This window comes from Mesorhizobium sp. M1066 (assembly GCF_040318635.1).
GTDB lineage: Bacteria > Pseudomonadota > Alphaproteobacteria > Rhizobiales > Rhizobiaceae > Mesorhizobium.
On the sequence record NZ_JAMYMR010000016.1, the window covers coordinates 1 to 55,475 of the forward strand.

The 55,475-nt window shown below is 62.5% G+C and carries 54 protein-coding genes, 1 tRNA gene and 2 pseudogenes (1 of these 57 running past the window's edge); 28 read left to right on the forward strand and 29 right to left on the reverse strand.

Annotated elements, in window-relative coordinates; genetic code table 11:
• A pseudogene (locus NKH52_RS19955) lies at positions 1-1,242 on the reverse strand (PAS domain-containing sensor histidine kinase); the annotation flags it as partial.
• Between the two features lie 247 nt (positions 1,243-1,489).
• On the opposite strand from NKH52_RS19955, the gene NKH52_RS19960 reads away from it, so the two are divergent.
• Together NKH52_RS19960 and NKH52_RS19965 are read left to right on the forward strand one after the other, a co-directional pair.
• On the forward strand, positions 1,490-1,948 hold the full coding sequence (locus tag NKH52_RS19960; protein WP_224699397.1) for a phasin: 459 nt from the start codon (positions 1,490-1,492) through the stop codon (positions 1,946-1,948).
• A 359-nt stretch (positions 1,949-2,307) separates the two neighbouring features.
• Positions 2,308-2,384: transfer RNA gene (locus NKH52_RS19965), tRNA-His, on the forward strand.
• Positions 2,385-2,796: 412 nt separating this feature from the next.
• Here NKH52_RS19965 and NKH52_RS19970 read toward each other — a convergent pair.
• A pseudogene (locus NKH52_RS19970) lies at positions 2,797-2,994 on the reverse strand (L-2-hydroxyglutarate oxidase); the annotation flags it as partial.
• Between NKH52_RS19970 and NKH52_RS19975 the strand changes: the two are divergent.
• A complete protein-coding gene (locus tag NKH52_RS19975; RefSeq protein ID WP_352734095.1) occupies positions 2,917-3,087 on the forward strand; it encodes a hypothetical protein in 171 nt (56 codons plus the stop codon). The pseudogene NKH52_RS19970 and the gene NKH52_RS19975 sit on opposite strands and share 78 nt — an antisense overlap.
• Before the next feature lie 214 nt (positions 3,088-3,301).
• Complete coding sequence (locus NKH52_RS19980) at positions 3,302-4,648, forward strand: NAD(P)/FAD-dependent oxidoreductase (RefSeq protein WP_352734097.1); 1,347 nt, start codon at positions 3,302-3,304, stop codon at positions 4,646-4,648.
• A 57-nt stretch (positions 4,649-4,705) separates the two neighbouring features.
• On the opposite strand, the gene NKH52_RS19985 is transcribed toward NKH52_RS19980, so the two are convergent.
• The 6 genes from NKH52_RS19985 to NKH52_RS20010 form a co-directional block, all read right to left on the reverse strand.
• Complete coding sequence (locus NKH52_RS19985; protein ID WP_352734099.1) at positions 4,706-5,974, reverse strand: D-tagatose-bisphosphate aldolase, class II, non-catalytic subunit; 1,269 nt, start codon at positions 5,972-5,974, stop codon at positions 4,706-4,708.
• Positions 5,974-6,960 (reverse strand): tagatose kinase, encoded by a 987-nt coding sequence (locus NKH52_RS19990; protein ID WP_352967672.1) that lies wholly within the window; start codon positions 6,958-6,960, stop codon positions 5,974-5,976. The genes NKH52_RS19985 and NKH52_RS19990 overlap by 1 nt, the downstream gene beginning before the upstream one ends.
• 155 nt (positions 6,961-7,115) lie before the next feature.
• Positions 7,116-7,748, reverse strand: coding sequence for an HAD family hydrolase (locus tag NKH52_RS19995; RefSeq protein ID WP_352734101.1), 633 nt, complete (start codon positions 7,746-7,748; stop codon positions 7,116-7,118).
• Positions 7,748-9,268 (reverse strand): FGGY-family carbohydrate kinase, encoded by a 1,521-nt coding sequence (locus NKH52_RS20000; protein WP_352734103.1) that lies wholly within the window; start codon positions 9,266-9,268, stop codon positions 7,748-7,750. The genes NKH52_RS19995 and NKH52_RS20000 overlap by 1 nt, the downstream gene beginning before the upstream one ends.
• Before the next feature lie 161 nt (positions 9,269-9,429).
• Positions 9,430-10,230, reverse strand: a complete 801-nt coding sequence (locus NKH52_RS20005) for a BtpA/SgcQ family protein (protein ID WP_352734105.1) — start codon at positions 10,228-10,230, stop codon at positions 9,430-9,432.
• 39 nt (positions 10,231-10,269) lie between these two features.
• Complete coding sequence (locus NKH52_RS20010) at positions 10,270-11,130, reverse strand: DeoR/GlpR family DNA-binding transcription regulator (RefSeq protein ID WP_127271648.1); 861 nt, start codon at positions 11,128-11,130, stop codon at positions 10,270-10,272.
• A gap of 165 nt (positions 11,131-11,295) precedes the next feature.
• On the opposite strand from NKH52_RS20010, the gene NKH52_RS20015 reads away from it, so the two are divergent.
• From NKH52_RS20015 to NKH52_RS20040, 6 genes are all read left to right on the forward strand, one after another.
• The gene (locus tag NKH52_RS20015; RefSeq protein ID WP_127292989.1) at positions 11,296-12,096 is read left to right on the forward strand and encodes an SDR family NAD(P)-dependent oxidoreductase; all 801 of its coding nucleotides are present in this window, start codon (positions 11,296-11,298) and stop codon (positions 12,094-12,096) included.
• A gap of 174 nt (positions 12,097-12,270) precedes the next feature.
• Positions 12,271-13,446 (forward strand): ABC transporter ATP-binding protein, encoded by a 1,176-nt coding sequence (locus NKH52_RS20020; protein WP_352734107.1) that lies wholly within the window; start codon positions 12,271-12,273, stop codon positions 13,444-13,446.
• Positions 13,443-14,273: a carbohydrate ABC transporter permease gene (locus NKH52_RS20025; protein WP_352734109.1), complete on the forward strand. Its 831-nt coding sequence runs from the start codon at positions 13,443-13,445 to the stop codon at positions 14,271-14,273. The genes NKH52_RS20020 and NKH52_RS20025 overlap by 4 nt, the downstream gene beginning before the upstream one ends.
• 95 nt (positions 14,274-14,368) lie before the next feature.
• The gene (locus tag NKH52_RS20030) at positions 14,369-15,664 is read left to right on the forward strand and encodes an ABC transporter substrate-binding protein (RefSeq protein WP_352734111.1); all 1,296 of its coding nucleotides are present in this window, start codon (positions 14,369-14,371) and stop codon (positions 15,662-15,664) included.
• Positions 15,665-15,769: 105 nt separating this feature from the next.
• Entirely contained in the window at positions 15,770-16,684 is a 915-nt protein-coding gene (locus NKH52_RS20035) for a carbohydrate ABC transporter permease (protein ID WP_352734113.1), read from the forward strand.
• A gap of 59 nt (positions 16,685-16,743) precedes the next feature.
• On the forward strand, positions 16,744-17,277 hold the full coding sequence (locus tag NKH52_RS20040; protein WP_127292981.1) for a hypothetical protein: 534 nt from the start codon (positions 16,744-16,746) through the stop codon (positions 17,275-17,277).
• A 15-nt stretch (positions 17,278-17,292) separates the two neighbouring features.
• Here NKH52_RS20040 and NKH52_RS20045 read toward each other — a convergent pair whose 3' ends face one another.
• The 10 genes from NKH52_RS20045 to NKH52_RS20090 form a co-directional block, all read right to left on the reverse strand.
• A complete protein-coding gene (locus NKH52_RS20045) occupies positions 17,293-17,886 on the reverse strand; it encodes a hypothetical protein (protein ID WP_352734115.1) in 594 nt (197 codons plus the stop codon).
• Positions 17,883-18,473, reverse strand: a complete 591-nt coding sequence (locus NKH52_RS20050) for a L,D-transpeptidase (protein ID WP_352734117.1) — start codon at positions 18,471-18,473, stop codon at positions 17,883-17,885. The genes NKH52_RS20045 and NKH52_RS20050 overlap by 4 nt, the downstream gene beginning before the upstream one ends.
• Complete coding sequence (locus tag NKH52_RS20055; RefSeq protein ID WP_352734119.1) at positions 18,457-19,620, reverse strand: CpaE/TadZ family protein; 1,164 nt, start codon at positions 19,618-19,620, stop codon at positions 18,457-18,459. The genes NKH52_RS20050 and NKH52_RS20055 overlap by 17 nt, the downstream gene beginning before the upstream one ends.
• Positions 19,617-20,258 carry a TadE/TadG family type IV pilus assembly protein gene (locus tag NKH52_RS20060; RefSeq protein WP_352734121.1) on the reverse strand — a complete coding sequence of 214 codons (642 nt, stop codon included), beginning with the start codon at positions 20,256-20,258 and terminating at the stop codon, positions 19,617-19,619. The genes NKH52_RS20055 and NKH52_RS20060 overlap by 4 nt, the downstream gene beginning before the upstream one ends.
• Positions 20,252-20,746, reverse strand: coding sequence for a TadE/TadG family type IV pilus assembly protein (locus NKH52_RS20065; RefSeq protein WP_352734123.1), 495 nt, complete (start codon positions 20,744-20,746; stop codon positions 20,252-20,254). Before NKH52_RS20065 ends, NKH52_RS20060 begins: the two co-directional genes overlap by 7 nt.
• Before the next feature lie 4 nt (positions 20,747-20,750).
• Positions 20,751-22,265, reverse strand: a complete 1,515-nt coding sequence (locus NKH52_RS20070) for a TadE/TadG family type IV pilus assembly protein (RefSeq protein WP_352734125.1) — start codon at positions 22,263-22,265, stop codon at positions 20,751-20,753.
• Positions 22,266-22,335: 70 nt separating this feature from the next.
• Positions 22,336-22,626: a hypothetical protein gene (locus NKH52_RS20075; RefSeq protein WP_352734127.1), complete on the reverse strand. Its 291-nt coding sequence runs from the start codon at positions 22,624-22,626 to the stop codon at positions 22,336-22,338.
• On the reverse strand, positions 22,613-24,058 hold the full coding sequence (locus tag NKH52_RS20080; protein ID WP_352734129.1) for a type II and III secretion system protein family protein: 1,446 nt from the start codon (positions 24,056-24,058) through the stop codon (positions 22,613-22,615). Before NKH52_RS20080 ends, NKH52_RS20075 begins: the two co-directional genes overlap by 14 nt.
• Positions 24,059-24,109: 51 nt before the next feature.
• On the reverse strand, positions 24,110-25,144 hold the full coding sequence (gene cpaB, locus NKH52_RS20085) for a Flp pilus assembly protein CpaB (protein ID WP_352734131.1): 1,035 nt from the start codon (positions 25,142-25,144) through the stop codon (positions 24,110-24,112).
• A 119-nt stretch (positions 25,145-25,263) separates the two neighbouring features.
• The gene (locus NKH52_RS20090) at positions 25,264-25,458 is read right to left on the reverse strand and encodes a Flp family type IVb pilin (protein ID WP_352555000.1); all 195 of its coding nucleotides are present in this window, start codon (positions 25,456-25,458) and stop codon (positions 25,264-25,266) included.
• 532 nt (positions 25,459-25,990) lie between these two features.
• Between NKH52_RS20090 and NKH52_RS20095 the strand changes: the two genes are divergently transcribed.
• From NKH52_RS20095 to NKH52_RS20125, 7 genes are all read left to right on the forward strand, one after another.
• Complete coding sequence (locus NKH52_RS20095) at positions 25,991-27,379, forward strand: TadA family conjugal transfer-associated ATPase (protein ID WP_352734133.1); 1,389 nt, start codon at positions 25,991-25,993, stop codon at positions 27,377-27,379.
• Positions 27,379-28,350, forward strand: coding sequence for a type II secretion system F family protein (locus tag NKH52_RS20100; RefSeq protein ID WP_352734135.1), 972 nt, complete (start codon positions 27,379-27,381; stop codon positions 28,348-28,350). Before NKH52_RS20095 ends, NKH52_RS20100 begins: the two co-directional genes overlap by 1 nt.
• A gap of 15 nt (positions 28,351-28,365) precedes the next feature.
• Positions 28,366-29,316 (forward strand): type II secretion system F family protein, encoded by a 951-nt coding sequence (locus NKH52_RS20105; protein ID WP_352734137.1) that lies wholly within the window; start codon positions 28,366-28,368, stop codon positions 29,314-29,316.
• A gap of 52 nt (positions 29,317-29,368) precedes the next feature.
• Positions 29,369-29,911 carry a tetratricopeptide repeat protein gene (locus tag NKH52_RS20110; RefSeq protein WP_013530288.1) on the forward strand — a complete coding sequence of 181 codons (543 nt, stop codon included), beginning with the start codon at positions 29,369-29,371 and terminating at the stop codon, positions 29,909-29,911.
• A gap of 1 nt (position 29,912) precedes the next feature.
• A complete protein-coding gene (locus NKH52_RS20115) occupies positions 29,913-30,419 on the forward strand; it encodes a prepilin peptidase (protein WP_352734139.1) in 507 nt (168 codons plus the stop codon).
• A gap of 142 nt (positions 30,420-30,561) precedes the next feature.
• Positions 30,562-31,218 carry a methyltransferase family protein gene (locus NKH52_RS20120; RefSeq protein WP_352734141.1) on the forward strand — a complete coding sequence of 219 codons (657 nt, stop codon included), beginning with the start codon at positions 30,562-30,564 and terminating at the stop codon, positions 31,216-31,218.
• A gap of 99 nt (positions 31,219-31,317) precedes the next feature.
• Entirely contained in the window at positions 31,318-32,460 is a 1,143-nt protein-coding gene (locus NKH52_RS20125) for a hypothetical protein (RefSeq protein ID WP_352734143.1), read from the forward strand.
• A 27-nt stretch (positions 32,461-32,487) separates the two neighbouring features.
• Here the strand turns inward: NKH52_RS20125 and NKH52_RS20130 are convergent, their stop codons facing one another.
• From NKH52_RS20130 to NKH52_RS20155, 6 genes are all read right to left on the reverse strand, one after another.
• The gene (locus tag NKH52_RS20130) at positions 32,488-33,423 is read right to left on the reverse strand and encodes a nucleoside hydrolase (RefSeq protein WP_352967682.1); all 936 of its coding nucleotides are present in this window, start codon (positions 33,421-33,423) and stop codon (positions 32,488-32,490) included.
• Positions 33,424-33,431: 8 nt separating this feature from the next.
• Positions 33,432-34,445: a nucleoside hydrolase gene (locus tag NKH52_RS20135; protein ID WP_352734147.1), complete on the reverse strand. Its 1,014-nt coding sequence runs from the start codon at positions 34,443-34,445 to the stop codon at positions 33,432-33,434.
• An 11-nt stretch (positions 34,446-34,456) separates the two neighbouring features.
• Positions 34,457-35,443 carry an ABC transporter permease gene (locus NKH52_RS20140; RefSeq protein ID WP_352734149.1) on the reverse strand — a complete coding sequence of 329 codons (987 nt, stop codon included), beginning with the start codon at positions 35,441-35,443 and terminating at the stop codon, positions 34,457-34,459.
• The gene (locus NKH52_RS20145) at positions 35,431-36,471 is read right to left on the reverse strand and encodes an ABC transporter permease (protein ID WP_352734151.1); all 1,041 of its coding nucleotides are present in this window, start codon (positions 36,469-36,471) and stop codon (positions 35,431-35,433) included. The genes NKH52_RS20140 and NKH52_RS20145 overlap by 13 nt, the downstream gene beginning before the upstream one ends.
• Positions 36,468-37,997, reverse strand: a complete 1,530-nt coding sequence (locus NKH52_RS20150) for an ABC transporter ATP-binding protein (protein WP_352734153.1) — start codon at positions 37,995-37,997, stop codon at positions 36,468-36,470. Before NKH52_RS20150 ends, NKH52_RS20145 begins: the two co-directional genes overlap by 4 nt.
• Before the next feature lie 136 nt (positions 37,998-38,133).
• Complete coding sequence (locus tag NKH52_RS20155; RefSeq protein ID WP_352734155.1) at positions 38,134-39,138, reverse strand: BMP family lipoprotein; 1,005 nt, start codon at positions 39,136-39,138, stop codon at positions 38,134-38,136.
• 253 nt (positions 39,139-39,391) lie between these two features.
• Here NKH52_RS20155 and NKH52_RS20160 point away from each other — a divergent pair, with 253 nt between their 5' ends.
• Together NKH52_RS20160 and NKH52_RS20165 are read left to right on the forward strand one after the other, a co-directional pair.
• Complete coding sequence (locus NKH52_RS20160; RefSeq protein WP_023809103.1) at positions 39,392-39,976, forward strand: amino acid synthesis family protein; 585 nt, start codon at positions 39,392-39,394, stop codon at positions 39,974-39,976.
• The gene (locus NKH52_RS20165; RefSeq protein ID WP_352734157.1) at positions 39,973-40,557 is read left to right on the forward strand and encodes an amino acid synthesis family protein; all 585 of its coding nucleotides are present in this window, start codon (positions 39,973-39,975) and stop codon (positions 40,555-40,557) included. Before NKH52_RS20160 ends, NKH52_RS20165 begins: the two co-directional genes overlap by 4 nt.
• A 3-nt stretch (positions 40,558-40,560) precedes the next feature.
• On the opposite strand, the gene NKH52_RS20170 is transcribed toward NKH52_RS20165, so the two are convergent.
• From NKH52_RS20170 to NKH52_RS20180, 3 genes are read right to left on the reverse strand one after another with little or no spacing between them, the layout of a single operon-like run.
• Positions 40,561-41,754 (reverse strand): amidohydrolase family protein, encoded by a 1,194-nt coding sequence (locus NKH52_RS20170; protein WP_352734159.1) that lies wholly within the window; start codon positions 41,752-41,754, stop codon positions 40,561-40,563.
• A 44-nt stretch (positions 41,755-41,798) separates the two neighbouring features.
• Positions 41,799-42,338 carry a MarR family winged helix-turn-helix transcriptional regulator gene (locus tag NKH52_RS20175; protein ID WP_127292926.1) on the reverse strand — a complete coding sequence of 180 codons (540 nt, stop codon included), beginning with the start codon at positions 42,336-42,338 and terminating at the stop codon, positions 41,799-41,801.
• A gap of 49 nt (positions 42,339-42,387) precedes the next feature.
• Positions 42,388-43,032, reverse strand: a complete 645-nt coding sequence (locus NKH52_RS20180; protein WP_352734161.1) for a cysteine hydrolase family protein — start codon at positions 43,030-43,032, stop codon at positions 42,388-42,390.
• 232 nt (positions 43,033-43,264) lie between these two features.
• Between NKH52_RS20180 and NKH52_RS20185 the strand changes: the two genes are divergently transcribed.
• Positions 43,265-44,119, forward strand: a complete 855-nt coding sequence (locus NKH52_RS20185; protein ID WP_352734163.1) for an NAD-dependent epimerase/dehydratase family protein — start codon at positions 43,265-43,267, stop codon at positions 44,117-44,119.
• Complete coding sequence (locus NKH52_RS20190) at positions 44,116-44,922, forward strand: SDR family NAD(P)-dependent oxidoreductase (RefSeq protein WP_352734165.1); 807 nt, start codon at positions 44,116-44,118, stop codon at positions 44,920-44,922. Before NKH52_RS20185 ends, NKH52_RS20190 begins: the two co-directional genes overlap by 4 nt.
• 35 nt (positions 44,923-44,957) lie before the next feature.
• On the opposite strand, the gene NKH52_RS20195 is transcribed toward NKH52_RS20190, so the two are convergent.
• Together NKH52_RS20195 and NKH52_RS20200 are read right to left on the reverse strand one after the other, a co-directional pair.
• Positions 44,958-45,344: a hypothetical protein gene (locus NKH52_RS20195; RefSeq protein WP_352734167.1), complete on the reverse strand. Its 387-nt coding sequence runs from the start codon at positions 45,342-45,344 to the stop codon at positions 44,958-44,960.
• Positions 45,345-45,424: 80 nt separating this feature from the next.
• Entirely contained in the window at positions 45,425-46,210 is a 786-nt protein-coding gene (locus NKH52_RS20200) for an SDR family NAD(P)-dependent oxidoreductase (RefSeq protein WP_352734169.1), read from the reverse strand.
• A gap of 98 nt (positions 46,211-46,308) precedes the next feature.
• Between NKH52_RS20200 and uxuA the strand changes: the two genes are divergently transcribed.
• The 7 genes from uxuA to NKH52_RS20235 form a co-directional block, all read left to right on the forward strand.
• Positions 46,309-47,493 (forward strand): mannonate dehydratase, encoded by a 1,185-nt coding sequence (gene uxuA / locus NKH52_RS20205; RefSeq protein ID WP_352734171.1) that lies wholly within the window; start codon positions 46,309-46,311, stop codon positions 47,491-47,493.
• Positions 47,494-47,833: 340 nt separating this feature from the next.
• Positions 47,834-49,243 (forward strand): LLM class flavin-dependent oxidoreductase, encoded by a 1,410-nt coding sequence (locus tag NKH52_RS20210; RefSeq protein ID WP_352734173.1) that lies wholly within the window; start codon positions 47,834-47,836, stop codon positions 49,241-49,243.
• Positions 49,240-50,478 carry an acyl-CoA dehydrogenase family protein gene (locus NKH52_RS20215; RefSeq protein ID WP_352734175.1) on the forward strand — a complete coding sequence of 413 codons (1,239 nt, stop codon included), beginning with the start codon at positions 49,240-49,242 and terminating at the stop codon, positions 50,476-50,478. The genes NKH52_RS20210 and NKH52_RS20215 overlap by 4 nt, the downstream gene beginning before the upstream one ends.
• Positions 50,479-50,486: 8 nt before the next feature.
• Positions 50,487-51,911 carry an LLM class flavin-dependent oxidoreductase gene (locus tag NKH52_RS20220; protein WP_352734177.1) on the forward strand — a complete coding sequence of 475 codons (1,425 nt, stop codon included), beginning with the start codon at positions 50,487-50,489 and terminating at the stop codon, positions 51,909-51,911.
• Entirely contained in the window at positions 51,908-53,059 is a 1,152-nt protein-coding gene (locus NKH52_RS20225; RefSeq protein ID WP_352734179.1) for an LLM class flavin-dependent oxidoreductase, read from the forward strand. Before NKH52_RS20220 ends, NKH52_RS20225 begins: the two co-directional genes overlap by 4 nt.
• A gap of 50 nt (positions 53,060-53,109) precedes the next feature.
• Positions 53,110-54,372 (forward strand): acyl-CoA dehydrogenase family protein, encoded by a 1,263-nt coding sequence (locus tag NKH52_RS20230; RefSeq protein ID WP_352734181.1) that lies wholly within the window; start codon positions 53,110-53,112, stop codon positions 54,370-54,372.
• On the forward strand, positions 54,369-55,475 hold the 5' portion of the coding sequence (locus tag NKH52_RS20235; protein ID WP_352734182.1) for a GNAT family N-acetyltransferase. The gene runs 111 nt beyond the window's last position; 1,107 of the gene's 1,218 nt are visible here — the first part of the coding sequence; the start codon lies at positions 54,369-54,371; its stop codon lies beyond the right edge, outside the window. Before NKH52_RS20230 ends, NKH52_RS20235 begins: the two co-directional genes overlap by 4 nt.

Sequence of the window (55,475 nt, forward strand, 5' to 3'; positions counted from 1 at the left end):
GTCAGGTTGTGTATACCACACGGCGTTTATGGCGCGTGTGGAATATCGGGCGAGTGGGGCGGCTCCATCCGTCCTGGGGGGCCCGACACGGGGGGCCGCCGGCTTGCCGACGATGTCGGCGAATTCCGGCGACAGCGCGCTGAACTTGCCTTCGGCATCGGTGCGCCAGACGAAGCGCACCGGCGCCGTTGCGCGGTCCATCGCCGAGACGGTCGTCGGCGTGGCCGCGGAAGTGGACTGGATTTCCAGGGCCGCCGGTTCGGCCGGAGCTTCAGGTCCGGGCGCGGCAGGTCGCGGCGCCTGTTGCCCTCCGTCCTCGCCGGCGTTGAAGTACCAATGGTCGTGCTGCGCCGGCGTGCGCTCCAATGCCGGCTGATCGCTGTTGGCCGCCGTCGGCGTCTGTACGGTCGCGTCGGCGATCGCATGCGGCCGCGATCCGGCGACGTCCTCGGTCGGCAACGCGGCGCCTGGTTCGTCGGTCGGTGTCTCTGCGCCCTGTTCCGGCCGGGAGGCCGCGTCGCCAGCCGGTGCTGCCTCGGCAATGGTTTGCGTAGGATGTTCGCCCGCAGGGGCGGTGTCGTCGAGCTGGTCCTCGTCGATCACCACCAGCAGATGCCGCTCCTCGGTCAATCTTGCCAGCCCCGCCGGATAGGAGGCCGTGCCGCCGGGGACAAGGCGCTTGACGATGCGGTCGCTCTCGGCTGCGACGTCGGCAACCAGTGCCGCCAGCGTCTCCGGCAGGATGCCCAGCGCCGAAAATCCCTCCGAGGCCGCCTCGACGTTGCCCCCGGCATCGACAAAGGCGATGAAATGACCATCCTCGGTGAAGCCGCTAATGGCGCGCGCGGCGATTTCGCTGGCACTGCGTGACCCGGTCTGAGCCGCCGGGACCGCCAGCATGATCGCCTTTTCGGCGTCCGGCATGGTCACCGCACTGGCCAGGAAGCCGACGGCGCGGCTGGTCATTCCGGTCGCCAGCCGCACCATGATGGCGCGGTCACTGCCAATCTCGGGAAATCCGCTGGTCGCCATGATCTGGCGCCTGGCGATCACGGGCAACTGCGCCGAGGCGCCAATGATCGCCTCGATGTCGGGATAACCGAACATCGCGGCTCCTGGCCCGTTGGCCCAGATCACCTGCTCCAGATCCGCCGACAGGATCGCGATCGCGTCGCCTGCCGCAAAGCGCTGGCGGACCGCGTCGAGCACGGCGACATCGAGGAAGGAATATTCGGACGGCATGCGCTTGGCGGACCTCACGGAGCGGCGATTTTGCAGTTAACGCTTTGTTAATAAAAGCCGGAGGCGCGAAGGTCCACAAGCCAGAACGTGCAAAGGCTGGAATCTGGGCTCTTGGTTAACGGCCAAAAGAAATTTATGGTGCACTGCAACAAAGATATTGCAATGCACAAAATTTGCCTTTATATTGCCATCATACATGAACGAGACGGCTTTCTGTCAAAGCCGCTGCCGCTGAAAAGGATGGAAAATGTCCAGGACCAAGACCGCCGAGACGATCGAAAACGTTGAATTCCCGAGCTTCGACGCTTCCAAGGCCACCGACCAGATCCGCGCTTTCGCCGAAAAGGGCGTTGAGCAGTCGAAAGAGGCCTATGCCAAGCTGAAGACCGGCGCCGAGGAGACCCAGAAGGCTCTGGAGTCGACCTACGAGACCGCCAAGACCGTTTCGAGCGACCTGTCGCTCAAGACCATCTCCGCTTTGCGTGCCAATGCCGAGGCCGGTTTTTCCCACCTCGAAGCCTTGATCGGCGCCAAGTCGCTGTCGGAAGTCGTCGAGTTGCAGACCGCCTTCCTGCGCAAGCGCGTCGAATCGACCGTCGAGCAGGCCAAGGACTTCCAGGCCGTTGCCTCCAAGGCGGCCGAGGACGTCTCCAAGCCGATCAAGACCGCCTTCGAGAAGGCGATGAAGGAAATCAAGGTTGCCTAACATTTGCGCATGATCGGAAGATGCAACAAAAGGTCGCATTTTCTTAAAAACGATCAGGTGTATGATGGCAGCCATCAAGGAAGACCCGGTGAGTGGAACCTCCTCCCTCTGCTCCCCGGGGTGACCAGCCAGCACCTCCTCCCGCTGGCTCGTAACAGGAAAAGGCCGGCACCTCCTCCCGCCGGCCTTTTTCTTTGTCCGGCGCCTGGTCCTTCTTGCCAGCCAAATGCCGCGTCGATGTGGGGAAGTGACCTTTGCTTTCCAAAAGCCTTGAATTAGAATCCATAAGCCCGTAAGGACGCATCGCCGAACGACAGAGCGGGCGGATGAGTTTCTGTTTCGATCCGCTCGGGCAACGTGCCGTTGTAGCTCAGATGGTTAGAGCGCCGGATTGTGGATCCGGAGGTCGCTGGTTCGATCCCAGCCAACGGTACCATAAATAGTCAGGTCATTTCAAAGACTTAAAGATTTCTGGCTTAGCCAAGCTGGCTTGAGTGTCAGTGCATCCTGTGGACGTGTACCATAGGGAGGTCGTCGAGCTATACCTATGACGGTCGAACCTGCGACGACGTCGGCCGTCGTTTCGCCTGAGATCTTTGCGCAGCCAAAAATGCCGGCGTCCACAGGAGGCTAACGCTTGCGGAAACCGCAGGCCTGAGCCGAGCGGCTATAGCCGGCAGGCCAAGTACCTTCTCGCCGGGAGCGGAATTGCTGGCCCGGTGGTGAGCGGATCTGGTTCTGACGCAAAAGCTGCGTTGGCCGTGGCCGGTGCCCCAATCCCTTTCTTGGCCAAGATGGATACTCCAGCGTTCAGCGGGCGTTGCGGCTCCATGCATACCGCCTCGTTTTCAGCAGCCCTGCATGAGGCGATCTCGAATCATCTCTGCAATCGGTATCGCCGAGATGGCGGCGGGTGAAGGGGCGTTGCAGACGTGCAGCATGCGGTCCGTTTGTGCGAACAGGAAATCATGGATAAGGCACTGTCTTTGCGCACGGCCTGCTTCGTGCGGGAGCAGGTCGGCGAGGCCGAGGCTCGGACAGTATTTCGGGCCAACAGCATCAGGCTGCAGCCGGGATATGTCTCAACCAGCCGCATGGCCGTCGCCAGGCCGACGATGCCGCCGCCGATAACGCAATAGTGGGGCACGCTTGCACAGTCGCCAGCCTTTGGCCGACAGTTTCAGAACTCATTGTCCAGAGGGGCTTCCAGACCCGCGATCTGTCGCCGTCCTTGTCGGCAAGCAGTAGCTGACGATCAATCTCCTCGTGTGGTATCGACATTTCACGGCGGCCAGATCTCGCTGCCAGCGTGGACCGGATGTCGCCGCAGCATACCAAGAAGGACGGTGCTCTTTGACAATCTTCCCCTTCACCGAAGCCACCTCGATCCAGTTCCAGCAGCCCCTGCCGAAGACTTCGGACGTCGTGATCATCGGCGGCGGGGTCATTGGCGTGAGCACGGCACTGTTCCTGGCGCGACGGAACGTCTCGGTGACGCTGCTGGAAAAGGGCCGCATCGCCGCCGAGCAATCCTCGCGCAATTGGGGCTGGATCCGGCAGCAGGGCCGCGATGCCGACGAACTGCCGATCGTCATCGAAGCGCAACGCCTCTGGCGGCAACTGGCGCAGGAATGTGGCGAGGACATAGGACTGAAGCAGACGGGCGTTACCTACCTTGCGCGGACAGACAAGGAGATGGCCGGTTTCGCGAAGTTTCTCGAGATTGCCAAGGCTCATGGCGTCGACACGCGTCTCCTCGACCAAGGTGAGTTGGCAAGCCTGATCCCGGCCATGTCGCGACCGTTCAAAGGCGCAATGATCACCCCATCGGACATGCGGGCGGAACCTTGGGTCGCGGTGCCCGCGCTTGCTCGCCTGGCGTCCCGCGAAGGTGTGACGATCACCGAGAATTGCGCGGCACGTATGCTCGACATCTCGGCGGGACGCATCAGTGGCGTCTGGACCGAGAAAGGGCGCATCGCGACCTCAAGCGTCGTCGTCGCCAGCGGCGCGTGGACGTCGCTCTTCCTGCGCGCCCACGGCATCTCAATTCCGCAGCTCAGCGTCAGGGCGACCGTCGCCGCGACAGCCCCGATGCCGGAGATCCACGCCGGTGCCGCCGCGGACGAACGCATCGCTTTCCGGCGCAGGCAGGATGGCGGGTATACGCTCGCATCGGGAGGCAGCAGCCAACTCTACATAGGGCCGGACGCATTTCGCCATGCGGGCAAATATTTCAGCGCCCTGATGGCCAATCCCTTCGGCACGCGCTACCTGCCGGCCGCGCCGCGAGGATACCCGGATGGCTGGTCGACGCCGCGCAGATGGAACGCGGATGAAGAAAGCCCTTTCGAACGGATGCGGGTCCTCAATCCCGCTCCCGAGACTTCGGCGCTCCGCGCCATCGACCGCGGGTTCAGGGAGCTTTTCCCTCAGTTCACGACTGTACCGCTCAAGGCGAGCTGGGCGGGCATGATCGATGCGATGCCTGATGTCGTGCCCATCGTCGATCGCGCCGCTGCGATCCCGGGTCTCGTTATAGCGACCGGGATGAGCGGCCACGGCTTCGGCATCGGACCCGGCATCGGCCGTGTGTTGTCCGACCTCGTCCAAGGCAACGAGACCGGGCACAACCTCTACAGGTTCCGTCAATCCCGTTTCAGCGACGGCAGTCCGATCCGATTGGGGCCATCGCTGTAAGCGTTCCTGCCGCCCGCCAGCCCATCCGCTCTGGCCTTGAAGGACCGGACGAGGATCTCAGGTGCCGCATGCCCGGGCGTAGGCCTCGATGCTCCGCCGGACGTGACCGATCGCGATCTCCTCGACGTCGCAGGCCCGGTCAGCCCATGTGACTGCAGAAGGCAGGTGCTGGAGAAACAGCATCACCGGCACCTTGCGGCCGTTCAACGAATCGAAGAGACGGTTGCAGGCGGCACGGGCTTGCGGGATCGCCCAATAATATCGGATGCGATCGGAATAGGAGTAGTGGCGCAGCGTCCGCTTGTCGGCATCGCTTCCATGATAGTGGCTTGCCCAATTCTTGGGGGTGCCTTGCATCAGCTCTTCCATTGCGTGGTAAAGCGGCCGCTCGCCATAGTCAGGCACCAGGTCGGAAGCGATCAGGTCGAGCGCGTACAGCGCCTCGCGCAGCTTGAAGGTCAGCTCGGGTCCGACCTTGAGGACGGCGAAGCCGTCCTCGACGAGTTCACGCAACGGCCTCTCACCCTGATAGTCCGTCGAATGGGCTTCGAAAATGAGCGACGGCAATCTGTCGAGGGTTGCCGCCAGGTCGCGGGCCTTTGCCCGATCGTAGAAAATCACATTCTGGTTGCCGAACTCCACGCCCGGCTGCACCACAAGCCCGATGACGCGGGAAAATGCGCTTTCAAGCCCGGCTGTGTGGAACGCCTGGGCGTGAATGGCATGTGTCTGGCGAGCGGCCTCCGGACTGGTCGGGGTGATCGCATCCAATGTGTGATCGGCGCCGCCGGGCGGCGGCACCTCCGTCCCGATGATGTAGACCGGGCTTGCCCCGCCGCTCTGCGCTGCCGCCTGCTCCGCGACGCCCGCCAGCCTGGCCGCGCGCCCGGCCACCGTGTGGTCGTCTAGCGTCGCCGGTTCACCCGCGCAGCCCATCGAAGCATCGAGGTGGATCTTGCGGAAGCCGGCGCGGACATAGGCATCGACCATCTTCCCGGCCTGCGCCATCGCCTCCTCGGCGGGCCGGTCTTTCCAGGGATTAGGGCCGAGATGATCCCCGCCAAGCACGATCAGCTCTTCCGGGCACCGCTCGACTGCCGCGAGCGCTTCCACCATCGCCGCGAAATCGGCCGGCGTCATGCCCGTATAACCACCCAGATGATTGACCTGATTACACGTCGCCTCGATCAGCACGGTGGTGCCGGTTTCCCGGCCGTGGCGCAGTGCGGCTTTCAGCACCAGCGGGTGCGCCGAACACACCGAGGTCACCCCGATTTTCTTGCCTTCCCTGTGCAGGGCCGGCACATCTTCGATCGCCACACGCATCAATTTCTTCTCGCCGTTCTTGCCATGAAATCTTCCAGCTCGGCCGGCGTGCCGGCTCCCTCCATGGGGCCGAGGCGTGTGACGTTGCGCGCGCCTGCCGCGTTGGCGAATTCGAGCGCCGTCTGCAGCGCCATGCCCAGCCGCAGGCAGGCGACATAGGCTCCGCCGAAACAGTCGCCGGCCCCGGTGGGGTCCGTTTCCTCGACGATCAGGCCGGGGCAATCGGCGCGGGCTCCGGTGCTTTGACGGGCTGACGCGCCATGTTCGCCGCGCTTCACAGCGATCTCCTTGACCCCTCGTCTGAACAGCGCCTCGATCGCGCGTTCCTCGCCGTCCATGCCGGCGGCCAGGAACAATTCGTTGCCCGACGGCAGCAGCAGGTCCGCTTCGTCCACCAGGCCGGCGAATTTCTCCTCGGTCTGGCCGTGCGCCAGCAATTCCTTGCGCAGGTTCGGATCGAGCGACATCGTGCCGCCGCGCGCCTTGATCAGCGGGATCGCGCGTTCGGTGATCGCCCAGGCGGCGGGGCTTGCGAACACCGTTCCCATGACGTGGATATGCCCGCAACGCGCGATCAGCGCCTCGACCTGCGGGGTCCATTCCAGCCGGGCGGCGGCGGATTTGGCGATGTTGTAGACGAAATCGCGACTTCCGTCCGTGCGGTAGCGAACAAAGGCGCTGCCCGTCGGATAATCCGGGGAAACAGCGATGGCGGAAGTGTCTACGCCGTCCCGCTTCAGGCGCTCCACGTTGACGACGCCGAAATCGTCGTCGCCGACCACGCCCACCATTGCGGCCGCTCCGCCCATACGTGCGCATTGATCGATGAAGATGGCGGGCGCGCCGCTCGGAAAGGGGCCAATGAGGTCGATAGGTTCCCGGAAGCCGGTGCCTGTCTGCCTCGCGACGATCTCTACCAGGATTTCTCCAATCGTCACGGTTGGCCCGAGCGAGTCCGCTGCAAGTGTTTGGGGGAGGTCGTTCATCAAGCGTCCATCCTGGTGTGGTGTCGTTTGCGGTTTCACGACGCCGAGGCGCAAGGGGGATTCCTACCGGTCGATGTGAATCGATCAGTTGCCATCACGCTACGATCCTGAATGCATGGTCAAGCGCACACCTGGAAGGTAACGACGCGCAACCCTCAGCCGGGAAACAGGTCCAGGATCGACGACAGACGGTTGGTACTGAGGTCGACGTCGTCGCCGAGCAGGCTCCCGCTGGGGAGATAGCCAACCACGAACAGACCGGCGGCTCGTGCTGCCTTGGTGCCGGTGCGGCTGTCTTCCACAGCCACCACCGACCCTGGAGCCATGGCGAGCTGCCGGCAGGCCTCGCGATAGGGCGTGGGGTCGGGCTTGCCGGCCGACACGTCGTCGAGGCTGATTGTGAGACTCATATGATCGAGCACGCCGAGCGCATCGAGATTGGCATTGACGACTTGCCGGCCGGAATTCGAGACGCAGACCTGCGGGACGCCGCGGTCAGCCAGGGTCCGAATCGTCTCGACCGCCTCGGGGATTGGGACGGCGTTCGCCCGGTTCGCGACATAGTGGGCATTGATAGCGGCGAGCCACTCCGCCTGGTCGAGCCCGACTGGGAGACGCGGACGCAGCATTGTCCAGACGTCGCCCATATGGATGCCGCGAAAGGCTTGGTCGGGCAGGTCGTCAAGATCGACGTTCCAGTTGCGGCAGCCGGCGAGGAGGGATTGATGATGCAACGGCTCGCTGTCGATCAGCGTTCCGTCGATGTCCCAGGCGACGGCGCGATACATCACGATGACGATCCCGCTCTGGTCGCGCCAGGAGCCGACAGGCGCGCATAAAGATCGCGATAGCGGCGATAGCCGTCGCGGTAGATGTCAGCCTTGCGCGGGTCGGGATCGAGCCGGTCGGCGAAGCTGACGAAACCGGAAACGCCCGACCAGTCGTCGGTTAGGCCGACGCCGATCGCCGCCGTCCAGGCAGCGCCGATGCAAGAGCCGGGGTGCCCGGTCAGTCGTTGGACCGGCTTTTGCAGGACATCCGCGACAATCTGCATCCAGACCTTGCTGCTCGAGCCGCCGTCGGAGGCGAGATAGCGCTCGGTCCGGTGACCCATGTCGTTGAGCACCTCGATATGATGCGCGATGGCAAAGGCATAGGCCTCGAGCAAAGCGCGCCAGACATGGCCGATATCGTGCGACAGCGTCAGCCCATCGATCACGCCACGGGCCGCTGGATCATGGATCGGCGTCTTCTCGCCGAGGAAATAGGGCAGGATGATGAGGCCATCGGCACCGGCGGGACGCTCTGCCGCCAGCGCATCGAGCCGCTGGTGTACCGAAATACCCTCGGCCTGTGCCGCGACCATCTCGCCGCCGGCGAAATTGCGTACGAACCAGTTGAGGCCCGAGCCGCCGGTCGACATGCAGCCATTGGGCATGAACAGGCCCGGCACCAGATGATAATCGAGATACATGCGCGGATCGGGCTTGATCTGATCGGTGGCGATCAGGATATCGACCGAGCCCCCGAATTTCAGGAGGACATCGCCTGCTTTGGCGACTCCGGCGCCGAGCGCGGAGGCGATCATGTCGGCCGCACCACCGACGACAGGTGTTCCCGCCATCAGGCCGGTCTCATCCGCGGCCTTCGCCGAGACGGAACCGAGGATCTCATGCGAGGCGACCTTTCGTGGCACGGCCGAGCGCGGTATGTGCGCGAGCGCCACCAGATCGTCGTCGATCCGGTGCGTCGAAACGTCGACGAAGCCGGCCTCCAGCGCCCAGTTCTGCTCGACCGCACGTTCGCCGGTGAGGCGCCAGTTGATATAGTCATAGGAGCCGAAAACGGTGGCGATGCGGCTGAACACCTCCGGTTCGTGACGCTCTATCCAGCGCAGCTTAGCGGTGACGAGCTGTTGGTTGATGCCGTTGCCGGCCTTGGCGATGAAAGCCGTCTCATCGCATTCGGTCCGCAGTTCGGCCACTTCGGCGCCACAGCGGCCGTCGCTCTGCTGGATGCTCGGCCGCAGCACCTCGCCCTGGTGGTCCAGAAGAACGACCGCCGGCAGCATGCCGGTGGTGCCGACCGCCACGATCTCCTCGGCTTTGATGCCGCTGGTCCTGAGCAGCTCCTGCACGATATCCCGGACATTGGTCCACCATTGCGAGGGGTCTTCCTCAGCCCAGCCCGCGTGCTCTGAATGTAGCGTGACGGGGCGCGAGGCGAGGCCCAGCACCTGATCGGGAAGCCGGATCAGGATGCCGATCGTCGAGGTGGTGCCGATATCGAGACCGAGAACGAACGCCATGTCGAATCCATTGAAATGCTGGAAGGGCAGGCGGGCGAACCTGTCTGCCTCATCGTGTCCCGCTGCTCGATACCAGTCGATCATTCCGGACGCCGGCCTGCAACGATCGATATGATCACCGCGAGCCGGTGCGATGGCCGGCATCGCCGTGGAAGCCGTTCTCAGCGCAAACTGGCGACAACATCCATGAAGCGCTTGACCCGATCGCCGTCGACGGCGTTCCAGGTATTGCCATCGATCTTGAAATGGGTGCCGATCACGACGCCGCTCGCCAGCGAAAGGACATCGCGGACATTGTCGATGTTCACGCCGGTGTTGGCGAAGACCGGCACGTCCTTGATCGTCTCGCAGACGCTGCGCAGGTGGGACTGGTCGGCCGGCTGGCCAGTGATCGGACCGGAAACGAGGATGGCGTCGGCCATCGACGAGAACACCGCGCTCTTGGCGCGCAATTCAATCGGGCGCTGGTCGAGCGAGTGTGCGAACTCGGCATTGATGTTGAAGAGAAGCTTCATGTCGTCGCGACCAAGGTTGTGCCGCAGGCGCGAGGCGGCGGCGCAATCGGGCTCCCACAAGCCCATGTCGGAAGCGAACAGGCCGGTGAAGATTTCGCGCACGAAACGGGCTCCGGTGGCCGCCCCGATCGCGACGCTGGCGGTCGGATCCCAGAGATAATTGACGCCAAACGGCACTTTCAGCTCGGGCTTCACCGCCTGGACGATCGCGGTCATGGCGGCGATGCCTTCCGGCGGCGCCTTGAAGACATAGGGGCGGTCGTTCTCGTTGCCGAACATAATGGCATCGACGCCGCCGCTCTGCAGCTTGCGGATGTCGGTGAGCACGCCATCGATCAGTTTTTCGAGGCCGCCATCGGCATCATAAAGGGGCGTTCCCGGCAGGGCACCGATATGTGCCATCGAGATGACAGCCTTCTTCTTGTCGCCGAAAAATTCAAATACCATCGAGTCGTCTCCTTGGGGATAAAGTGAAAATATTGCGCCTCAGTCGCGCGTCAGTGGCGGCGCGATGCGCAGGTCGACCTTGGCCGCGGCGAGCGCCGCGGCGATCTTGGCCGGCGGCTCGGCATCGGTGATGAGGATATCGATGTCCGACAGTGGCGCTATCCGCACCAGCGACATGCGCAGGAATTTGGCGGAATCGCAGAGCACGATCTTGGTGCCTGAGCGTCTCAGATAGGCGCGCTTCATATCGGTATCATCGAAGGAATAGTCGAAAAGGCCGTCCGCCGTGATGCCGGAGACGCCGATCACGGCGACGTCGAACCACAGCGCCTCGAACTGGGCGATGGCCGCGGGTCCGCCGGTCGACATCTCGTCGGCTCGTACGCGGCCGCCGGCAACATAGACTTCGGGCACACCGCCGTTCAGCGCCGCCGCGATCCTGAGGCTGTTGGTGAACACCTTGGCGTGCGGAAGGTCCTTGAGGTGCTCGGCCATCAGATAGGTGGTGGTGCCGACATCCAATGCGATCGTGCGGTATCCCGAAACCAAGGCGGCCGCCGCGGCGGCAATCGCGGCCTTCGGGTCACGGCGCTGGCGCAAGCGCGAATCGAAACTCGGCTCCTCACTGTCCATGGCGACCAGCGGCGGGTTATCGGCCTCGATCGCGCCGCCATGGATTCGCACCAGCCTGCCCTCGCGTTCCAGTTCGACGAGATCGCGGCGGATCGTCATGTCGGAAACGGCGAGTTCGGCCGCTGCCGCGGCGACGGTGAGCGACCCCGTCCGGCGCAGGAAAGCGAGGATGCGGGCTTGTCGATCGTGCGCGAGAAGGCGCTGACGATCGGCATCACGCGGTGCGCCATGCGTGGACGATAGGGGAGAGGCGGTGTCGTCGGCCATCGATGTATCCGGTGGGTAAGCCGCTGACGAAGCGGTCTGCAACTTCAACTCTACCGCATGATCGAACATTTTCAAACAAAAATATGTTTGCAGCGTTCGAATTTATTGGTATGCATCTCGATATCAACAGATCGCATTCCGCCACCAAGCAGAGAGAATACGACCATGCCGGCTGTCTCCGTCATTCCTCCAGTGCTTGCCGAACTCGCGGGCAAGCGTGCCTTTGTGACGGGTGGCGGCGCGGGGATCGGTCGCGCGATCGCGACCGCCCTGACGCGGCAGGGTGTCGCCGTGGCGATCGGCGATCTGGATCCCGACGCGGCGCGCAAGGCGGCCGAGGAGATTGGCGGCGGTGCCGTCGCCGTCACGGTCGATGTTCGCCGTCGCGATTCCGTCGAGGCGGCCTTTGCCGCCGTACTGGAAGCGCTTGGCGGCTGCGACATCCTGATCGCCAATGCCGGCGTGTCCACCATGCAGCATGCGCTGGATCTGACCGACGAGGAGTGGGACTTCAACTTCTCCGTCAATGCACGTGGTGTATTCCTGGCAAATCAGATCGCTGGACGGCATTTTGTCAAGCAGGGCACGGGCTGTATCGTCAACACCGCCTCGCTTGCGGCGAAGGTCGGTGCGCCGCTCCTGGCGCATTATTCGGCGTCCAAGTTCGCCGTGCTCGGCTGGACGCAGGCCTTTGCCCGCGAGCTCGCGCCCAAAGGGATACGCGTCAATGCCGTCTGCCCGGGGTTCGTCAAGACCGGCATGCAATCGCGAGAAGTCGAGTGGGAGGCGCATCTGCGGCAAGTCACGCCCGAACGGGTGGTCGCCGACTATATCGCGCAGACGCCGCTCGGCCGGCTCGAGCTGCCGGAGGATGTCGCCGACGTCGTCGTCTTCCTCTGTTCGGATCAAGCCCGCTTCATGACTGGCCAGGGGGTCAACGTGACCGGCGGCGTCTACATGACCTGACGGCTTTTGGCGGCTGTAACCGGATCCTGATGCTGGCACGCGCCATCCAAAAAAGTGAACACATATGATCAGAAGGCAGGCTTTCAATGTTATATTTTGTTCTCTAAGATGACCGTTCGCTCGACTCCGGCCTTCGGCGTTCAGCCGGGTCAGACGGGTTCATGAGGAAAGTCTATGGCGTCTATCGAGCTCGATCGCGTTTCCAAGCTCTACGGCAATGGCAATTACGGGGTGCATGAGGTCGATCTCACCATTCCTGACGGTGAATTCGTGATCTTTCTCGGCCCGTCGGGATGCGGCAAGTCGACGACGCTGCGGATGATTGCCGGCCTGGAGAGTATCTCTTCCGGCGATCTCCGCATCGGTGGCAAGAGCGTCGCCAATGTCGCGCCGCGCGACCGCAACGTCGCGGTGGTTTTCCAGAGCTACGCGCTCTATCCGCATATGTCGGTGCGGCAGAATATGGCCTTCGGGCTGAAGATGCGCGGCACCGACGCAGCGGTCATCGATGCCAAGATTGCGGACGCCGCTAACCTGCTCGGGCTGCAGAATCTTCTCGGCCGCAAGCCGGCAGCGCTTTCGGGCGGCCAGCGGCAGCGTGTCGCGCTCGGTCGGGCGATCGTTCGCGAACCGGCGGCCTTCCTGCTTGACGAGCCGCTGTCCAACCTCGACGCGCAGCTGCGTGCCGAAATGCGGCTCGAACTCGTCAAGCTGCACCGGCGCCTCGGCCGTACCATCGTCCATGTCACGCACGACCAGGTCGAGGCCATGACCATGGGCGACCGCATATGCATCATGCGCGATGGTCGCCTGGTCCAGGCCGGCCGGCCGCTTGAAGTCTATGCCGACCCGGTCAACACCTTCGTCGCGCGCTTCCTGGCGACGCCGCCGATGAACCTCTTTCCGGCCACGCTTCAGCCCGCACCTGGCGAAGGGCTCTCCGTCGTGACCGACAGTGGTGCCGTGCTTACCGTCCCCGCCCGCCACCGCAACGCCTATGGCGAGCGTGTCGGGCGCCGCGTCATTCTGGGCGTGCGGGCCGAGGATTTCCACGAAAGCCCCGACAAGCCGGACTGGCAGAAGATTGCCGTACGGGTCGTGGCTGTCGAGGCTCTCGGCGCCGAGAACGTCCTGATCGGCCAGATCGCGGGTCAGCCCACCGGCAAGGATCATGCCCATCCCGCCGGAGACGACAGGCCGTTGGAGATCGCCGCCCGCCTGAGCCGTTATTTCACGGCGCCCGTCGGCTCGATCGTCGAGCTCTACATCGACCCGTTGCCGATGCACCTGTTTGATCCCGAGACCGAACTGGTCATCGCACGGCCGAGCCTCATGGGGGCCGCTCAATGACCAGCATGGACGGAAGCGAACGGCCTGCCTTTCGCCGCCGCTTCGGCCTGCATTTCGGGCTGATTGTCGTTTGCGCCATCGTGCTGCTGCCGCCGCTCTGGGTGCTGCGGACGAGCTTCGTGCCCGAGCAGCTATCCTACAGCAACGAGCTGATGCCGGCCTTTACGACGGACAATTATTCGGCGCTGCTGTCAGGTCGCTTCGGACAGTCCTACCTCAACAGCCTGATCGTCGCGCTCGGCTCGGTTCTGCTCGCATTGCCTTTTGCCGCCACCACCGGCTATGCCTTCGCCCGCTTCCGCACGGGCGGTCGTTGGGCGCGTTTTGCCGTTCTGGCGACGCAAATGCTGCCGCCCGTGGCGCTGGTGCTGCCGACCTTCACACTGTTCCGCAGCCTGGAGCTCAGCAATTCGCTGACCGGGCTGATCATCGTTTATGCCGCGCTCAACCTGCCTTTCCTGACCTGGATCCTGATGGGCTTCTTCGAAGGCATTCCAGTCGATCTGGAGTGGGCGGCGATGACCGACGGCGCGACCGCCTGGGGCGCCTTCTGGCGCATTGTGCTGCCGGTGTCGATGCCCGGTATCGCGGCCGCCGGCGTGCTCGGCTTCATCCTGGCGTGGAATGAGTTTTTGTTTGCCCTGGTTTTGAGCGGGCCGAAGACGGCGACCATACCGGTTGCGCTCGCCGCGTTGCAGACCTCGAACGGCGTCCAGATCGCCAAGGTTTCTGCCGGCGTCGTGCTTGCCATCCTGCCGCTGGTCGTGGCTTCCCGCTTCATCCAGCGTTTCATCGTCCAGGGCTTGACGTTCGGCAGCGTGAAATAGGCCGGTCGCTCCGAGAGCCGACATGGCTCGCTAGCCGGTTATGAAATCGTGACGGGATCACCGCCGCGTCCAGAGGGAAAGAGGAGTAGAGAGTTATGACTTGGAACAAGCAGACCTTGATCAAAATGCTGATGACGGCCGTGAGCGGGGCAGCGGTTGTCAGCGCATCGCTTCCGGCCAGGGCGGCTGAGCCCATCACCTTGCACGCCTTGATGGAAGACGTGCCGGAAACCAAGATCATCGAAGCGCTGTTGCCCGAATTCGAGAAGCAGACCGGCATCAAGGTCGAGTTCGAGAAGATCGGCTATCCCGACATGCACGACAAGCTGGTGTCCCAGCTGACCGCGCCGCAGAGCTACTACAATGTGCTCGAGGTCGACTTCCTGTGGGCCGGCGAATTTCCGGCGGCCGGCTGGCTGGCCGACCTGAAACCCTTCGTCGAGAAATCCAAATACGATCTGAGCCCCTTCATTCCCTCGACGCTTGACCTGCTCGGCCGGACCAAGGACCAGCTGTTCCTGGTGCCCATGTACAACTACTCGATGGGCCTCCTCTACCGCACGGACCTGATCGGCGACGAGAAGCTCAAGGCCGCCTACAAGACGGCAACCGGCAAGGAACTCGCTTTGCCGACGACCCTCGAAGATTATGTGGCGATTTCCAAATTCATGAAGGCCAATGCAGGCGTCGCCGGAGCCGCGATGCAGGGCCAGCGCGGCGATCCCAACAGCATGGAATTCTCCAATTACCTGTTCTCCGCCGGCGGCAGCTATCTCAATGCCGATGGCAAGGCGAGCCTCGACACGGCAGAGGCCAAGAAGGCGCTCGATCTCTATGTCGACAACATCCAGCACGGCGCCCAGCAGGGTGCTGTATCGGCGACGCTGGATGACACCATGCGCCTGATGTGCAGCGGTTCCGCCTTCAGCATGGTCACCTATTGGTGGATGCTGCCGCAGATGGACGATGCCGTGAAGTGTCCGACGGTCGCCGGCAAGGTCGGCCTGTCGGTGATGCCGGGTGGCCATGGCGAAAGCGGCGGTTGGGGCTGGGGCATTCCCAAGAACACGTCGCCGGAAGAGCAGGAAGCCGCCTGGACCTTCATCCAGTGGGTGCAGAGCAAGGATGTTTCGGTGAAGCGCGCGCTCGAGGGCCACGCGCCCGTGCGCAGCGATGTCTATGCCGATGCGGCGGTGCTGGCGAAATATCCCTTCTACAAGACCGCCGAGGATGTGGTGGCGACCGGCAAGTCGTTCCCGATCTTCACCTATTCGGCGCAATACGAGGATCTGCTCGGTACCCAGCTCTCGCTGGCGGCTGGCGGCCAGGCGACATCGGACGCGGCGCTGAAGGCGGCTTCCGACGGCCTGCAGGGGCTCCTCGACAAATAGCGGTCCGGCTCGGCAAGGAGATCCGGCGCGGCGGTGTCAGCCGCGCCGGACTTGTCCAGACCCCGGATCTTGACGAGATCAGCAACCGACCAAGGCTCGGCTACGATGCACAATGCGATCAAAAAAGGATGGGCTGCCCGTGGCCGCGAGTGGCGGACCGGCTGGGCCTTTGCCTTGCCCGGCCTGCTGCTGCTGGCGATCGTGATGGGCTTTCCGCTGGCCTATGCCTGCATCCTCTCGATCTCCTCGATGACCTTGATCAAGCCGCAGCTTCTGCCGCTTGTCGGGTTCAAGAATTTCGCCTCGATGATCGGCGATGAGCTGTTCTGGAACGCGCTCTGGCTCACCGTGCGCTATTCGGCGGTGACGGTGGTCGGCGAATTCGTGATCGGGCTCGGCATCGCCCTGATGCTCAACCGGACGGTCCGGATGAAGCCCGTCTATTTCGCGGTTCTGACCATTCCCATGGCGATGTCGCCGATCAGCGTCGCCTTGATCTGGCGCATGCTGCTCCAGCCCAATCTCGGCATCGCCAATCATCTGATGGAAACGTTCGGCCTGCCGCGCCTCGACTGGCTCGGCACGCCAGGCATGGCGCTCTGGACGATGGCGGCGATCGACATCTGGCAGCAAATGTCCTTCGTCGTGCTGATCCTCGCCGCGGGGCTCGCCGCTCTGCCGCGCGATCCCTATGAGGCGGCTGAAGTGGACGGCGCACGCGGCTGGCAGCAATTTGTCTACATCACCCTGCCGATGCTTCGGCCGGTCGCAGCGATCACCATCATCATCCAGCTGATCAACGAGTTCCGGACCTACGATCTGCCCTATGTCCTGACCAAGGGCGGGCCGGGCAACGCGACCGAAGTGCTGAGCTTCTTTGCCTATCGCCGTGCCTTTCTCGGCCTTTCGCTCAACGAAGGCGCGGCCGCCGCGTTCGTGCTGCTGCTGATCGTCCTTGTGCTCACCGTGATCTTCTTCGCCGTCCTCGAACGCTCGCAATCGGGAGAGGGCCGGAAGTAGGCTGTTAAGCCTTGAGCAATCTATACGGCCTATCCTGGCTTGCAGATTGTCGAGGGAACATGAAACGCAAGCCGCTTCTGCTTTTCGCCTTTCCGTTTCTCATTCTGGCGCTCCTGGCAGGGGAGCGCATGGCGACCTTGTTGCTGGGCACCTATCCGGCCAGCCCCACCGCATGGTGGCTATGGCTTGAACTGCGCCCTCTGTCGACGGTGCTTTGGCAGCAGGTCGATGTCTGGCTGGGCGGCTCCATGGCTGTCGACGCCGTCATCCTTGCCGCGGCAGCGATCGTCTGCTGGGTGGCGTGCCATACCAAAAAGTCGGCATTCTCGTTCCTCGCCAACCACGTCGCCTTGATTTTCGCTGGCCTGATGATCGCCGTCGGCAGCCATTCGGAAACGGCGAGCACGATTGCCGAATTCACGTCGCCCAAGGGTCTTCCGTATTCGCTGGCCGTCGATTTCACCTTGAAGAACAGCCTGGTTCTGCTTTTGGGCATCGTGGCCTGTGCCTACTGCCACATCGCCTTCCTCACTGAGGCGCGGGAGCGGTCCGTCCGGGCCATCCGTATCCTGGCGCTGCAGCGCGATCTCTAGGGCAATATATGGCGTCTAGTTGATCCGGCGGTAATAGACCTTGCCGTCGGGCTGCTGGATGCGCTGGTAGTTGGAGCTTGGGGCAGGGGGCGAGGCCGACGCGATTCTCTTCCTGGGTGCGGGCGCTTCGATGACGCCGGGTTCGCTCGCGCTCTCGCCGTCGAGGGCTTCGGGCGCTTGCGCCAGCGTGCTGGTGGCGATCTCGGACGGTTCCTCCGCACCCGGCATGGCCTCGCCAGCGGCGACCGGTGCATTCTGCCCCAACCGGGCGATGTTGCCATCGATCTCGTTGAAGCTGCCTTGCAACTGGCTGTCCAGTTTCTCGAACCTGCTCTGGAAGCCGTTGTTGACCGTGTCGAGCCGGGCCGCGATCCGCTGCTCGAACGCGCCGAGCTGCTCCAGCCGCGCCTCGACGAAACGCAGGTCGCTTATGCCCCGATAGAGATAGACCGCGGCCGCCATGTTGACCGCGGTGATCAGAAGCGCGCCACCGGCGACGATGACGCCGATCGTCTTTGCCTTGCTGGGTTTCTCGGTAGCAATCGATTCGCGCTGTTCCTGGTTTCCGATATCGATCGCCGGCATGTCCGGTTCGCTGATCATCGTCATTGGACCACCACCTTTGCGCCGACCGCGACGCGTTTGAAGAGATCGATCACATCCGTGTTGGTGAGACGAAAACAGCCCGATGTCCCGTCGAAGCCGACACCCGACGGGTCGTTGGTGCCGTGTATGCGGTAGAGCGTGTCGCGCCCGTCCCGCGAGAGGTACAGCGCCCTTGCGCCGAGCGGATTGTAGGGGCCGGCGGGCACCATTTTCGGCAGCTCCGGCTGGCGGGCCCGCATTTCCTGCGGTGGGCGCCACTCCGGCCATTCGGTCTTCGCCCCGACCTTGACGACGCCCGTCCAGCCGAACCCGTCGCGCCCGACGCTGATCTGGTAGCGCAGCGCCTGGCCCTGGCGGGTCACCAGGTAAAGCGCCTTCTCGTCCTTGCGGATGACGATCGTTCCCGGCTGTTCCGGGGTTGCGAAGGCAACGGCTTTGCGCAGGCTGGGTCCCATCGCCGGCAGCGGCGGCCGCTCCGAAAGTGCCGACCGCGCCTCGGCGAAGTCGTGGGCGGACAGCGCCAGCGCCACGCCGAGCACGCAGGCGCCGGCGAGCTTTGGGGCGATCCGGTATCTACCGGGCAGCGTCATCGAGCCGCTCTTTGAACATCCGCTTCAGATCCTTGTTGAAGCGCGCCCGCCCATCCACTTCGGAAGGCGGGATGGCCCTGTTCAGCGCATCGGTCAGAAGCGCGTTGTCGAGCGCCACCGACTTGATGTGCGGCGCCTTGAAGATCTTTTCGAGCTCGCTGCGCGAAAAATGGTTCCCGAACCATTTGCGCTTGTGCTTGTTGGCGACCAGCGTGATCGAGACCGCATTGCCGCGCAGCTCGCGGATCTTCTTGTAGAGCCGCTTGCCTTGCCGCAGCGACGCGACATTGAGTTCGAAGACGATGAAGATCTCGTCGCTCGTCGACAGCACGGAATTGTGCCAGGGCGTTTCGAGATTGGGCAGGTCGATGACGATGTCGTCGAAGCGGTAGGCGACGAGGTCGAGCAGCCGGAAGACGAAATCGCTGCCATGTGGCTCGAACGGCAGTTGCGGCCGCTCGAAAGCGTAGAGCGTGAGCCCGGACGGGCGCGACAGCTTGATGACGTCCATCAGTTCGACATCGAGCCGCTCCGGCTGGCCGATGATGCCGGCAAGGTCGAACTGGTTGAACAAATTGAGATAGGCGCCGCAATTGGCGCTCTGGAAATCCAGGTCGACGAGACAGGTGGACGCCGCGCGTTCAGCCGATTTCGAAGCCAGGAATTCGGCCGCCGAAAGCGCCAGCGTCGTGGCGCCGGCGCCGCCGCTGGCGCCGATGAAGGTGATGATCCGGCTCTTCGTTCCCTGGTTGCCGGTGTCGTGGAAGGTCACCGCATTGAGCAGCTCCTTGCCGTCGAGCGGCTTGTGCAGCCAGTCCGAGGCGTTCATGCGCACCAAAACGCGCGTCTGTTCCGAGGTCAGCTCGTCGGAAACCGCGATCAGCGGCACGCTGGCCCACAGCGCGCGCGCCTCGACGATGCCGGACCTGCCGAGCAGCTCGCCACTGCCGAGATCGAGGATGACGATGCCCGGCCGCGTATCGGCGGGCGGCCCCTTGAGGAAGTCGCTCGTCTCGGAAACCCTGACGTCATAGATCGCCAGCGCATCGAGCCGCGTCGCCACATCGCGCTTGAAATTCGGATCCGACGAGAACAGCGCCACCTGCTTGCGCTTGGTCGGCGTAACCTTGGTGTTGATGGCATTCATGGCCAGGTGCTTTTCATGTCTTCGCCCGTGACCGTGCTCAGCATGGAGGGCATGGTGATGGTTCCGAAACCAAGCAGTCCGCCCAGGAAAAAAAATTGGAAGGGATGGTTGGTGATGCTCACCGTGATGGTGGGCACAGCCCCGCTGGGTCGCGTCCAGTAACCGAGTCCGGACGCCTGGTATTGAATCCTGACTTCGGATTTCTTTAGAATTGGCAGGAAAGTATTCATTCCAGCCCGGCTGCCGCTGCCATTGAAGATAAAATCGAACGCAGGCTGGCTGACATCAAGGTTTTTGCAAGTGGCGCTCGCGCCGCAAGTGCATGAAACAGTTCCTGCGCTGCTGGCTGTACAGATATAACTGTAAGTAGTGGAGTTGGCGGGGACGGGCTTGCCTACGTCCAGCGGGTCGGTGGGCGTCATTGCCTCAAGCAAAAGTCCGCTTGCCACCGGCGTCGAGATCTGCGCCAGCCTTGCTCCTGCCTGCACGGCCTTGTTGGCGGCGTTCCACTGGTAGAAGGCGTAGCCAAAATCGACAAAGCCAAACAGCAGCGTCAGCAGCAACGGCATGAGGATGGTCACCTCCACCATGGTGGCGCCAGACTGGTCCGCGCGGAAACTTTCCCTCGCCTTTACCATCCGAACACGCGCTCCTGATGGGACGCATCTATGCTGATGGCTGTGATGCCTATGAGTCCCAGCAGCCCGACGCCACTGTAAGGAAGCGAAGTGCTGACCTGGACTACGTCGACGGTTCCGGTGCTGCTGAGATAGAGTTGTTTCCCCCCGCCATCCACTGCCGCCAACGAAGTCTTGGCGACCGTGACTTGGGCAATGGTCCAGCCCGGAACTCTTGCGCTGCCGCCGCTGATGGCACCATTGACCGCAAGGTTCTTGCCAAGGGTGACGCAATTGTTCCAGGTGCTGTCATTGCATCGCGCCATGTAGCGCGCGGCATCTTCCACGCCTGCCTCGAGCAGCAAGCGCTTGTTCAAAACGTTGGAGAATTCGAACACACCGGCCGAGAGAAGCAGCACGAATGGAACTACGAGTGTCGCCTCTACCATAGCACCGCCGCGCTCGTCGCTACGGAATAGGCGGATGGCCTGGCCCAGTGCGATCAACATGGCGCTACCGGTACAACTGCGCTTCGTTACGGAATGCTTTGTCGACAAGGGTGTTGTTCGCAAACCCTCCATCGACGTCGACGATCTCAAGGCTGATGGGCTTCTCTGCCCCAGTGCCTTCGTCGTCATCGTCCTTGTTGGACTTTGAGATTGGGGTGTTGACGAACACGCTGGCATAGCCATCGGGCTTGAGCTGGGAATGGCCGTTGATCTTGTCTGTATTTGCTATGCAGTCGACAATCGCCATGTTGAGCAACCGGCGGTCAGGGTCAGGCGTTGGGTTGTCGCCCTTAAAGCAGGACGGGATACCAGTTTCTTTTGTCGGGTTCGTCGACTTGTCTCCTACAAGGCCGTTCGCAATCTCGTACTTATAGACATCATATCTGGAAGCCGGCACAGCGGTGCCGATCGGGTTGGTGGTGCTAGGGACGTTGGGGTAGGCGCCGCCATGGTTGGCACTCCAGTACGCGGTCCAGAAGGTCGTCGCATTGGCGATCTTGTCGGACATTCCGGGGTGACCTACGCCGTAGTTATCGCCAGGAGGAAGAGGCAGCGCCGTACCATCCGCTACGGGATCATACTTGCTGCAACCGGTCTTCTGGCCCTTGCGCACATTGCTCGCCGGGCGATAGGCCCAGTTCTTGTTCTGCTTGTTCAGGGAGCCGCTGTAGAGATCGAACCGAGTATTCAGTCCAGCATTGACCTGCCCCAAGGTGACGCCGGTTTTAGTGGTAAGCGCCTCGCGGTTATAGCAGGTGCCTGCGGTTCCCATTGCAATGGCGTCGCGGAGGGAATCCAGATTGTTGTCGATCAGTCCGAAATTGCCTGGACCCGGATTATTGTCGGCCTTGAGGACGCGAAATTCGCGGCCGTAGGTGTCCCCCGACGCGAACGCCTGCTGGATCGTCTTGCTGGTCAAGGGGTCGGTCGTCTCGAACGGATTGCACATGAACAGAGGTATGGTTTCGCAGATGGACTGAACGAACCCGGCCACCGCCTGGGGCTGGATGTCCATCGTGGTTGTGCCGCCGAGATAGTTTATTGGGAAGAGCGCTGCAAAAGCGCCCGCGCCATCTGTCAATCCAGACGGATTAACGGTCACCAACGAGAATGACACGGCTTTGGGATCGGTGCTTGCCCAGTTTACGCCATCGGCATCTACGCCAGCAGCCGTCAGCGTCGTGCTGTCGTCCGTCGGAATCCCAGTCAAGTAAGTAACGGTCACATCTGCCAGCGCGAGCGTGTGATTGCCCGATCTTGAAAACTTGGTCGTATTACTGAGAAGAGTGGTCACCGCTAGGTTTGCCCGGGTGATCGAATCCGATCGGCCGTCCAATTCTGCAGCCGTCGCAAGCGCAAGCGCATCGACGCCTTTCTGCAGGTCGTTGTGAAGCCCATTGGCTCGGCTCATGTCGATAGCCAGAACGGCGAAGCCAACAAGCACTGGCAGCATAATCGTCACAAGGATCATCGCTATGCCGCGTTGATCGTTCCAGAATGCACGAATGGCCCTTAACATGACCGTACTCTCTGCTTTCCTGCGCCAGAGCCCCTCGATGCCCGGCGCTCTCCGCATCCTTCCGTTCAGTTCACTGCGTCACACCTGACCCGCCGACATTGACCGTGATCGCCGGCGGCGGTGGCGGTGGCGGTGGATATCTGTAGTTATTTGCAACAGCTGCGGCGCGCGCGCCGTCGCCCTCGATTCTTGTATTTCTGGACGCCGGATTGAGCGGGTCGACCGTCTGCAGCATCGAATTGAATTTCTGTGTGTCGCCGGCAGCCAGGGTCACCGAATCATAGTGATTCAGATAGTCCGCGGCGCAGCCCGATAGCGCGCTAGCGCACAGAACGAGGATCAAGCCGCTATTTCTTGACATAGAGCATCTTGTCCTTCGATTTGAAGTCGAGCATGTGGCCATAGGGGCCGGTGACGCCTTCGCCATGTTCATATTTGCGGACCATGTCCTTGGTCACCTCGAGCTGGCCGAGCACGAAGAATTCGGGATCGTTGGCGGGCCGTGTCTTGTCGAACGGCGTCGCCAGCTGCTCGCCGGGCTTCACCGGCCGCACGATGTGCGGCGTGACGATCACCACCAGTTCGGTTTCTTCCTTCTGGTTGCTCGAACTGCGAAACAGCGTCCCGATCACAGGCACCTGGCCGAGCCAAGGCACCTGGTCCTGGAGCTTGGTCGTCTTGCTCGAAAGAAGCCCGCCGACCGCGAAGCTCTGGCCGTCGCGCAACTCGACGACGGTCGACAGTTTGCGGTTGGTGAAGATCGGGTCGCCGGCGGTGGTGAAGCCGGTCAGGTCGCTCACCTCCGGCGCCAGCTGCATATGGATCTTGCCGTCGTCGAGTACGACCGGCGTGAACAGCAGATTGACGCCGAATTGCTTGTACACGATGCTTATCTCGCCGTCTTTGTCGAGAGTGCGGATAGGCACTTCCCCGCCGGCGTTGAAGCTGGCCTGCTCGCCGGAAAGCGTGGTGAGGTTGGGGTTCGCGAGCGTGCGCACCGCGCCTTTGGACTCGAGCGCCTCGATGATCAGATCGACCTTGATGTTGCTGTCGATGACGCGCGTGATCAGCGCTCCGAAGGGAGCCGAGTTGGACAGGAGGCCGCTGAGCAGACCGCCCGGTCCGAGCACGACACCGTCCTCGTCGACGGCAGCAACACCGGTACCGGTACGGGTCGTGCCATCGCCGTTCCTGCTCTTGATCGACACGCCGAGATCGCGGCCGGTGTTGCGCTTGGCTTCGAGCACGCGCACTTCCAAATTGACCTGCTGGCTATCGTCGACGATGACGGAGTTGATGACGGCGTCGGGGCCATATTGCTGCGCAACTGCCATGATCGCCGCCAGCGTGGCGCCGTCCTTGACATGTCCGGCAAGTCTCACCTTGCCATTGACCGAGCCGATTTCGATTCGCGACTTCGGCGCCACCTGGCGGATCGCCTGCGCCATGTCGCTGACATCGACGCCGACCTCGATCTGGAGCGCTCCGAGCGAACGCTTGTCCGTGGAGAACAGATTGACCGTGGTGGTGCCGGCGCCCTTGCCGATGACATAGAGCGTGCGATCGGTCATCGGCTGGGCATCGGCGATCTTCTCGTCGCCGACGACGATGTCACCGAGATTGGCACTCACCTGGATCGTCACCGATTGCGACATGGGCAGGAAAATCCGATGGACGCTGGGGGTCGACACATCGATGAAACGGTCGGCCGCACCGGCCGCCAGGCTCGACAGCAACAGCGCCCCCAGGCACGACAACGCGGCCGTCGCTATCCCTGAGCAGTATCCCCGCATCCCCGTCTCCCCACTCGCTGCCAGTGGCAGCATCCATTTCGCCGCGCTTAGCTATTGTTGTCGCGGCACGTCATACGTCTCGAGCTTCACACCCCGAAAAACGCCAACCGTTGCCCGTGCCGCAGGCTCGGGCTGCACGTATTTGACCACTTCCTTGATGACCGGCTGCGGTGCCGTCACCACGACCGGAGCCGGCTTTACCTTGCCCAGTTCGTCGAGGCGGCTTCCCACCCGCTCCACGGCCTGGGTCAACCCGGCAATCTTGTCTTCGGCGCGCTTGCGCTCGGCGGTAGCCTCTGCTTCGGCCGCGGCCTTCTTGTCGAGCTCTGCCTGCCTGGCGACGACATCGGCCGGCGTTTCGCCGGTCAGGTCGGAAAGTGTCACCCGTTCGGTCGTTTCGCCCTGGCTGGCTGCGGCCTGACGCAGTGCTAGTGACAATTGTCCCGCCCCTGCTGCTAGCGTCAGCTTCTGTGCGTCCCTGGTGCTGGCTTCGAGTGTGACCGACTTCACCACCGTCGGGCTGTCCTTGCTTTCATCGGCAACCTGGTCGACGGCAAGCACCTTCATGCTCTGCAACAGCACGTCGACAAAACTCTTGTCCGCGCCATCGTCGTCGCGCGTCGTGCGCGTCAGTAGCACATCGACCCGGTCGCCTGGAAAAACGAAGCCTGCGACGCCGAGCACATCGTTGACCCGAATTGATACTGCCTTCATACCTTCGCCGAGCACGGCTGAAAGCGTGGCGCGCTGGCCGGGGCCGGTGATCTTCGTGGTGAGTATGGGCTCGTTGGCGCTGATCGACTGCAATGCCTGTCTGGGGGAGTCGCCAGCCAACGCTTCCTTAGTTGTCTTGAAGGCGCCAGCCGGTGCGGCGCCGACCGGCCATGCAATCTCGCGCAGTTTGTCTGATGTCAACGCGTCGCCGAATTTGAGGGCGACAGCGGCCACCACGACGGTGTCGCGCGGGACATCGCTGGACTGCGCCATCGCGCTGCGCTGGTTGGCCAGCCAGATATTGGCGAGTACCACTGCCAGCACGCCGAACACGCCGGCGAGAACAATCATGATGACGGTGTTGGCACGCATGAAGCCTAATCCGATTATATCGAGAAGCTATCCATCAATTCGGTCGCTTCTTGCTTAGTTGCCGGAAGGAGGCCCAAACTCCCTGGCTTGGGCCTCTCCCTAAGTTTTCGGCTTGGCAATCAACCCGGCAGGGCAGGCACAGTGGCCAGAGCCGTCGTCAGGCCGGTCCAGCGACCGGTGACCCAGGTGCCGACCGTGATAACCGAAGCGATGACCGCCACGGTGATGATGCCGAGCAGGATAGTGTATTCGACCATGGCAGCGCCGTTTTCATCGTCGCGGAACTGCCGGGTCATCGTCATGAGCTTCTTCATGTCAATTTCTCCCTTTGGAGGTTTGAACCCGACGAGACAGAGCAAGAGATGAAATCCATACCCAAGCATCCCCCGTCACAACGATCCTAGGTCGCGTGAAAACGCAGAGTCAAACGAGATTAAGGGTTCCTTAACTTTCATATACGTGATTCGGCAAGAAGATTGCAAAGTCGAATCTTAGCAAGGGTTTGATTCTTTTCATTTTTCAATCGCCCTTAACCATTCGTTCACAATTTGGCCGTGGATGTGGCAAGATTGAGAAAACATTAGTGATACTGCATATTCCTTTATATCTAAGGGCTTAGCCGCTCATGTCGGGTGGTTTGCCCCGGGAAATGGGATGAGCCCAAAAAGCGGCATCGAGAACCTGAACCTGAACCGGGTGGCCCTAGCAAATAAGCGCGATATTACATGCTCCTGATCTTAACTATGTAGAAAGTATCGAGGCTACGACGACCATCTGGGCGCTTGTGCCTCCCGTGGTTAACAGTTAGTTTCCGCTAATAAGGGATTAAGGGGAGTATAAGCGATTATGCTGGGGCGGTTCATCAAGGGGCCTAGCGAGCAGCAGGCAGTGCCAAAGGTCGATTCACTGGCTGTGCTGCCTGTTGCTCCGGCCCTTTCGCCAACCGTCGATGTCGAATCGCATGGCGAAGACTTCCTGACACTCAAGGTCGAGCTTCATCGCCACCTGATCGATCGGTTCAATCTGACCGCTCTCGAAAATGCCTCCAAGGATGAGATCCTGAACGAAATCCGTCCGATCGTGCGCGAATTCGTCCGTGTCCGCGGCATGCCATTGAATGCACGTGAGCTAGACCAGCTGACTGGCGACACCGCCGACGAGATGCTTGGTCTTGGCCCAATCGAACCTCTGCTGAAAGATGACTCGATTTCCGACATCCTGATTAATACCCACAAGCGGGTCTTCATCGAACGACGCGGCATGATCGAGGAGACGTCGATACGGTTCCGCGACGAGGCGCATCTCCTGCGGATCATAAACAAGATCGTCTCGGCCATCGGCCGGCGCGTTGATGAATCTATGCCGATGGTGGATGCACGGCTGGAGGACGGCTCACGCGTCAATATCGCCGTGCGACCGGTCTCGGTAGACGGCCCTCTGGTGTCGATCCGCAAATTCTCGAAAAATCCCTATTCGCTCGAACGTTTGATGGCATTCAATTCGATCCGCCCGCCCATGATCGAACTGCTGCGGATCGCCGTGCAGGCGCGCAAATCGATCCTGGTTTCCGGCGGCACCGGCAGTGGCAAGACCACCTTGCTCAATGCCTTGTCGAGTCACATTCCCTCGAAGGAGCGGCTGATCACCATAGAGGATGCGGCGGAATTACAATTGCAGCAGACACATGTTGGTCGGCTGGAGACGCGCCCGCCCAATGTCGAGGGCAAGGGCGAAGTGCGCCAGCGCGAACTGCTGAAGAACGCGCTGCGCATGCGGCCCGATCGCATTATCGTCGGCGAGGTGCGCGGCGAGGAAGCCTTCGACATGCTGCAGGCGATGAACACCGGCCATGAAGGCTCAATGACAACAATCCATGCCAACACGCCGCGCGATGCGATCTCGCGGCTGGAACAGATGGTCGGCATGGCCGGCATGCCGATGAGCAACGATTCCATCCGGGCGCAGATCGCCTCGGCCATCGACATCATCGTGCAGACGCAGCGCCTGTCCGACGGCGGCAGGCGGGTGACGTCCATATCGGAAATTACCGGCATGGAGGGTAATATCGTTCAGATGCAGGAAATCTATCATTTCGTCCGCCGTGACGTGACTGCTGAAGGCGCCATCATCGGCGAGTTTCGCGCCACCGGTGTGCGGCCGCGCTTTGCTCAGGAGGCGGCGACACTAGGCCATCATTTCGCCAAGGACGCCTTCAATCCGCAGGTTGCGCTTTGATGCTGACCGGCCAGACGCTCCTTTATTTCATCTACGTGCTGGCGGCGGCATCGGTGATCCTTGCTGCCGAATCCCTTTACATGTCCTTTGCGGGAAGGCGTGCTCGCGCGGGCGCAATAAATCGCCGCTTGCTACGGCTGGGCGAGGAGGCGCCCGCCGAACAGAGCCTCCAGAGATTGTTACAGGAGCGTGGATTGACGGCATCGGGCGACTTCGTCTTTGGTGCGGTCGCGCTAAACAGGCTTTACACACAGTCCGGAATAACCGGCAATCCACTGTCCTTTGCAGCAGTATTCATTTTCGCGGGGGCCGTATTGGCGCTGTTGCTGAATCTGATTCTGGGGGTTTCGGTCCTTGCTGCAGCTGTCACTTTTGTTTTTATCGGCTTCCTCCTACCGATTTTCGTTTTGCGGCGTGCGCGAAACAAGCGAATCCTGAAATTCGCCGCCCAGCTTCCCGACGCACTCGACATGATCGTGCGCTCATTGCGCGCCGGCCATCCGACCACTGTGGCGATCGGATTGGTCGCGCGCGAAATGCCTGATCCGCTAGGCACCGAATTCGGCATCGTATCCGACGAAGTCACTTTTGGGCTCAGCCTCGAACAGGCGGTTCGAAAACTGTCGGAGAGGGTTGGCTTTGAAGGCCTTCACCTTCTGTCAGTGTCGCTCTCCATCCAGGCCAAGACGGGCGGCAATCTCACCGGCATCCTGTCGAACTTGTCCTCCGTATTGCGGGAGCGGCGTAAGCTGCGGCTGAAGATCAAGGCACTTTCCGCTGAAGGCAGGATGTCAGCCTGGATCATCTCACTCTTTCCGATCTTCATGTTCGGCATCTTGATGCTCATCGCTCCAAGCTACTACGGCGACGTTTGGGACAGTCCTATACTCATCCCGGTCTTTGTGATCTTTGGAGCTTGGGCGCTGGTGGGCGACTTCATTATGTACCGAATGGTCACTTTCGATTTTTGATGAGCGAGACAAACCTTGTTTTCAAATCTTCAAAATCTGAGCATATTGTTGTCCATTGCTGTTTTCTCGGGGGCGGTGGTCCTATTCCTGCTGATTGCGTTCACCTTCATCCCTGTCATTCAGACCAGACGTCTGGTGGCCCGCAGCCTTTTGTCGGAAGGGATCACCGACCGTCGCTCGCTCTACGCCCAGCAGGAAATCAACAGGATTTCAGCGCAACGGCCTGTCGATGCCTATTTTCGCGCTCTGGAGAAAGAACGTGGCGAACCGAATGCTCTGGAGGCGAAGTTGTTCCGGGCCGGTTTTTACAAATCCAGCGCCCCGGTAATCTACACGCTATGCCGTCTCGCGGCAGTGTGTATCGGATTTCTTGCCATGTATGCATTGTTGTCGCGTGTGCTGCCCGCGCAACTGCCGGGCTTGTTCGCATTCCTGGGCTCGGCCTTGATCGGACTTGGCTGCATCGTCATTCCCAATATCGCGCTCGACCGATTCGAGAAGCGGCAGAAGCAAACCTATCGTCGCGGCTTTCCCGACTTCATGGACATGATGATCACTTGCGCCGATGCCGGCATGAGCCTGGAAGCGGCGGTCGAGCGCGTCGGCGCCGAACTGGCCGGTACCCATAAATGGCTTGGCATCCAGCTTGCAATCATGAATTTGCAGCTACGAGCGGGTAAGCCGTTAAGGGAGGCGTTGCGCGAACTGTCGGATCGCATCGGGCTGGACGAAGCGCGAGCTTTGGCAGTGCTGTTCCGACAATCCGAAGAACTCGGCACAAGTCTGACGGATGCTCTGCGCGTCTACAGCGACGAGATGCGAAGCCAGCGGATTTTGCGGGCCGAGGAGCGCGGCAACGCGCTTCCAGTCAAGATGATGATTCCGCTGGGCCTGTGCATCTTTCCGGTCGTCATGATGGTTGTGATGCTGCCAGTGGTCATTCGCATGAAGGGCATTTTCTTCTAGTTTGGTATATCATTTGGGCCTAATGTGAGTCGGGGACCCTAGGGGACACATTATGAAAAGGGTTATCGCGGCCGCGGCCTGTCTGCTCATGGCGGTGCTCGCCGGCTGCCAGACGGCGGACACAACCGACGGTGTCGTGCGCACCAACGAGCCGTCGAAAGGCGACGTGACGTCTTTTGGCGATGCTTTCGACGGGCTGAAAACGGTCAGCGATGTCGAATACTATGCATCGGACCAAGCTGTGGCAGAAGCCAAGAACCAGTTCCGCGCCGAAAATTACGGGAATGCCGGCGCGCTGTTCTTCAAGGCGACACAGCTGGCGCCCAATGATGGCAACGCCTGGATGGGGCTGGCCGCCTGCACCGACCGGATCCACCGCTTCGACCTGTCCGACCGGGCCTATGCCAGGGCCTTCAAGCTGGTTGGCGCGACGCCCGAATATTACAACAATGTCGGCTATTCCTACCTGTTGCGCGGCAAGCTGCAGGATGCACGCAGCAACTTCCTCAAGGCTTACGAACTGGCGCCCAACGACCCGACCGTCGCCAACAATCTGAAGCTTTTGTCATCAAGCGTGCAGAACGTAGAGCGCTAGCATGCTGCTGGTCGAGGCGCTGCTGCTGAAGGTGCTCGCCATCCCTCTGCTGGCAAGGATTGCCTGGCTAGATTTTAAGACACAGAAGATAGCCAATCGCGACGTGCTGCTGCTACTCTGCCTTGGAGCCGGGGGCTTGCTGCTGCTGTCGCTCCAGTCCGGATCGTGGTGGGATATAGGGCTGAGCGCTCTCGCCGGGCTTCTGCTGTTTGTCGCGCTTTTTCCGTTCTGGGTCCTGCGCAAGGTCGGCGCCGGCGACGTCAAGCTGATGGCGGTCATGCCATTCTTGATCGGTGGCAGCGGCCTTGTCCTGTTTTCCATGCTGTTGCTGGTCTTTGCCCTGATCACGGTAGTTGTGGTGAAAACCCCCTTCATGCTGCCTGAAGGCGCGTTCCGGCTCTACATCCAGCATATGGATCGCAAAGGCGTCGTCCCTTTCGGAGTGCCGATTTCGATGGCAGTGATTTGCACGATCGTATTCCATATCTACAGCTACTCAATGGCTTAATCTTATGTGCAGCGTTGAGCAGGGCGTTAATAAAGCGGCGTGGGAGGCGATAGAGTTGCCGAGCAATGTTAACTATTAATAAACCATTTTCTTGTCGAAACCCGAATACGATGCTTCAATAATTTCTGAAGTGGGGAGCAGGATGTTAACCGAGGATTTTGCCGGCCGTTTAGCTATTGTCCTTGTTCTAGCAGTTTTGGCGACGTTTAGTGCAATTCCTCTGTTCGTTCATTTTCAGCAGGATACTTCGGCGAATTCACTGGCTGTGGTTACTCAAGCCGCGACCGTTGCCTTTACGCTGTTGCAGCTTGTAATGACGGTCAGCCGCCTTCCCCCGAAGGGAACTGCGCGGGGAATTGCGTCAAGGGTAACCTCGGTAGCCGGAACATTCCTGATATTGGTGGCAGCGTTTCTGATCCCGGCAGTAGACAGCGAAGCCGTGCAAGTGACGGCGCTCTGCCTGATTTTCATTGGCACGGTCAGTTCAATTTTTTGTCTTTACTGGCTTGGCCGCTCTTTCTCCATCATGGCCACTGCGCGCAAGCTTGTTACTTCAGGTCCATATTCCCTTGTCCGCCATCCGCTCTATGTCTGTGAGGCAATATTCGTTTCCGGAGTCATTGTTTCGCATTTTTCGGCGTTGATGGTGGCGCTGGGTGTGCTCCAATTTCTTTTACAATATCGACGCGCCAGGAATGAGGAGAGCATCCTACGACAAACGTTCCCCGAGTACGAAGCCTACGAGCGGACTACCCCGATGCTGATCCCATCTTTATCATCGCTAAATTGGCAGCGGTGACTAGGTCACTTTGATCTGTATAAGTTGATCACTGTCACCAAAACCGGCACTCAATGGTTGAATAAACGGGTTAAATAAACGGTCACAGGGGAAGGTAATATGGCACTTCACCTTTCGGCAGACGCCCCGGTTTCAGCCGCGGCAGCTCCGCAGAAATATCTCTTCGGCCCGTTCATCGACTTTTTCATGCTTGGCGGAAGCGCGTTCCTGATCCTGCCGGCCCTGTATTTTGTGCCTCTCAGATACGAAGGTGTTGTAGGACTGTCGGCGTTCTTGCTGTCCCATCTCATAAATCACCCGCATTTTGCCCACTCGTATCAGATTTTCTACCGCAATTTCGCGCGTAAGGTGCGCGCGGATGGATACGACAGGAATCTCCAGCTTCGTTACATTTTCGCAGGCATCGTCGTGCCCTTGGCCATGGGCGCTTTCTTTATCTACGGCGCGACAACCGGCAATGCTCGCCTGCTGGGATATGCAACCAATGCGATGTTCTTCTTTGTTGGTTGGCACTACGTCAAGCAAGGCTACGGCATGCTGATGGTGGACGCCGTTTTGAAGCGCAAATTCTTCAGCGACCAGGACAAGAAAGTGCTGCTGTTCAACGGCTATGCCGTGTGGCTGTTCGCTTGGCTTCAGACAAACGTGGTGATCACCGAACAGCAATTCTTGGACCTGGACTACTACACATTCGCTGTCCCGCCATGGCTCCTCAACATCGCGCTCGCGGTCGCCGCTGCCTCCTCGGCGGCCACCGTCGTGATGTTCGTCAATCGCTGGCGCAAACATGGAGGCGCGCTGCCGTATAACGGCGTCGTCGCCTATATCGTGACCCTTTATGCCTGGATATTGCTCGTGAGGTTGAATCCGCTTTGGCTGCTTGTGGTGCCCGCGCTTCATTCGCTGCAATATCTGGCGGTGGTCTGGCGTTATCAGACCAATGTCGAGCGCGCACGTGCGGATGCCGTAGAAGATTCGGGGTTCAAGCGCCTGTCCATTCTCGGACCGCTATACAGGCTGCGGGTGCTGATATTCATCCTCGCCGGCACAATTCTCGGAGCTATCGGTTTCTGGCTCATACCGATGGCGCTGACTGCCTTGGTTCCCTACGACAAACAGGTGCTCGGCTCGTCGCTTTTCCTCTTCATCGCGTGGATATTCATCAACGTGCACCACTACTTCCTGGACAATGTGATGTGGCGTCGCGGCAACCCGGAAGTCTCGAAATATCTGTTCCGCTAGCCACGTAACCCTTTGTCTGTTGGATGTTCAGTCCCGCAGCAGATCGAACATCAGCTTGAAGAAGCGGTCCGCGTCGACCTCATATGCGATGCGGGCATTGTCCTTTTCGCCGCGCTCGCCCCAGTAGTCGGCGATGGTCGCGCCGAAGGCGTAGGTGCCGGACAGATCGACGCCGATATGGGCAGGGCGCGTGCGCACCAATGTCGGGTCGATGGCCAGCGCCAGCGCGAGCGGATCGTGCATGGCGCCGCCGACGCCCATCGAGTTGCGGTGCAGCTTCTCGTAGAACAGCAGCCAGTCGTTGACGAGCCGGCCGAGCGGCGTGTCGATGGTGGCCAGTTCGGCATATTGCGGCGCCTCGATCAGCACCTGCATGGTGACGTCGAGGCCGACCATCAGGATCGGCACGCCGCTGTCCAGAACGATCTTCAGCGCCTCGGGGTCGCAGAACGCATTGAACTCGGTCGGCGTGATGATCTCGCTCTTGCGGTAGAACACGCCTCCCATCCAGATCAACTCCTTGATCTTGGGCAGCACGTCGCGATGCTTGAGGATCATCAGGCCGATATTGCTGAGCGGGCCGGTGGCGACGACCAGGATCGGTTCGGGCGCGGCGCGCAGTCTGTCGGCCAGGAAATCGACGGCATGCCGGTCAACCGGCCTGATCGTCGCCTGCGGCAGGTAGGGTGAGCCCTCGAGACCGCTCGGGCCATCGGCGGTGCCGAGCACCAGCGGGCGCGCCAGCGGGCGGTGACAGCCCTGCGCGACAGGCACGTCGCCGGCGCCGATATACTCCAGGATGCGCAAGGCATTGGCGGTCGTCTTCTCGACTTCCGCATTGCCGCAGGTCGTGGTGACGCCGATGAGTTCGATGGCCGGCGAGCGATGCGCCATGACCAGCGCGATGGCGTCGTCGTGGCCGGGGTCGCAGTCGAACAGGATAGGAGTTGGCTTGGTCATCATGTCGTCTTTCACGCCGCCCGCTCGTAGCGCGCTATGGTTTTCTTGAAGCCGTCGAGGAAACGCCGGCCGTCGAGGCCGGTACAGATGCGGGTGGTCTTGGGCCCGCCGCCGGGCAGCAATTGCCGGCCGCGATAAGCGACGGTCTGGCCGCGCGCCAGCCGGCCGTCGAGCACGACGTCGGCGAACAGCGGCTCGGTCATCGTCGCCAGGCCCGGATCGAAAGCCAGCGCCACGGTGATCACATCGTCCATCGGGAACCCGACGAGGTCGAAGAATTCGCGCCAGATGTCGATGTAGATCGGAAAGCTGTCGGCGATCATCTCCAGGACGGGATTGTCCTTCGCGACGGCCTGCATGTCGGCGATGTCGTCGCGCGTCAGCATCGAATCGGCGACGCGGTTGTCCTCGCAGATGTCGAGCGGCACGAGGATCTTCTCGACATCGGCGTTCAGCACGATGCGCGAGGCCTCCGGATCGGCCCAGATGTTGTACTCCGACAGGGGTGTGATGTTGCCCGGTGTCTGGAAATTGCCGCCGAGCACGATCAGCCGCTTCAGTGCGCCGGTCAATCCCGGCTCCTGCAACAGCGCCATCGCCGCGTTGGTCAGCGGGCCGGTCGTCACCAGCGTGATCTCGCCCGGATTGGCCATGACCGTGCCGATGATGAAATCGACCGCATGTCCCGATGTGGCCTGCCGCACCGGCGTCGGCGCCGGCGGGTTGAATTTCTTCAGGCGATCGCCGAAACGGGCGACAAGCCGTTTTTCGAAATGCACCGGCGCCTCCATGTCGGCCTTGGCGTTGCCGACGATCGGCCGCCACGCGCCGGCGTGAACCGGGATATCGTCGCGCCCGGCGAGCGTCAGCGTGTTGAGGACGACGTTGGTGACCTGCTCGATCGGGCCGGCCGCACCGGTCACGGTGGTCACCCCCTCGAGCCGGAGCCTCGGATTGACCGCTGCAAACAGCACGGCGAGAATATCGTCGCCGGCCGAATCCACGTCGAGGATTATGCGTTCCATAGAGGCTTCCTTCACTGGGGATTTTTGCGGCCGGGTTCAGTGTTCTTGTCTACCGACAGCAGCTTACGCATCGATTCCAGCGTCTCCGCGATAATCCTCGGGCGCGCCCGGTAAGACAGCGCGAACAATGCGATCAGCGCAACGACATAGGGGACGGTGAGAACCAGGTAGGAGGGATAGCCGAACGTCTGCAGGCGCAGCGAAAAAGCATCGGCGAAGCCGAACAGCAGGCAGCCGGCCAGCACCTTCAGCGGATCGCCGTTGGAGAAGATCAGGATCGCCACCGCCATGAAACCACGGCCCGACGACATGTTTTCGGTGAACATGGTGATGTAGCCGAGTGAAAGATGCGCGCCGGCGAGGCCCGCCAGCAATCCGCACAGCAGGGACGCGATGTAGCGGACGCGGGTGATCGAGATGCCGAGCGCCTCGGCGGCTTCCGGCTTTTCGCCGACGACACGGATATAGAGGCCGAGCCGTGTGCGGTTGTAGCAGACGACCAGCAGCGGCACGGCGATGAAGGCGACATAGACGAGCGGCGTGAAGCCGGAGATCAGCGGCGCCCACGAGCCGAGAAGGTCGCGGGCACCGGGCAGCTGGACTTTCGGCAGGCCGACGATGCCGTGACCGACGATCGAACCGCGCGTGCCGAAGATCGCTTTCATCAGCGAGATCGTCATGCCGCCGGCCAGGATGTTGAGCGCCAGCCCGACGACGACTTCATTGGCCTTGAAGCTCACCACTAGGACGGCAAAAATCAGGGCGAAGACAAGCGCCGCCGCAACGCCGCAGGCGACGCCCGCCAGCGCGGAACCGGTCCAGATCGAACCAAGGACGGCGAAGAAGGCGCCGACCAGCATCTGCCCCTCGAGGCCGATGTTGAAGATGCCGGCCTTGGTGGTGAACGAGCCGCCAAGCGCGACCAGAAGGATGGGCGCGGTGGTGCGAAGCGTCGCCGCGATCAGCGCGATGTTGATGAGCTTGTCTAGAATTTCCATCGCCGCTCCCCTGCCTGGCTGTCGCCGCGCTTTCTCACCAGCACCTGAGCCGACACGCTGAGGATGATCAGCGCCTGGATCACGGTGATGATCTCGCGCGACGCGCTGGTATCGACCTCGAGCAGCAGCGATCCGTTGCGCAGGGCGCCGAAGAACAGTGCGGTGAAGATGGTGGCGACAGGCGAGCCATTGGCAAGCAGGGCGGCGATCAGCCCATCGAAGCCGAAACCGGGGGCAAATCCTTCCATGAAGCGGTGATGGACGCCGAGCGTCTCGACGCCGCCGGCCAGCCCGCCGACGGCGCCCGAAAGCAGCAGGACCAGGAAACCCTGTCGTTTCACGTTGACGCCGCCATATTCGGCGAATTTCGGCGCCGAACCGACCATCGTGACGCTGTAACCCCATTTGGTGTAGCGGAAGACAAGGGCTGCGCCGACCGCCAGCACCAGGCCAATGACCAGGCCCCAGTTCAACCGCGAAAAGGTGAAGATCTCCGGCAGATAGGAAGTCGCCAGGATCGGCGGCGTCTCCGACCAGCCACCCGGCCGCTTGAACAGGAAGATGGTGAAATAGGAGGTGAGCAGCACCGCCACGTAGTTCGACAGGATCGTCGAGACGACCTCGTTGGTGTTGTAGCGGGCGCGGAAGTAGGCGGGGATGGCGACCCAGGCCGCGCCTGCCACGACCGCCAGCGCCAGTGCTGCCAGCGTGTGAATGCCCGCCGGCATGGGCATGGCAAAGCCGACCCACGCGGCGGCGAAACCGCCAAGGAACAGCTGGCCCTCGATGCCGACGTTGAACATGCCGCCGCGCAGGCCGATACAGGCGGCGACACCGCAGATCAGGATCGGCGTCGTCTGCAGCAGGGTCCCGGCAATCTTCTCCTGATCGCCGAAGGCGCCGCGCAACAGTGTCATGAACACACGCACCGGGCTTTCGCCGACCATGAGGATGATGATCGCGCCCATCAGCAGCGCCACGCCGATGGCGATCACCTGGCCGGAAACGGCACGCAAATGGTCTTTCATGATGCGGTCTCCGCGGCGAATTCCGGCGCGGCCACGCCTGCCATCATCATGCCGATGCGCTCCTCGTCGGCATCGTCGCCGGCGACCTCGCCCATGATCCGCCCGTTGAACATCACCAGGATGCGGTCGGCAAGGGCGGCCAGTTCGTCGAGCTGCACGGAAATCAGCAGGATTGCGCGGCCGGCGGCGCGCTGGCGCATGATCTCGTCATGAATGGCCTCCTGGGCGCCGATGTCGACGCCGCGCGTCGGCTGGTCGATCAGCAGGAAATCGGCGCCGTTGGTGAATTCGCGCGCCAGAACGACCTTCTGGATGTTTCCGCCCGAAAGCCGCTTGACCGCATCGCTCGGTCCGCGCGCGCGAATATCGAAGCTCTTGATCAGCGTTTCGGCGTTTTGATTTATGGCATTCCAGTTGAGCATGCCGCCGCGGCTCCATGGTGCGCGATGCTGGCGGCCCATCAGGGTGTTGGCCGCTATCGAAGCGTTGCGATCGACCCCGCGCACCATGCGGTCGCCTGGAACATGGGCGAGGCCTGCCTGGCGGATCGCGGCGGGGGAGAGAGCGGTGAGATTCCGGCCCTTCAGCCACGCCCCGCCATGGCTTGCCGGTCGCAGGCCCGAAAGCACTTCCGCCAGCTCCGTCTGACCATTGCCGGCCACACCCGCGATCCCCACCACCTCGCCGGAGCGGACGGTGAAACTGGCGTTGCGAAGGGCCGGCAGCAGGCGATCGTCGCGCGCCCACAGATCCTTCACTTCGAGCACCACGTCGCCGTGCAGCGAGGCGCGGGGCCGGCGGTCGAAGCTGACCTCGCGGCCGACCATCATGTGCACCAACTCGTCCTTGCTGAGCTCGGCCGCCGGCCGTGTCGCCACCTTCCTGCCATTGCGCAGCACCGTCACCGTGTCGGACACTTCCATCACTTCTTCCAAGTGATGCGAAATGAAGATCACCGTCATGCCTTCGGCCACGAAGCTGCGCAGCGTCTGGAACAGTTCACGGCTCTCCTGCGGCGTCAGCACCGCGGTCGGTTCGTCGAGGATGATGGTGCGCGCGCCGCGCACCAGCACCTTCAGGATTTCGATGCGTTGCTCTATGCCGACCGAGAGCAGTCCGACGCGCTCGGTCGGATCGACCTGCAAGCCGAAGCGCTTCGACAGGTCGCGCGTGCGCGCAACCTGTGCGGCGTGGTCGATCAGCCCATGGCGACGGATTTCCATACCGAGAAAGACGTTGTCGGCAACCGAGAGCGAGGGAACCAGCTTGAAATGCTGGTGAACCATGCCGAGGCCGGCCTTTATCGCCACGGACGGATCGGCGATCACGATCTCTTCACCGTTCAGCCGGATCGAGCCTTCGTCCGGCTGCAAGAGGCCGAACAGGATGTTCATCAGCGTCGTCTTGCCAGCACCGTTCTCGCCGATGATGGCGTGGATCTCGCCGCGGCGGACCGCAAGGTCGATGCCGTCATTGGCGACGAATGCGCCAAAACGCTTGGTGATGCCGGTCAACTCGACGGCCATCGCGGGATTGCTGTGGAGGGTCGGCGACCCCGGCGTGTTCGACAACGTGGCTCTCGCAGATTGGACACTGATCCGCCGCGGCAAGCCGCGGCGGATCAGTGTAGCGCTTTCTTGGGAGGGAGGCGCTGTTGTTGGCTTACTTCGCCTTGGCGATCACGATCTTGCCGTCGACGATGCTCTTTTTGATCTCGTCCAGCTTGGCGGTCACGTCAGCGGGGATCTTTGGGGCAATATCATCGCAGACCTTGACCTCGACACCGCCCGAGGCGAGGTCGAAAGTGCGGGTGCCGGCGGTGATCTTGCGGCCCTCGACCTCGTCCTTGATCAGCGTGTAGACGGCGATGTCGCCGCGCTTCAGCATGCTGGCGAGGACATTTCCGGGAGCCGAGCCGCACATGTCGATGTCGACACCGATCGAATATTTGTCGACCGCGGCACTTGCCTGCATCACGCCTTCACCCGTCGGGCCGGCGACGTTGTAGACAATGTCGGAGCCTTGGCCGTAAAGCGCCTGGGCAAGTTCGCTTCCCTTGGCCGGGTCGTCGAAGGTTCCGGCGAAGACGGAGTTTACCTTGACGTCGGGCGCGGCATATTTGGCGCCTTGCTCGTAGCCGCCCAGGAAGTTGCGGATCACCGGGATATCTCGGCCGCCGACGAAACCGATCGCCTTGCCGTCGCCGATCTTGTCGAAGGCGGTGCCCTTGGCTTCGATCATGCCGGCAAGCGCACCGGCGACGAAGGATCCCTGCTCCTCGGCGAAATTGGCGTAGATCATCTTGGGGTTGTCGAGGACGCCATCGATGAATACGAAGCGCTGGTCAGGATATTCGGCGCTGACCTTTTGCAGCGAGTCCACCAGCTCCCAGCCCATCACGAAGATGAGGTCGTACTGTTTGCCCTTGGCAAGATTCTCGAACTGCTGCTGGTAGTCTAGCGCGCGATTGCCGGTGTCGACCAGCTTGAGGTCGATGCCGAAATCGGTCTTGGCCTTGTTGAGGCCGTTGACGATCGAAACGCCAAAACCCTGTGCGAAATATCCCGAGATGGCGGCCACGGAAACCTTGGCCTGTGCGGCAGCCGGTCCGAACGAAATGGCAAGCATCGTGCCGGCCAGAAATAAACTCTTGAGCGCCCTTTTCATGTCATTCCCCTTCAGCTTTTTTCAGCTTTTGAAGCCACGCTTTGACCATCCCCCACATATCGCCGGGATAACGGCGAGTTCGTTGATGGTCATATGAGTTTAGGAGCGGCTTAACAGGCTGTCAATCGTCATCCGATGCAGTTTTCTTGGCCCTTCGCCAACTTGCTCGACGTCTGCGCTTGACAAATGTCGATGGGCATAATTGTTGATACTCTAACGAGTTTTATGAACGATGGGATGAAGGAAGCGAACAATGCCGGCTGTGGTGGTCAGGAAATTTCTGGTTCAGGTCGAAGAGATATTCCATGAGGGCGGACCCCACGCGGCACGCCCGCTCAAGCGGGGCGCGGTCGTCGCGGTCATCGCCAACCCTTTTGCCGGACGCTATGTCGAAGAGATCACCGGCTTCATGGAAGACCTGAAGCCGCTCGGTCTCGATATGGCTCGGCGCCTGATCGACGCCATTGGTGAAGGCGGCCAGGCCATCGAAGGCTATGGCAAGGGTGCCATAGTCGGCGCCGCCGGCGAGCTTGAACATGGCGCGCTCTGGCACAATCCAGGCGGTTACGCGATGCGCGAACTGCTCGGCAATGCCAAGGCGATCGTGCCTTCGACCAAGAAGGTCGGCGGCCCCGGAACGCGCATCGACATCCCGATCACGCACATAAACGCCTCCTATGTGCGCAGCCATTTCGATGCGATCGAGATCGGCATTGCCGATGCGCCGCGCGGCGACGAAATGGCCGTCATCCTGGCGATGACCACCGGCGCACGCGTCCATGCACGGGTCGGCGGCCTTGCCGCCGCCGATATCAAGGGCGAGGACGGATTGCGATGAAGCCGGAAATCCGCCGTATCATCACCATCGTCGAGGAAACCCGGATCGAAGGCGGGCGACCCGTCGATCCACCGACGCGGCGTGCCGCGGCCATTGCGGTGATCCGCAACCCCTATGCGGGTACCTACGTTGAGGACCTGTCGGCACTGAGCGCCATAGGCGAAGCCTTAGGCGATATCTTGCCCAAGCGCGCCGTCGCTGCTCTGGGCATTGCCGGCGACCGGGTCGAGAGCTTCGGCAAGGCCGCCGCCGTCGGCGCCGATGGCGAGCTCGAACATGCCGCCGCCATCCTTCATCCAAAGCTCGGCGCTCCGTTCCGCGATGTGCTCGGCAAGGGCGCCGCGCTCATTCCTTCATCGAAGAAGCGCGGCGGCCTTGGCGTGCCGCTCGATATTCCGCTCGGTCACAAGGATGCGGCGCGGGTGCGCAGCCATTTCGACGGCATGGAGGTTCGCGTGCCCGACGCACCGCGTGCCGACGAGATCGTCGTCGCTATCGTCGTGACCGATTCCGGCAGGCCGCACCCGCGCGTCGGCGGGCTGACCAAGGACAAGATTGTCGGGATTGACGGCGTCGGCTGACCGTCAGGCCGCCAGGACTTCCGGCACCCGCATCGCCGGAGGCGTATTTCTGCTCCGGCCGGTCCGCACCACGCCGTCGATGACGACCATTCCAATGCCTGGAAGATTGCCCAGCGCCACGCTGTCGAGCAGCCCGTCGCCGGCGCCGCCGATCGCCTGATCCATGAAGATCAGGTCTGCGGCGCGACCGACCTCGATCAAACCGCGATCGTCCAGTCCGCGCACACGGGCTGTGTTGCCGCTGGCAAGACAGAACGCCACTTCCGGCGCGATACCACCCAGCGAAGCCAGCATGGTCAGGGTTCGCAGGATGCCGAGCGGCTGCACGCCGGATCCGGCCGGGCTGTCGGTGCCGAGGATGACGCGCGAAAGTTCGCCGCGCTGCCTTGCCAGGTCGAGCACGAACAGTCCGGTGCGCAAATTGCCGTTATGGACGATTTCAAGCGCCCTCGAGCCCTTCTCGCAGATCTGTCGTATTTCCGCGTCGGGCAGGGCGGTTGGCCCGCCATTGACGTGGGCGACGATGTCGGCGTCGACCTCCAGCACGACATCCGCGCCGATGCGGCCGGAGCCCGGCAGCGACGGGCCGCCCGTGTGGGTCATCGAGGTCATGCCGTATTTGCGCGCCCAGGCGATCATCATCCGGCCGGTCGGCCCATCCTTGACGCCGCCAAGCCCGACCTCGCCGACAAGCGTCACGCCGGCCTCGGCGAGACTGCGGAAGTCTTCCTCGGTAAGGCCGGGTTCCAGGATCGGTGCCCCGGCCAGGATCTTCATGCCGTTCGGACGGAAGTTGGAGAAGGTGCGTTGGGCAGCGATCGCCAGCGCCTTCAGCCCGACAAGGTCGCGCGGTCGGCCCGGCGTGTGGACTTCCCCCGCCGAGATCATGGTGGTGACGCCGCCATGCACGGTCGAATCCATCCAGCCGATCTGGTTCTGCCGAGGCGTCCAGTCGCCGGCCACCGGATGGGCGTGGTTGTCGATAAGACCCGGCGCGACCGCGCAGCCCATCGCATCGATGATCGTCGCCGCGCTGCCGCCATCAATGTCGCCTGCCTTGCCAATGCCGGTGATACGTCCATCGCTCACGACGATGGTGTCGGCGTCGATGATCGGTTGTGCGAGATCGCCACTCAGCATGAGACCGATATTGCGGACGACGAGCGTGTTGGCAGACGACTGGAGGTCGGACGACATCGGTTCTCACTTTTGCTGTTATGGAAAAAAGGACTGGACGCGGCTTATTTGCCGCCGTCGCCATTCGATGGGTCGTCGTCGTTGATGCGCTGGAGCAGGCGAAGCAGCGTCGCCTGCTCGGCCGGAGAGAGCGGCGACAGGAATCGCCGCCCGACCTCGACGCTGCGTTCGAGCCGCTCCAGCGTATAGTCGGTCCCTTTGCCGGTCAGCGCGATCATCGTCAGGCGTTGGTCGGTTTCGGAGGCGCTGCGCGTGATCAGCCCGTGTTTGAGCAGTTTGCGCATGACGATGCTGATGGTCGACGGGTCCATCGCCGTCAGCCGGCCGAGATGGTTCTGCGAGACTTCGCCGTGCTTGAGGATCGTGGCGAGCGCCGCGAATTGCGTTGGCGAAAGGTCTTCGCCGGCCATGACCTGCTGGAAGCGCAACGTCGCGCGCTGATGCGCCCGGCGGATGACGTGCGCCGGGTGGCGGTCCAGTTCATAGCCGGTCTCGGCGTATTGCTGCAGCACCTGCTCGCGGCTCGGGGGTGCATCGCCGCTCGGCGTTTTCGGCGTCGCGCCTTTTTCGGATTCAGTCGTCACACCGGCCTCCTATGGCCGCTGTCTTGGATGTCGCCGGTTCGGAAAAAGCTCAAGCCGCGACCTCCGCTGGTTGAAGCGACGTCCCGTCGCGGAGGGCTGCGACGACATCAGCCGAATCGCTGACCACGCCGAAATGGGTCGCTATGTCGTAGAGCGAGCTTTCCTGCTCGCGTGGTCCCGTCGCCGCGCAGCAATCGCTTGGCACCACCACCTCATAGCCTTGGAAAAAGGCATCATGGACCGTCGAGCGCACACAGATGTTGGTGACCACGCCGAAGATGATCAACTGATCGGTCTGCATGTCTTTCAGCGTCAGGTCGAGGTCGGTTTGAAAGAAGGCCGAGTAGCGCCGCTTGATCACATGGATCTCATCGTCGCGGGCGCCGAGATCCTCGATGATCTCCGGCCCCCAGCTTCCATCCAGGCAATGCGGTGTGCGCTTCAGCCATTCGCGCTCGCGGCGCATGCCCGGCCGGTGGCTGTCATGGACCCAGATCACCGGCACGCTAGCGGCGCGCGCGGCCTCGATCACGGCCAGTTGCGGCGCGACCAGCGTCTCGTACCCAGGCAAGACCATGGCCCCGCCGGGCTTGCAGAACTCATTGACCATGTCGATGACGATAACGGCCGCACGGCGTGGATCGAGGCGCACCGCGTCATCGTGCCGATGTGAGGAAAAACTGTCCACGGACATGGCGAGCTCCTTTGACCGATCGTTGATGCTCATACAAAAAACCCTAGCGGATGCCAAGTCAATCCCGTTCGACGCAAAGCGTGCTGGTCGGCCTTGCGCACCGCGCTCCGACAAGCGTATGCGCTATTTGTCCATCGCGAAATGGCCTTGACAACGCTTGTCAGGCATGTGCTCGATTTGTACGACCATCAACGATATTCAAGCCGCTGAATTGTGGAGCCGAGGCCGAGATATGAAAACCATCGTCACCGGAGCCAGTGGCCTGCTTGGCCGCCATGTGGCCGAGGCTCTGGTTGCGGCCGGCCACGATGTGCTTGGTGTCGATGCCGTGGTGCCGGGTGAGGTCGCATGGCGCCATGCAACCGCCGATTTGACCGATCTGGGATCGACACTGCAGCTGGTGCGCGATTGCGATGCCGTTGTGCATGTCGCGGCCATTCCGCGGCCGACCGGCCGGGCCGGCGGCGAGGTGTTCAAGACCAACATCGCGACCGCCTACAATGTGGTCGAGGCAGCTGCCATGGCCGGCGCCAGGCGCTTCGTCTATGCCTCGTCCTTCAGCGTTTTCGGCTATCCCTTTTTCGAGAAACCTGTGCGGCCGCCCTATCTGCCGGTCGACTTGAACCATCCGGTCGGCGCGCAGGACCCGTACGGCCTGTCGAAATGGCTGGGCGAGGAAATCGTCGACGCGGCGGTGCGCCGCGGTGCCTTCTCGGCGGTCAGTGTCCGCATGCCGTGGATCCAGACGCCGGGTTCTTTTTTCGACGGCGTCGGGCCGCGCCGCGCCACTGCCGACAGTGCCAGCGACCTGTGGGCCTACCTGGATGCGCGCGACGCCGGGCAGGGCTTCCTGCGGGCGCTTGAATGGCAAGGCGACGGCCATCTGCGCGTCCTCCTGAGCGCCGCCGACACATTCATGGAAGAGGAGACCGAAGCGCTCGTGCGCCGGGTCTATCCTGATGTCGCTCTGTCGCGGCCGATCGCCGGCTTCGGCGCCGTGCTCGACACGATCCATGCGCGCGAAACGATCGGCTTCGAACCACAGTATTCATGGCGTTCCTATCCAAAGCCGGAGACCGAAGGATGAAACGGTTCGACCAGAAAAAGGTCCTCGTCACCGGCGGCGCCGGCGCGATCGGCAGCGCGGGGGTGCGGCGTTTCCTTGACGAAGGAGCGCGGGTCGCCATTGTCGACCGCAATGGCGCGGCGGCGCGGCAATTGGCCATCTCCCTCGGCGACGACGCCCTGGCGATCGAGGCTGACGTCACCGATGAAGCGGATGTGCGGCGCGCCGTCGCAACGATCGTCGAGGCGTTCGGCGGCCTCGACGTGGTGTTCAACAATGCCGGAATTTCCGGCGTCGTCGCTCCCGTTCACGACCTGCCGGTCGAGGACTGGGATACGACTATCCGCATCAATCTCCGTGGCATCTTCCTCGTTTTGCAGGCATCGCTTCGGGCGATGATCGACGCCGGGACCGGTGGCTCGATCGTCAACATGGGCTCGTCCATGGCCGGTTGGGACGTCCTTTCGGGCGGTGCCGGCTATGTCGCTTCCAAACATGGCGTGGTCGGCCTGACGCGGGTCGCGGCACTCGATGCCGCGCCCTATGGTATACGCGTCAACGCCATCTGCCCCGGCGTGATCGAGACGACGCTTGGCGTGCCGGCGTCCGGCGACGGTGATTTCACGAGCAGCGTCCAGCATTTCGCCGATCGCATTCCGTTGCGCCGCATCGGCCAGCCGGACGATGTCGCGGCCGCCGTGGCTTTCCTCGCCTCCGACGAGGCGAAGCACGTCACAGGCGTGGATTGGCTGATCGACGGCGGCCAGACCTTGCAGAGTTGGGCCAATGCCCCTGATGGCGGTGCGTTTCCGAAATTTCGCTAAACTCTCAATTTCGCAAATCTAAAGTCTCTTAGGCTCTAAAGTCTCTTGGGCGGCATTGCCTGGATGATCCGAACGGCAAGATCGAGATCGGCGAGCCCGCCCGAAAGCGGCGTGCGCGGCTTAACGCCGGCAAGGATGCAATCAGCGAAATGCAGCCATTCGCGGCGAAACGACGTATCCGGAGCGCCAGGGATCACACGTTCGGACGCGGTTTCGCCTGCCGCTTCAGCCGGACGGTCGCCGAGGCATTGCGGTAATAGGGGTTGCAAACGACTCCAGCCCTGCCGCAGGTTGAGAAGACGATGTGGCGACTGGGCGTCAAGCGCTTCGATGGGCAGGTGACGACCAGAGTTGCCGGTATTGCCTTGATTGGACTTGGCCTGTTCGGCCTGACCCATGCGCTGCTCAATTTGCTTGGGCATTGATCTGTCAAGAAGGTCGGGCAACCCAATTGTCGGATGTCGGCTGCTCCCGGTAACGGACAAGCCCCAATCTTCGCGATCTACTTCACGCCGATGCCGGCGGTCAGGCCGCCATCGATCTTGTAGTCCGCGCCAGTGCAGAAGCCGGCCTTCGACGAACACAGGAAAGCGATAAGTTCGGCCACCTCCTCCGGCTCGCCGATGCGGCCGATGGGATGCGCTTCGCCGAAGCGCTTGTAGGCGGCCTCGACATCGGCATCCGTGCCGTTCTTGCCGCGCGCAGCCCTTTCCAGGATCGGGGTGCGGATCGAGCCCGGGCTGACGGAATTGACGCGGATGCCGGAGCGCGCATGGTCGAGGGCCAGGGCACGCGTCAGCGTGTGGATGGCGCCCTTGGTGGTGGCATAGGCGGCGACGTTTTGCTGGCAGGCAAAGCCCTGCACCGAAGCGACGTTGACGATGGCGCCGCCGCCCCCGCGGACCATTTCCGGAATACCGAAATGCGCGGTCAGATAGATCGACCCGACATTGACCGACATCGCCTTGTTCCAGGTCTCGAAATCGGTGCTGGTCACGGTTCCATACGGATGCACCGCCGCCGAATTGACGATGATATCGAGGCCGCCGAACCGCTCCACGCCGGCCGCGACCGCGTCGCGAACCTGATCGGGCACGGAGACGTCGGCGTCTATGACCAGCGCCCCGGCTGCGGAGCTTTCCAGTTCCCATTTCAGCGCAGCGTTGGCCGCGCTGTCGATGCCGCAGGCGACGATCGCAGCACCCCCTGCAGCGAGGCGTCTGGCGGTTGCGAGGCCAATCCCGGTCGTGCCCGTCACCAAAGCCACCTTGCCGTCGAAATCCTTCATTGGGAAAACTCCTTCATTCGCTGTCCGAAACCGTTCCTAGTTTGACACCCATCGTGGTCCAACAATAGGTTGCCGTTCTCTCGCAGAAGGAAGCGGCAATGGAACAGTGCTGGCGCTGGTATGGACCGAACGACCCGGTAACGCTCGATCATGTCAGGCAGGCCGGTGCGACCGGCGTGGTGAGCGCCTTGCACGATATCTATGACGGGCGCGCCTGGCCCCTCGAGAGCATTCTGGAGCGCAAGCGTGTCATCGAGGCCGCCGGCCTGACATGGTCGGTGGTCGAGAGCATTCCGGTCCACAACTCCTTCAAGATCGGCGCGCCGGAACGCGAGCGCTATGTCGGCTACTATCGCGACTCAATTCGCGCGCTCGCCAAGGCCGGCATTGCGACGGTCTGCTACAATTTCATGCCGGTGGTCGACTGGACGCGAACGGATCTAGCCTATCGGCTGCCAACGACAGGTTATGCGCTGCGTTTCGACGCGATCGATTTCGCGGCCTACGATTTGTTCGTGCTGAAGCGCGTCAATGCCGAGGCCGGCTATACCCCCGCCCGCATCGCCGAGGCGGAAGCGCGGCTGAAGGAATTGAGCGGCGAAGCGATCGACAGGATCGAGCGCAACCTGATCGCCGGCCTGCCGGCGACCGAGCGCAGTTATGACAGAGACAGCTTTCGCGAGGCCCTGGCGGACTACGATGCGATCGGACCAAAGGAGCTGCGCGACAACCTTGCTTGGTTCCTGCGCGAGATCATTCCGGTGGCCGAAGAGGAGGGGGTGCGCATGTGCATCCATCCCGACGACCCGCCCTTCTCGCTCTATGGCCTGCCCCGCATCGTTTCGACCGCCGAGGATGCGCGTTTCATCCTCAAGGCCGTCGACAGCCCCGCCAACGGCCTGACGTTCTGCACCGGCTCCTATGGGACACGCGCCGACAACGACATCGTCGCCATGGTCAAGGAGTTCGCGGACCGCATCCATTTCGTCCATCTGCGCAACATCACCATCGAGGATGACGGCTCGTTCCACGAGGCCGAGCATCTCGAGGGCGGCACCGACATGGCGCATGTGATCCTGGCTCTGATGCAGGAAGAGGCGCGCCGCCGCCGGGAGGGCCGTGCCGACTGGCGTATTCCGATGCGGCCCGACCATGGCCATCTGCTCGCCGACGATATCGGCAAGACCAGGATCAATCCCGGCTATTCGCTGATCGGCCGGCTGAAAGGCCTCGCCGAGCTGCGTGGCATCATGCGCGCCATCGAGCGGTTCGAACTGGCTTGAGTGGTTCCCTCAATTCGGCTGGCAGGATCTGAAACTATCGCGCCGGTTTTGCACTCCCGCGGTGCTTGTATGCCACATTGATGAGAAACGCCCTGGGTCGCATCGCGCAGGGCAGCCATGCGCTGCCGCAGTTCGGCGAAGCTGGGCATGGATTGTCCGCATGGCTTGACGACAACCTTGGTGATGCGGCTCAAGACAGGCCGCTTCGACACCATCCAGTAATGGATTGTCACAAACACCGCGATCTTTAGGAAAAATCTCCACGCGCGATGCTTTGAATTACACTAAATCCATAGACAAAGATCGATCCCGTGCTGAGCGCGTTTGTCTGGGTGGTCATATGGCAAAATCTCCCATTATTCTCAATGGCTTCACCATGAATGCCGTCTCCCATGTCGCCTACGGCCTTTGGCGTCATCCGGCCGACCAGGCCTATCGACATGCCGAGCTCGACTACTGGATCGAGCTTGCCAAAGCACTGGAGGAGGGCGGCTTCGATTGCTTGTTCATCGCCGACGCGCTGGGCCTTCTCGACGTCTATAGCGGTGGGTACGACGCCTCGCTGGCAAAGGGCGTGCAGTCCCCCGTCAACGATCCGCTGTTGCTGGTCTCAGCGCTTGCCGGCGCGACAAGCCGGCTGGGTTTCGGCGTCACCGTTTCGACGACCTACGAAAAGCCATATCTGCTGGCGCGCAAATTCACCACGCTCGATCATCTCACCAAGGGGCGGATCGCCTGGAACGTCGTCACCTCGCAGCTCGACAGCGCGGCGCGCAATCTCGGTCTCGACAGGCAGGTGGCGCATGACGAGCGCTACGAGATCGCCGACGAGTTCATGGATGTCGCCTACAAGCTCTGGCAGGGTTCCTGGGAAGACGGTGCCCTGGTGCGTGATCGCGGCAGCGCCGCCAACCCGGACGGTCTCTATACCGATCCGGAAAAGGTCCATCCGATCGTTCATTCCGGTCGCTACTTCAACGTTCCGGGTCCGCATCTCTCGGAGCCCAGTCCGCAGAGGGTGCCGGTGCTGTTCCAGGCGGGCGGTTCGCCGCGCGGCCAGCGCTTTGCCGCTCGTCACGCGGAGGTGGTCTTTGTCGCCGGCGCCGATGTCGATGGCATCCGCCGCAATGTCGCTGAGGTGAAGCGGCTTGCCCGCGATGAAGGCAGGGCTCCAGGCAGCATCAAGTTCATATCCGCGGTCTCGGTGATCACGGATGAAACCGACGCCGCCGCGGCCGCCAAGCTCGCTGACTACAGGTCGCACTACGATGTCGAAGGCGCGCTGGTGCATTATTCGGCAACGACCGGCATCGATTTTTCCAGGCACGATCTCGACCAGCCTATCCGCTACACCGAAACCGATTCCAACCGTTCCCTGCTGCGCATGTTCGATGACCCGTCGTCGGGCCGCCAGTGGACCTTGCGCCAGGCGTTCTCGCCGGAGGGCGGTTTCGGGCGCGGCAAGTCCTTTGTCGGCGGCCCCAAGACCGTTGCCGACGAGCTCGAGCAATGGCTGGAAGCCACCGACACCGACGGCATCAATTTGACGCATGTGGTCAGCCCCGGCAGCTTCATCGATTTCTCCGCCCACGTCGTTCCCGAGCTGCGGAAGCGCGGACGAATTCGCGAGGATGTCGGTCCCTCGCTGCGGTCCAGGCTCTTCGGGCGTGACAACCGGGTGCCCGCCGATCATCCGGCGGCGCAACACGCTTTCTCGCAGGGCCGTCAGCCGGAGGCTTTGGCATCATGACCATCCACGCCACCGTTCAGCATGAACAGCGCAGCGATTTCCAAGGCTGGGCCGAGAAGGCCGAGGAGGTCGTGCGCGAACTCAAGCGAACAGCTGCAGCGCGCGATCTGGCCGGGGCCGCCCCGCATGCCGAGATAGACCTTTTGCGTCTGGCCGGCCTGCTGACGATCTATATTCCGAAGCGATTTGGCGGCGGTGGCGCGACGCCGGCCGAAGTGCTCAGGATCGTCCGCATCCTGGCCAGGGGCGATACATCGATAGCCCAGATCGTCATCTACCATCTCTTCGGCACGGCAATCGGATTGGACGGCGACAACAAGTCCCTGATCGAAAGACGGCTTCAAGGCTTTCTCTCCAAGGGCTGGTTTCATGCCGGCATCGCGCAGGCCGCCTATGAGCCGCTTGTCGAGGCGAGGCAGGTGGACGGCGGTTTCGTGCTCAACGGCGCCAAGCCTTTCACCAGTGGTGCGCAGGTGGCCGACACGCTGCAGGTCTGGGTGCGCTTTGCCGGGAGCACCCGGATCGCCGGCACCGATGCCAGCGGTCATATCGGCCAGTTCATCGTCGCCAACCCCACGTCAGGCCTCAGCTTCGGCAATGACTGGGACAATATCGGCCAGAGGCTGACGGTGAGCGGCAGTGCGGCGCTCGAAAATGTCGCCGCATCCGCCGACGATCTGGTCGGGCATTGGCCTGATGATACGGTTCATCCGCCGCATGCCACGCTGCATGTGCCGATCGTTCATGCAGCCTTCGGCGAACTTTATCTCGGCACCGCCCTTGCTGCCCTGGAAGACGCCAGGGACTACATCACCCAACGCGGCAGGCCATGGCTGTCCTCGCCGGCAAAGAAAGCCTCCGAGGACACGCTGGTTGTCGAGCGCTTCGGCCGGCTTTCAATCGCGCTGGCGTCCGCGCAGGCGCTCGCGGACGCCGCCGGCGAGGCCGTGCAGCGCGCCTTCGAGCGCGGTAAGGATCTCACCGCGGAAGAGCGCGGCCGCGCCGCGGCAATCGCCTACCAGTCGAAGGTGCATTCGACCGAGGTCGCCCTGGAAGTGACGTCGCGGATATTCGAGCTCACCGGCGCCCGCTCCACGGCGCGCTCGTTCGGCTTCGACCGCTACTGGCGCAACGTCCGCACCCACAGCCTGCATGATCCCGTCCACTACAAGGTGCTGGAAGTCGGTGACTTCGCGCTTAACGGCCGTGTGCCGCCGCCAACCTACTATTCGTGAGCCGAAGCATGGCAAGTTCCACCCATAAGGCGGTCAAGCCTCTCATCCTCAACGGCTTCGGTATGACCGTGGTCGGTCACGTGTCGGCGGGCCTCTGGCGTCATCCGAGCGACCGCGCCAACACCTACACCAGCCTCGAATACTGGACCTCGCTGGCCAAGCTGCTCGACGACGGCGGCTTCGACGCGCTGTTCCTCGCCGACGCGCTTGGCCACCTCGATGTCTTCCGGGGGACACCGAATGCGTCGCTGCGCACCGCAGCCCAGTCGCCGGTCAACGACCCGCTGCTGCTGGTCTCGGCAATGGCCGCCGCCACCAAGCATCTCGGCTTCGGCATCACCGTGTCGACCACTTACGAGCAGCCCTATCTCCTGGCCCGCAAGTTCACCACGCTGGATCATCTGACCAAGGGCCGCATCGCCTGGAACGTCGTCACCTCGGTTCTGGAATCGGCGGCGAAGAATCTCGGCCTGGAGCGCCAGATCGACCATGACGAGCGTTACGATCTGGCGCAGGAATTCCTGGATGTCACCTACAAGCTCTGGGAGGGATCCTGGGAGGACGGGGCGGTCGTGCACGATCGCGAGAAGGGGCTCTACACCGACCCTTCCAAAGTCCATCCGATCGGCCATCACGGCAAATATTTCTCCGTGCCCGGCGCGCATCTCGCGCAGCCCAGTCCGCAGCGCACGCCGCTTCTGTTCCAGGCGGGAACCTCGCCGCGCGGGCGCGAATTCGCTGCTCGCAACGGCGAGGTGGTGTTCCTCGGCGGCACCAGCACGGCCTCCATCCGCCGCTCGGTCGAGGCGATCCGTGCCCGCGCCGTCGAACTCGGACGGGCGCCGGATGCGATAAAGTTTATCACCGCGGTCACCGTCATCACCGGAGCCACGGACGAAGAGGCCGAGGCCAAGCACAAGGACTATCTATCCTACACCAGTGTCGAAGCGGCCCTGGCGCTGTTTTCGGCATGGACCGGCGTCGACTGGTCGCAATACCCACTCGACCACCCGCTCGAATATATCGAGACAAATGCCGGCCGTTCAGCCCTTGCCAATCTGACGCGGATCGATGCCGACCGGCGCTGGACCGTGGCCGGGATCGCCGAGTATATCGGGCTCGGCGGCATCCATCCCAAGCTGGTCGGCTCACCGCAGAGGATCGCCGACGAGCTCGAACGCATCGCCGATGAATCCGGCGTCGACGGCTTCAACCTGGCCTATGTCGTCAGTCCGGGCACGTTCGAGGACTTCATCGAATTCGTCGTCCCGGAGCTGCGGCGGCGGGGTCGCATCCGGGAACGTGGTGCGCCCGGCACCACGATCCGCGAGCGCTTCCAGGGAGCGGGCCAGCGGCTGCTGCGCGACGACCATCCGGGAACAGCCGCACGCGATCGCTCGAACTGGGGTACCATTGTCGAGGCGGCCGAGTGAGCGGCATCCATCTCCACTGGTATCTGCCGACCAACGGCGACAGCCGGGAAATCGTCGGCTCTGGCGATGATTCCCATCTCGGCAACGGCCCGTCACGATCGCGGTTTCGGGAAGCGAGCCTCGATTATCTCTCGCTGGTCGCCAAGACCGCGGAGACGTTAGGCTTCGAAGCCGTGCTGACGCCGACCGGAACCTGGTGCGAGGATGCCTGGATAGTCACGGCAGCACTGGCGCAGGTCACCACGCGGTTGAAGTTCCTCGTCGCCTTCCGTCCCGGCCTGATCTCGCCGACGCTGGTCGCCCACCAGGCGGCGACCCTTCAGCGCATATCGGGTGGGCGGCTGCTGCTCAACGTCGTCACCGGAGGCGATCCGCTGGAGCAGAAACGCTTCGGCGATCATCTCGGCCACGACCAGCGCTATGAACGCACGGGAGAGTTCCTCGAGATCCTGCGCGGCGTGGTCCTGCCCGCCGGTTCGGGCCGGCGCTTCGATTTCAAGGGCAGGCACTACGACATCGAAGGCGCCCAGATCGATTTCGGCAAATGGCCGCTTCCCGATATCTTCTTCGGTGGCGCAAGTGGTGCTGCGCAAGCGGTCGCCGCCCGCCATGTCGACACCTATCTGGTCTGGGGCGAGAGCCCGGCAACCGAGGCTGCCCGGGTGGCGCATATGCGCGAGCTCGCCACTGCCCAGGGCCGCAAGCTGAGCTTCGGCATCCGCCTGCATGTCATCAGCCGCGACACCGAAGCGCAGGCCTGGGAGGAAGCCGAGCGGCTGCTGGAGCGGCTGACGCCGGAGCGCATAGCACAGGCGCAGGCAATCCTGGCGCGCACGGAATCGGCCGGCCAGCGCCGGATGAACGCGTTGCATAGCGACAGCGGCACCGGCACCGCGGCGCTCACCGCGCGCCGCGTGCGCGATCTCGAAATATCGCCGCATCTGTGGGCCGGCTACGGCCTGGTTCGCGGCGGCGCCGGCACGGCGATCGTCGGCAGCCACGAGCAGGTCGCGTCCCTCATCGAGGAGTACCACGCCGTCGGCTTCGACCACTTCATCCTGTCGGGCCAGCCGCACGTCGAGGAAGCCTATCATTTCGCCGAAGGCGCGCTGGCGGTCTTGAAATCGAAGGGGCTGCTCGCAGCCTGAAACATGTGCGGCCTCAGGTGGACGCGACAATGGAGCATGACGAGAAGACAATGTCGGACATTCAGATCTATCCGGGCCTCAGCGACGCCGAATTCGAGACCTGGGCCGAGAAGGCCCGCGACGTGGCGCAGCAACTCGCGGCAACGGCGCTCGAACGCGACCGGGCGAACAAGGACCCGGTGGAAGAATTGGCGCTGCTGCGCGACAGCGGCCTGCTCGGCTTGGCCGCGCCACGCGAATTCGGCGGCGCCGGCGCAAACCTCGTCCAGGCGCTCAAGATCAGCCGCATCATCGCCGCCGCCGACGGCTCGATCGGGCAGTTGATCGCCTATCACTATTCCAACGGTGTCTGGACCTACATTCTCGGCACGGCCGAGCAGTGGGAAAAGACGGCGCGTGGCGTCGGCGCGGAAGGCTGGTTCCAGGGCGGCGTCAGCAACCCGCGCGACCAGTGGAACGAGATCGAGCATGTCGGCGACCGCCGATTCCTGAACGGCAGGCGCACCTTCGCAACCGGCGCCTCGGTGGCCCAGGTCATCACCGTCAGCCTCTGGGACAACGGCAAACGCGCTCACTACCAGATCCCGCCGACGCGCCAGGGCATCAGCTTCGGCGGCGACTGGGACAATCTCGGCCAGAGACTGACGGCGAGCGGCAGTGTCACTTTCGACCGTGTCGAAGTCTTCGAGGATGAGCTGCTCAGCGCCCTCGACGATTATGAGGGCGATGTCGAATTGCGCGACGGCCTGCGCGTCCTGTTCAGCCAGCTCATCTTCATCAATTTCTATCTCGGCATTGCCGAGGGCGCTCTTGCCGCCGCCGCCGATCATGTCCGCCGCTTCGGCCGGCCCTGGCCGGAGTCCGGGCTGGAACGAGCGATCGACGATCCCTACCATCTGGTGCTGTTCGGCCGGCTATCCGCCGGCATTGCGGCGGGCATAGCAATCGCCGACAAGGCCGCGGCGCTTTACGAGGCGGCACTGCATGCCGGAGCGTCGGTGACGGCGCAGCAATGGGGCGAACTCGCAACGATCATCGACCAGGGCAAGATCGTCGCCAACGACGTCGTGCTCGACGTGACGGCGCGCATCTTCGAAGCGACGGGCGCGCGCTCGACGGCCAACAAATATGGCCTCGACATCTATTGGCGCAACGCGCGCACCCATACCGTCCACGATCCGGTCTCCTACCGGGCGCGCGAGGTCGGCACATATCTGCTGGCCGAAACGCTGCCGAGACCGCGAACCTATGCGCAGCCGCCGCAGCCGGAAGCGCACAAGCCTGAAGCCGTGCCCACGCGGAAGGCATCATGATATCGGATGTGCGCCTGCTGACCGGGAAGGCCGAACTCGCGCAGGCAGCACGCACCTTCCGCACGGCCATGGTCGGCCTGCCGCCGCTCGGCCCGATCGACGACGCGCTGATCGACAAACTGTTCGAGCCGGATCGCACCTGGGGCGCCTTCGACGGCGAGACGCTCGTTGGCACAACCGACTCCTATTCGGGACGGATCGCGGTTCCCGGCGGCGCCTGGTTGCCGCAGGCCGCGGTCACCCATGTCGGCGTGCTGCCCACCCATACGCGGCGTGGCGCCGCCACGGCGCTGTTCAAGGCGCAGCTGCGCGCCGCGCGCGAGCAGGGCGAGGCGGCGGCCACCTTGCGGGCCTCCGACGCGCGCATCTACGGCAACTTTGGCTATGCGATCGCCAATACTTCTGTCAGCCTGGAAGTCGACACCCAGCGCGCGCGCCTGCGGGCAGGGCTGACGTACACCGACAAGATTCGGCTGATCGACAGCGACGATGCCTGGGCGATACAGGCGCGCATCTACGCGGGTCAGCCTGTTTCGCGCGCGGGCGTCATCACACGCTCGGCCTATTGGTGGGATTTTCAGGCGTTGCGCCAGGCGCACAGCGGCACGCCTAACTACGTCGCCGTTCACGGCGACAAGGGTTCGGAAACCGGGTTCGTGCGCTATCACCCTGTCGGCCTCGACAGCTGGTTCACCAGCTCGGAACGCACCATCGTGGTCGATGATATCGTGGCCTACAGTCCGGCCGCCTATGTCGCGCTGGTCGCACATCTGCTGGCGGTCGACCTGCCGCATCGCATCGTCTTCTGGAGCCGTCCCGCAGACGATCTGCTGCCGTGGCTGTTCGAGGATTTTCGAAGCGTTCGCGTTTCGGCGGCGCGCGACGAAACATGGCTGCGGCTCCTGGACGCTGAAAAGGCTCTAACAGCCCGGTCCTATGCCGGGCAGGGCAGCGTCGTGCTGGAAGTCTCCGATGCCATCCTGCCCGAGAACGCGACCAGGCTGCGCCTCTCGCCAGAAGGAGCCGAGCGCACCAATCTGTCCGCCGCCGTGGTGACGGACGTGGCCGCGGTTTCGGCGGCCTATCTCGGCGGCGTGAAGTGG

Bases quoted from the DNA above. Each gene is read 5' to 3' on its own strand.
- NKH52_RS19960 (WP_224699397.1), top strand. From the start codon at position 1,490: ATGTCCAGGACCAAGACCGCCGAGACGATCGAAAACGTTGAATTCCCG.
- NKH52_RS19975 (WP_352734095.1), top strand. From the start codon at position 2,917: ATGGATAAGGCACTGTCTTTGCGCACGGCCTGCTTCGTGCGGGAGCAG.
- NKH52_RS19985 (WP_352734099.1), bottom strand. From the start codon at position 5,974: ATGCGTGTGGCGATCGAAGATGTGCCGGCCCTGCACAGGGAAGGCAAG.
- NKH52_RS19990 (WP_352967672.1), bottom strand. From the start codon at position 6,960: ATGAACGACCTCCCCCAAACACTTGCAGCGGACTCGCTCGGGCCAACC.
- NKH52_RS19995 (WP_352734101.1), bottom strand. From the start codon at position 7,748: ATGTATCGCGCCGTCGCCTGGGACATCGACGGAACGCTGATCGACAGC.
- NKH52_RS20000 (WP_352734103.1), bottom strand. From the start codon at position 9,268: ATGGCGTTCGTTCTCGGTCTCGATATCGGCACCACCTCGACGATCGGC.
- NKH52_RS20005 (WP_352734105.1), bottom strand. From the start codon at position 10,230: ATGGTATTTGAATTTTTCGGCGACAAGAAGAAGGCTGTCATCTCGATG.
- NKH52_RS20010 (WP_127271648.1), bottom strand. From the start codon at position 11,130: ATGGCCGACGACACCGCCTCTCCCCTATCGTCCACGCATGGCGCACCG.
- NKH52_RS20015 (WP_127292989.1), top strand. From the start codon at position 11,296: ATGCCGGCTGTCTCCGTCATTCCTCCAGTGCTTGCCGAACTCGCGGGC.
- NKH52_RS20020 (WP_352734107.1), top strand. From the start codon at position 12,271: ATGGCGTCTATCGAGCTCGATCGCGTTTCCAAGCTCTACGGCAATGGC.
- NKH52_RS20025 (WP_352734109.1), top strand. From the start codon at position 13,443: ATGACCAGCATGGACGGAAGCGAACGGCCTGCCTTTCGCCGCCGCTTC.
- NKH52_RS20030 (WP_352734111.1), top strand. From the start codon at position 14,369: ATGACTTGGAACAAGCAGACCTTGATCAAAATGCTGATGACGGCCGTG.
- NKH52_RS20035 (WP_352734113.1), top strand. From the start codon at position 15,770: ATGCACAATGCGATCAAAAAAGGATGGGCTGCCCGTGGCCGCGAGTGG.
- NKH52_RS20040 (WP_127292981.1), top strand. From the start codon at position 16,744: ATGAAACGCAAGCCGCTTCTGCTTTTCGCCTTTCCGTTTCTCATTCTG.
- NKH52_RS20045 (WP_352734115.1), bottom strand. From the start codon at position 17,886: ATGACGATGATCAGCGAACCGGACATGCCGGCGATCGATATCGGAAAC.
- NKH52_RS20050 (WP_352734117.1), bottom strand. From the start codon at position 18,473: ATGACGCTGCCCGGTAGATACCGGATCGCCCCAAAGCTCGCCGGCGCC.
- NKH52_RS20055 (WP_352734119.1), bottom strand. From the start codon at position 19,620: ATGAATGCCATCAACACCAAGGTTACGCCGACCAAGCGCAAGCAGGTG.
- NKH52_RS20060 (WP_352734121.1), bottom strand. From the start codon at position 20,258: ATGGTAAAGGCGAGGGAAAGTTTCCGCGCGGACCAGTCTGGCGCCACC.
- NKH52_RS20065 (WP_352734123.1), bottom strand. From the start codon at position 20,746: ATGTTGATCGCACTGGGCCAGGCCATCCGCCTATTCCGTAGCGACGAG.
- NKH52_RS20070 (WP_352734125.1), bottom strand. From the start codon at position 22,265: ATGTTAAGGGCCATTCGTGCATTCTGGAACGATCAACGCGGCATAGCG.
- NKH52_RS20075 (WP_352734127.1), bottom strand. From the start codon at position 22,626: ATGTCAAGAAATAGCGGCTTGATCCTCGTTCTGTGCGCTAGCGCGCTA.
- NKH52_RS20080 (WP_352734129.1), bottom strand. From the start codon at position 24,058: ATGCGGGGATACTGCTCAGGGATAGCGACGGCCGCGTTGTCGTGCCTG.
- cpaB (WP_352734131.1), bottom strand. From the start codon at position 25,144: ATGCGTGCCAACACCGTCATCATGATTGTTCTCGCCGGCGTGTTCGGC.
- NKH52_RS20090 (WP_352555000.1), bottom strand. From the start codon at position 25,458: ATGAAGAAGCTCATGACGATGACCCGGCAGTTCCGCGACGATGAAAAC.
- NKH52_RS20095 (WP_352734133.1), top strand. From the start codon at position 25,991: ATGCTGGGGCGGTTCATCAAGGGGCCTAGCGAGCAGCAGGCAGTGCCA.
- NKH52_RS20100 (WP_352734135.1), top strand. From the start codon at position 27,379: ATGCTGACCGGCCAGACGCTCCTTTATTTCATCTACGTGCTGGCGGCG.
- NKH52_RS20110 (WP_013530288.1), top strand. From the start codon at position 29,369: ATGAAAAGGGTTATCGCGGCCGCGGCCTGTCTGCTCATGGCGGTGCTC.
- NKH52_RS20115 (WP_352734139.1), top strand. From the start codon at position 29,913: ATGCTGCTGGTCGAGGCGCTGCTGCTGAAGGTGCTCGCCATCCCTCTG.
- NKH52_RS20120 (WP_352734141.1), top strand. From the start codon at position 30,562: ATGTTAACCGAGGATTTTGCCGGCCGTTTAGCTATTGTCCTTGTTCTA.
- NKH52_RS20125 (WP_352734143.1), top strand. From the start codon at position 31,318: ATGGCACTTCACCTTTCGGCAGACGCCCCGGTTTCAGCCGCGGCAGCT.
- NKH52_RS20130 (WP_352967682.1), bottom strand. From the start codon at position 33,423: ATGATGACCAAGCCAACTCCTATCCTGTTCGACTGCGACCCCGGCCAC.
- NKH52_RS20135 (WP_352734147.1), bottom strand. From the start codon at position 34,445: ATGGAACGCATAATCCTCGACGTGGATTCGGCCGGCGACGATATTCTC.
- NKH52_RS20140 (WP_352734149.1), bottom strand. From the start codon at position 35,443: ATGGAAATTCTAGACAAGCTCATCAACATCGCGCTGATCGCGGCGACG.
- NKH52_RS20145 (WP_352734151.1), bottom strand. From the start codon at position 36,471: ATGAAAGACCATTTGCGTGCCGTTTCCGGCCAGGTGATCGCCATCGGC.
- NKH52_RS20150 (WP_352734153.1), bottom strand. From the start codon at position 37,997: ATGGCCGTCGAGTTGACCGGCATCACCAAGCGTTTTGGCGCATTCGTC.
- NKH52_RS20155 (WP_352734155.1), bottom strand. From the start codon at position 39,138: ATGAAAAGGGCGCTCAAGAGTTTATTTCTGGCCGGCACGATGCTTGCC.
- NKH52_RS20160 (WP_023809103.1), top strand. From the start codon at position 39,392: ATGCCGGCTGTGGTGGTCAGGAAATTTCTGGTTCAGGTCGAAGAGATA.
- NKH52_RS20165 (WP_352734157.1), top strand. From the start codon at position 39,973: ATGAAGCCGGAAATCCGCCGTATCATCACCATCGTCGAGGAAACCCGG.
- NKH52_RS20170 (WP_352734159.1), bottom strand. From the start codon at position 41,754: ATGTCGTCCGACCTCCAGTCGTCTGCCAACACGCTCGTCGTCCGCAAT.
- NKH52_RS20180 (WP_352734161.1), bottom strand. From the start codon at position 43,032: ATGTCCGTGGACAGTTTTTCCTCACATCGGCACGATGACGCGGTGCGC.
- NKH52_RS20185 (WP_352734163.1), top strand. From the start codon at position 43,265: ATGAAAACCATCGTCACCGGAGCCAGTGGCCTGCTTGGCCGCCATGTG.
- NKH52_RS20190 (WP_352734165.1), top strand. From the start codon at position 44,116: ATGAAACGGTTCGACCAGAAAAAGGTCCTCGTCACCGGCGGCGCCGGC.
- NKH52_RS20195 (WP_352734167.1), bottom strand. From the start codon at position 45,344: ATGCCCAAGCAAATTGAGCAGCGCATGGGTCAGGCCGAACAGGCCAAG.
- NKH52_RS20200 (WP_352734169.1), bottom strand. From the start codon at position 46,210: ATGAAGGATTTCGACGGCAAGGTGGCTTTGGTGACGGGCACGACCGGG.
- uxuA (WP_352734171.1), top strand. From the start codon at position 46,309: ATGGAACAGTGCTGGCGCTGGTATGGACCGAACGACCCGGTAACGCTC.
- NKH52_RS20210 (WP_352734173.1), top strand. From the start codon at position 47,834: ATGGCAAAATCTCCCATTATTCTCAATGGCTTCACCATGAATGCCGTC.
- NKH52_RS20215 (WP_352734175.1), top strand. From the start codon at position 49,240: ATGACCATCCACGCCACCGTTCAGCATGAACAGCGCAGCGATTTCCAA.
- NKH52_RS20220 (WP_352734177.1), top strand. From the start codon at position 50,487: ATGGCAAGTTCCACCCATAAGGCGGTCAAGCCTCTCATCCTCAACGGC.
- NKH52_RS20230 (WP_352734181.1), top strand. From the start codon at position 53,110: ATGTCGGACATTCAGATCTATCCGGGCCTCAGCGACGCCGAATTCGAG.